The organism is Rhodoferax sp. (assembly GCF_023701345.1).
Classification (GTDB): Bacteria; Pseudomonadota; Gammaproteobacteria; order Burkholderiales; family Burkholderiaceae_C; genus Rhodoferax.
The window spans coordinates 1-45,355 of the sequence record NZ_JAMPXE010000007.1 but is presented as its reverse complement, the minus strand read 5'-3'; the positions used below and the strand labels follow the sequence as shown (position 1 = coordinate 45,355).

Annotated in this window: 40 protein-coding genes and 1 pseudogene; 21 read left to right on the top strand and 20 right to left on the bottom strand. The window is 60.9% G+C overall.

All coding sequences use genetic code 11. The features are described 5' to 3' along the window. From NDI87_RS02125 to NDI87_RS02095, 7 genes are all read left to right on the top strand, one after another. On the top strand, positions 1-586 hold a 586-nt coding region (locus NDI87_RS02125), incomplete at its 5' end, for a methyltransferase domain-containing protein (RefSeq protein ID WP_296273148.1). 40 nt (positions 587-626) lie between these two features. Continuing rightward, the gene (rnhA, locus tag NDI87_RS02120) at positions 627-1,076 is read left to right on the top strand and encodes a ribonuclease HI (protein WP_296273147.1); all 450 of its coding nucleotides are present in this window, start codon (positions 627-629) and stop codon (positions 1,074-1,076) included. A gap of 124 nt (positions 1,077-1,200) precedes the next feature. Beyond that, positions 1,201-2,451, top strand: a complete 1,251-nt coding sequence (locus tag NDI87_RS02115; protein ID WP_296273146.1) for an efflux RND transporter periplasmic adaptor subunit — start codon at positions 1,201-1,203, stop codon at positions 2,449-2,451. A gap of 14 nt (positions 2,452-2,465) precedes the next feature. Further along, a complete protein-coding gene (locus NDI87_RS02110) occupies positions 2,466-5,540 on the top strand; it encodes an efflux RND transporter permease subunit (RefSeq protein ID WP_296273145.1) in 3,075 nt (1,024 codons plus the stop codon). A gap of 121 nt (positions 5,541-5,661) precedes the next feature. After that, on the top strand, positions 5,662-6,036 hold the full coding sequence (locus NDI87_RS02105) for a DUF4398 domain-containing protein (protein ID WP_296273144.1): 375 nt from the start codon (positions 5,662-5,664) through the stop codon (positions 6,034-6,036). A gap of 26 nt (positions 6,037-6,062) precedes the next feature. After that, complete coding sequence (locus NDI87_RS02100; RefSeq protein ID WP_296273143.1) at positions 6,063-6,995, top strand: OmpA family protein; 933 nt, start codon at positions 6,063-6,065, stop codon at positions 6,993-6,995. Between the two features lie 33 nt (positions 6,996-7,028). Then, positions 7,029-7,313, top strand: a complete 285-nt coding sequence (locus tag NDI87_RS02095; RefSeq protein ID WP_296273142.1) for a hypothetical protein — start codon at positions 7,029-7,031, stop codon at positions 7,311-7,313. Here NDI87_RS02095 and NDI87_RS02090 read toward each other — a convergent pair. Genes NDI87_RS02090 through NDI87_RS02075 form a run of 4 tightly spaced genes read right to left on the bottom strand, consistent with a single transcriptional unit; the run spans position 7,297 to position 9,769 of the window. Continuing rightward, complete coding sequence (locus tag NDI87_RS02090) at positions 7,297-8,169, bottom strand: YihY/virulence factor BrkB family protein (protein ID WP_296273141.1); 873 nt, start codon at positions 8,167-8,169, stop codon at positions 7,297-7,299. The two genes, NDI87_RS02095 and NDI87_RS02090, sit on opposite strands and share 17 nt — an antisense overlap. 18 nt (positions 8,170-8,187) lie before the next feature. Further along, positions 8,188-9,120 (bottom strand): hypothetical protein, encoded by a 933-nt coding sequence (locus NDI87_RS02085; protein ID WP_296273140.1) that lies wholly within the window; start codon positions 9,118-9,120, stop codon positions 8,188-8,190. Further along, a complete protein-coding gene (locus NDI87_RS02080; protein ID WP_296273139.1) occupies positions 9,117-9,500 on the bottom strand; it encodes a hypothetical protein in 384 nt (127 codons plus the stop codon). The genes NDI87_RS02085 and NDI87_RS02080 overlap by 4 nt, the downstream gene beginning before the upstream one ends. 59 nt (positions 9,501-9,559) lie before the next feature. Then, positions 9,560-9,769: a glycine zipper 2TM domain-containing protein gene (locus NDI87_RS02075; RefSeq protein ID WP_296273138.1), complete on the bottom strand. Its 210-nt coding sequence runs from the start codon at positions 9,767-9,769 to the stop codon at positions 9,560-9,562. A 149-nt stretch (positions 9,770-9,918) separates the two neighbouring features. On the opposite strand from NDI87_RS02075, the pseudogene NDI87_RS17470 reads away from it, so the two are divergent. From NDI87_RS17470 to NDI87_RS02050, 5 genes and pseudogenes are all read left to right on the top strand, one after another. Beyond that, positions 9,919-10,803, top strand: a pseudogene (locus NDI87_RS17470) (PAS domain-containing protein); the annotation flags it as partial. Next, complete coding sequence (locus NDI87_RS02065) at positions 10,801-12,843, top strand: PAS domain S-box protein (protein WP_296273151.1); 2,043 nt, start codon at positions 10,801-10,803, stop codon at positions 12,841-12,843. The pseudogene NDI87_RS17470 and the gene NDI87_RS02065, both read left to right, overlap by 3 nt. An 82-nt stretch (positions 12,844-12,925) precedes the next feature. Beyond that, on the top strand, positions 12,926-15,970 hold the full coding sequence (locus tag NDI87_RS02060; protein WP_296273137.1) for a chemotaxis protein CheB: 3,045 nt from the start codon (positions 12,926-12,928) through the stop codon (positions 15,968-15,970). Next, positions 15,967-17,637 carry a PAS domain-containing sensor histidine kinase gene (locus NDI87_RS02055; protein WP_296273136.1) on the top strand — a complete coding sequence of 557 codons (1,671 nt, stop codon included), beginning with the start codon at positions 15,967-15,969 and terminating at the stop codon, positions 17,635-17,637. Before NDI87_RS02060 ends, NDI87_RS02055 begins: the two co-directional genes overlap by 4 nt. Continuing rightward, positions 17,634-18,203, top strand: coding sequence for a chemotaxis protein CheB (locus NDI87_RS02050; RefSeq protein ID WP_296273135.1), 570 nt, complete (start codon positions 17,634-17,636; stop codon positions 18,201-18,203). Before NDI87_RS02055 ends, NDI87_RS02050 begins: the two co-directional genes overlap by 4 nt. Before the next feature lie 11 nt (positions 18,204-18,214). Here NDI87_RS02050 and NDI87_RS02045 read toward each other — a convergent pair whose 3' ends face one another. After that, positions 18,215-18,598: a DUF302 domain-containing protein gene (locus NDI87_RS02045; RefSeq protein WP_296273134.1), complete on the bottom strand. Its 384-nt coding sequence runs from the start codon at positions 18,596-18,598 to the stop codon at positions 18,215-18,217. A gap of 285 nt (positions 18,599-18,883) precedes the next feature. On the opposite strand from NDI87_RS02045, the gene NDI87_RS02040 reads away from it, so the two are divergent. The 3 genes from NDI87_RS02040 to NDI87_RS02030 are packed head-to-tail and all read left to right on the top strand — an operon-like array spanning position 18,884 to position 23,549. Further along, a complete protein-coding gene (locus NDI87_RS02040) occupies positions 18,884-19,945 on the top strand; it encodes an HD domain-containing phosphohydrolase (RefSeq protein WP_296273133.1) in 1,062 nt (353 codons plus the stop codon). A 45-nt stretch (positions 19,946-19,990) separates the two neighbouring features. Next, positions 19,991-23,143, top strand: coding sequence for a response regulator (locus NDI87_RS02035; RefSeq protein ID WP_296273132.1), 3,153 nt, complete (start codon positions 19,991-19,993; stop codon positions 23,141-23,143). Position 23,144: 1 nt separating this feature from the next. Further along, positions 23,145-23,549, top strand: a complete 405-nt coding sequence (locus NDI87_RS02030) for a response regulator (protein ID WP_296273131.1) — start codon at positions 23,145-23,147, stop codon at positions 23,547-23,549. Here NDI87_RS02030 and NDI87_RS02025 read toward each other — a convergent pair. From NDI87_RS02025 to NDI87_RS01975, 11 genes are all read right to left on the bottom strand, one after another. Beyond that, positions 23,534-25,144, bottom strand: a complete 1,611-nt coding sequence (locus NDI87_RS02025; protein ID WP_296273130.1) for an AarF/UbiB family protein — start codon at positions 25,142-25,144, stop codon at positions 23,534-23,536. The genes NDI87_RS02030 and NDI87_RS02025 overlap by 16 nt on opposite strands. A gap of 102 nt (positions 25,145-25,246) precedes the next feature. Beyond that, positions 25,247-25,762 carry a hypothetical protein gene (locus tag NDI87_RS02020; RefSeq protein WP_366028168.1) on the bottom strand — a complete coding sequence of 172 codons (516 nt, stop codon included), beginning with the start codon at positions 25,760-25,762 and terminating at the stop codon, positions 25,247-25,249. A 78-nt stretch (positions 25,763-25,840) separates the two neighbouring features. Then, positions 25,841-26,245, bottom strand: coding sequence for a hypothetical protein (locus NDI87_RS02015; RefSeq protein WP_296273129.1), 405 nt, complete (start codon positions 26,243-26,245; stop codon positions 25,841-25,843). A 74-nt stretch (positions 26,246-26,319) separates the two neighbouring features. Further along, positions 26,320-26,526, bottom strand: coding sequence for a hypothetical protein (locus tag NDI87_RS02010; RefSeq protein WP_296273128.1), 207 nt, complete (start codon positions 26,524-26,526; stop codon positions 26,320-26,322). A 224-nt stretch (positions 26,527-26,750) separates the two neighbouring features. Next, positions 26,751-27,158, bottom strand: coding sequence for a PRC-barrel domain-containing protein (locus NDI87_RS02005; protein WP_296273127.1), 408 nt, complete (start codon positions 27,156-27,158; stop codon positions 26,751-26,753). Between the two features lie 116 nt (positions 27,159-27,274). After that, the gene (locus NDI87_RS02000) at positions 27,275-27,619 is read right to left on the bottom strand and encodes a ferritin family protein (RefSeq protein ID WP_296273126.1); all 345 of its coding nucleotides are present in this window, start codon (positions 27,617-27,619) and stop codon (positions 27,275-27,277) included. Between the two features lie 125 nt (positions 27,620-27,744). Further along, positions 27,745-28,791, bottom strand: coding sequence for a PHB depolymerase family esterase (locus NDI87_RS01995; protein ID WP_296273125.1), 1,047 nt, complete (start codon positions 28,789-28,791; stop codon positions 27,745-27,747). Between the two features lie 5 nt (positions 28,792-28,796). After that, the gene (locus NDI87_RS01990; RefSeq protein WP_296273124.1) at positions 28,797-28,955 is read right to left on the bottom strand and encodes a DUF3309 family protein; all 159 of its coding nucleotides are present in this window, start codon (positions 28,953-28,955) and stop codon (positions 28,797-28,799) included. Positions 28,956-28,987: 32 nt separating this feature from the next. After that, positions 28,988-29,347: a collagen-like protein gene (locus NDI87_RS01985; protein ID WP_296273123.1), complete on the bottom strand. Its 360-nt coding sequence runs from the start codon at positions 29,345-29,347 to the stop codon at positions 28,988-28,990. Between the two features lie 182 nt (positions 29,348-29,529). Then, positions 29,530-30,897, bottom strand: coding sequence for a class II fumarate hydratase (locus NDI87_RS01980; protein WP_296273122.1), 1,368 nt, complete (start codon positions 30,895-30,897; stop codon positions 29,530-29,532). A 14-nt stretch (positions 30,898-30,911) separates the two neighbouring features. Continuing rightward, positions 30,912-31,733 carry an alpha/beta hydrolase gene (locus NDI87_RS01975; protein ID WP_296273121.1) on the bottom strand — a complete coding sequence of 274 codons (822 nt, stop codon included), beginning with the start codon at positions 31,731-31,733 and terminating at the stop codon, positions 30,912-30,914. A 573-nt stretch (positions 31,734-32,306) separates the two neighbouring features. Between NDI87_RS01975 and NDI87_RS01970 the strand changes: the two genes are divergently transcribed. Further along, the gene (locus NDI87_RS01970; RefSeq protein WP_296273120.1) at positions 32,307-33,404 is read left to right on the top strand and encodes an NAD(P)H-dependent oxidoreductase; all 1,098 of its coding nucleotides are present in this window, start codon (positions 32,307-32,309) and stop codon (positions 33,402-33,404) included. A 69-nt stretch (positions 33,405-33,473) separates the two neighbouring features. Here NDI87_RS01970 and NDI87_RS01965 read toward each other — a convergent pair whose 3' ends face one another. Next, positions 33,474-34,025 carry an NAD(P)H-dependent oxidoreductase gene (locus NDI87_RS01965; protein WP_296273119.1) on the bottom strand — a complete coding sequence of 184 codons (552 nt, stop codon included), beginning with the start codon at positions 34,023-34,025 and terminating at the stop codon, positions 33,474-33,476. Between the two features lie 369 nt (positions 34,026-34,394). On the opposite strand from NDI87_RS01965, the gene NDI87_RS01960 reads away from it, so the two are divergent. Next, the gene (locus NDI87_RS01960; protein ID WP_296273118.1) at positions 34,395-34,823 is read left to right on the top strand and encodes a hypothetical protein; all 429 of its coding nucleotides are present in this window, start codon (positions 34,395-34,397) and stop codon (positions 34,821-34,823) included. A gap of 194 nt (positions 34,824-35,017) precedes the next feature. Here the strand turns inward: NDI87_RS01960 and NDI87_RS01955 are convergent, their stop codons facing one another. Next, on the bottom strand, positions 35,018-37,972 hold the full coding sequence (locus NDI87_RS01955; RefSeq protein ID WP_296273117.1) for an aconitate hydratase: 2,955 nt from the start codon (positions 37,970-37,972) through the stop codon (positions 35,018-35,020). Positions 37,973-38,129: 157 nt separating this feature from the next. Between NDI87_RS01955 and NDI87_RS01950 the strand changes: the two genes are divergently transcribed. The 4 genes from NDI87_RS01950 (at position 38,130) to NDI87_RS01935 (ending at position 41,904) form a co-directional block, all read left to right on the top strand. Beyond that, positions 38,130-38,336, top strand: a complete 207-nt coding sequence (locus tag NDI87_RS01950) for a hypothetical protein (protein WP_296273116.1) — start codon at positions 38,130-38,132, stop codon at positions 38,334-38,336. 102 nt (positions 38,337-38,438) lie between these two features. Next, positions 38,439-39,206: an ATPase domain-containing protein gene (locus NDI87_RS01945; RefSeq protein WP_296273115.1), complete on the top strand. Its 768-nt coding sequence runs from the start codon at positions 38,439-38,441 to the stop codon at positions 39,204-39,206. Next, the gene (locus NDI87_RS01940) at positions 39,203-39,493 is read left to right on the top strand and encodes a circadian clock KaiB family protein (protein WP_296273114.1); all 291 of its coding nucleotides are present in this window, start codon (positions 39,203-39,205) and stop codon (positions 39,491-39,493) included. Before NDI87_RS01945 ends, NDI87_RS01940 begins: the two co-directional genes overlap by 4 nt. After that, positions 39,490-41,904: an EAL domain-containing protein gene (locus tag NDI87_RS01935; protein WP_296273113.1), complete on the top strand. Its 2,415-nt coding sequence runs from the start codon at positions 39,490-39,492 to the stop codon at positions 41,902-41,904. The genes NDI87_RS01940 and NDI87_RS01935 overlap by 4 nt, the downstream gene beginning before the upstream one ends. On the opposite strand, the gene NDI87_RS01930 is transcribed toward NDI87_RS01935, so the two are convergent. Together NDI87_RS01930 and NDI87_RS01925 are read right to left on the bottom strand one after the other, a co-directional pair. Next, complete coding sequence (locus tag NDI87_RS01930) at positions 41,901-44,522, bottom strand: PilT/PilU family type 4a pilus ATPase (protein WP_296273149.1); 2,622 nt, start codon at positions 44,520-44,522, stop codon at positions 41,901-41,903. The two genes, NDI87_RS01935 and NDI87_RS01930, sit on opposite strands and share 4 nt — an antisense overlap. 130 nt (positions 44,523-44,652) lie before the next feature. Beyond that, positions 44,653-45,355 (bottom strand): hypothetical protein (locus tag NDI87_RS01925; RefSeq protein WP_296273112.1); only part of this gene is annotated, 703 nt, incomplete at its 5' end.

Below are 45,355 nucleotides of genomic sequence, written 5' to 3'. Positions count from 1 at the left end.
CATGCCGCACCGCTGGCTGGCCACTGAAACACCCCATGAAAAAGCCGCTTTTGTCACCGACTTTGCCGCACTGCCTTTTCCCGCCAACAACCTCGATCTGGTGGTGCTGCCGCACGCCCTGGAGCTCACCGCAGACCCGCATACCGCCTTGAATGAAGTGGCCCGGGTGCTGGTGCCCGAGGGGCGGGTGGTGATTTGCGGTTTTAACCCCTTGAGCCTGTGGGGCTTTCGCCAGCAACGCGCGCATCTTTACCGGCGTCTGGGCGTGAATCGGCTGTTTTTACCCCAGGCGGGTGAATTCATTGCTTACCGGCGCTGCCGCGACTGGTTGCGCCTGCTGAGCTTTGAGATTGAGGCGGAGCATTTTGGCTGTTACCGGCCGGCTTTTTCCAGCGCGCCCTGGTTGCAGCGTGTTGCCTGGATGGACCCGGTCGGTGCGCGCTGGTGGCCATTTTTGGGCGCGGTGTATTGTTTGGTGGCGGTCAAGCGGGTGCGTGGCATGACATTGCTCAACCCGGTCTGGAAGCCGGCACGGATTTTGGCCAATGCACCGGTGTCGATCGCCAACAGTTCTGGCGCCAGCTAATCCGAATACTATTTAACCCATGAAGGATGAGGTCAAGCTTTTGAATCCGATTGACATATACACCGATGGTGCCTGCAAAGGCAATCCGGGGCCGGGTGGCTGGGGTGCGCTGCTGAAATCTGCCGATGCCAAAAAAGAACTGTTTGGTGGCGAAATGGGGACCACCAACAACCGCATGGAAATGATGGCGGTGATCGAGGCGCTGTCCGCCTTGAAGCGTCCCTGCCGGGTCACGCTGCACGTGGACAGCCAGTACGTGCTCAAGGGCATGACCGAATGGCTGCCAGGCTGGAAGGCGCGCGGCTGGAAAACGGCAGCCAAGGCGCCAGTCAAGAATGTGGATTTGTGGCAGCGCCTGGATGCGCTGGTCAACGACGGTACCCACCAGATCGCGTGGCGCTGGGTGCGTGGTCACAATGGCGACCCCGGTAACGAGCGCGCTGATGAATTGGCCAATCAGGGGGTGGAGATGGCGCTGCGCCAGCGTTGACCATGCGCCAACCCGCAGCAAGTGAAGTTTGGGTAAAAGGCTGCCCTTTATCCTGCAGGTTGCGCTGTCTGCCGCTACATTACGCCAGGTACATGTTTCAGTGGCTTTGACTTGAAAAATCTTTATGGCTTTTAAATTTTCTTTCGCCGCAGTGGCCGTGGTGGGTATCGCTTTGGCTGGTGCTGCGGCCTGGTGGTTGCAATCGCGCCCGCTGGCACCGATCGCCATCACGGGCGCCGGCAGCAGCGAGGTCAAGCCGTCTGGCACTGGTTCGGGCGCATCACGGGTTGTCGGGGTGGAGGTCGCCAAGGTGGCGGTGCAGGCGTTGCGAGACGATGCCCAGGCCGTGGGCAGCTTGCGTGCCCGGCACAGCGTGATGCTGCGCCCCGAATTGGTGGGGCGTATCACCGCGCTCAACTTCAATGATGGCGGCCCGGTGCGCAAGGGGCAAATCCTGGTGCAGTTTGACGACCAGTTGCAGCAAGCCGAACTGCTGCAAATGCAGGCCCAGTTGGCCATTGCCCAGGCCAGTTTCAAACGCACCCAGGAGCTGGTCGCCGCCAATTTCATGGCGCAGCAAACGCTCGACACCAGCGCCGCCAATGTGCAGGTGGCACAGGCCCAGCTGGCCCTGGCGCAGGCACGACTGAACCGTTTGTCGGTGCGCGCGCCGTTTGACGGCACGGCCGGCATCCGCCTGGTGAATGTGGGTGATTATGTGAAAGACGGTGCCGATCTGGTGGCACTGGAAGACACGCGCCAGATGTTGGTTGACTTTCGCTTGCCCGAGCGCGTGGGTAGCAAAGTCAGGCCGGGTCAGACGGTCGAAATGACGCTGGATGCCTTGCCCGGAAGCAACTTCACGGCGCAGGTGGAGGCCATTGACCCGCTGTTGGATGCCAACGGGCGCTCGGTGGGTGTGCGTGCGGTGTTGCTCAACAGCGGCAAGGCGGGTCAGCCGCAGGCTTTGCGCTCGGGCATGTTTGCCCGGGTCACCACCGTGTTTTCCGTCAATGCGTCGGCCTTGGTCGTGCCAGAAGAAGCCATCGTGCCCCAGGGGAACAAGCAGTTTGTCATCAGGCTGGTCGCGCCGCCGGAGGGTATCGCCATGCCACCTGACAGCAAGTTTGTCTCGCAACGGCAGGAGGTGACGCTGGGTGTGCGTCGCCAGGGCAAGGTGGAAATCGTGCAAGGTCTGGGCCTGGGCGACACCGTGGTGGTGGCAGGCCAGCAGCGGCTGCAAAAAGACGGCTCACCGGTGCGCGTGGTGGAATTAAATCCTGAAGGTAGAGGGGGCGTGGGCAAGGCCGATGCTGCCAAGTCTGCAGGGCCTGCAGCGGCAGCATCGGCCCCTGCGCTGACGGCCAGCCGCTAAGCCGGGAGCCTCTGATGCAACTGGCTGAAACCTCGATCCGCCGCCCGGTCTTTGCCACCGTGCTGTCACTGCTGATCGTGCTGATTGGCGCGGTCTCGTTCAATGCCCTGACGGTGCGCGAATACCCCAAGATTGACGAGCCGGTGGTGTCTGTCACCACCACCTTTGCCGGCGCCTCCAGCGAGGTGATGGAAACCCAGGTGACCAAAGTGCTGGAAGACTCGCTCTCCGGCATCGAGGGTGTGGACGTCATCACTTCCAACAGCCGCCAGGAACGCAGCCAGATCTCGGTGCGTTTTGCCTTGAGCCGCGATGCCGATGCGGCCGCCGCCGACGTGCGCGACAAGGTGACCCGGGTGCGGCAACGCCTGCCGCAAGGCATTGACGAGCCGGTCATTGCCAAGGTCGAGGCCGAGTCGTTTCCCGTGATCTTCCTGGCGCTCAGTTCCGACACCCACAATGCACTGCAGCTGTCAGAGATGGCCAACACGCTGGTCAAGCCGGTGCTGCAAACCGCCCCCGGCGCGGCTGAAGTGAACGTCTATGGCGAACGCAAATTCTCGATGCGCATCTGGGTCGATCCCGACAAGCTGGCGGCCTACAAGCTCACCGTGCAAGACCTCGAAGACGCCCTGCGCCGTGCCAATCTGGAAGTGCCTGCCGGGCGCATAGAAAGCCAGCAACGCGAGTTCAATGTGACCGCCGCCACCGACCTGCAGCGGCCACAGGAATTTGCCCAGGTGGTGATTCGCACGGTCAATGGCCAGCCGATTCGCATTGGCGACGTTGCCCGCGTGCAGGAGGCGCCGGTCGATGAGCGCTCCTTTGTGCGTCTGAACGGCCGCGATGCCGTGGGCGTGGGTGTGGTCAAGCAAAGCACCGCCAACCCGCTTGATTTGTCCAAAGGCGTGCAGGGATTGCTCGCCAAACTGCGCCGCGACTTGCCGCCCGGCGTGCAAATCGAGGTGGCCAACGACAACTCGGTGTTCATCGACCAGTCCATCAAGGCGGTGTTCACCACCATTGTCGAAGCCGCGGTGCTGGTGGCGCTGGTGATCTTTGTCTTTTTGCGCACGCTGCGCGCCTCATTGATCCCGCTCATCACCATTCCGGTGTCGCTGATTGGCACTTTTGCCATGATGGCACTGGCGGGCTTCAGCATCAACACGCTCACGCTGCTGGCGCTGGTGCTGGCCATTGGCCTGGTGGTGGACGATGCCATCGTGATGCTGGAGAACATTTATCGCCACATCGAAGAGGGCATGGCACCATTTCAGGCCGCCATCAAGGGCGCGCGCGAGGTCGGTTTTGCCATTGTGGCCATGACCATGACGCTGGTGGCGGTGTATGCGCCGCTGGCTTTTTCTCCGGGCCGCACCGGGCGCCTGTTCACCGAATTTGCGCTGGCACTCGCCGGTGCGGTGGTGATTTCGGGCATCGTCGCGCTCACCTTGTCGCCGATGTTGTCGTCGCTGCTGCTCAGGCACAACCCGCACCCGACCTGGTTTGACTCGCACATGGAAAACCTGCTGGTATGGGTTACCCGTAGCTACGCCAGGCTGCTGGGCTGGTCGCTGAAACGACGCTATCTGGTACTGGTCGTGATGGTGGCCAGTGGGGTTGTGACCTGGTGGACATTGGGTGACATCAAACGCGAGCTCGCACCACTGGAAGACCGGGGTGTGGTACTGGCGCGTGTCAACGCACCGGATGGCGCCACCCTGGCTTACACCGACCGCTACGTTCGCGGTGTGGAACGTATTGCCGAAGATTACCCGGAGTTTGACCGTATTTTTGCCACGGTGGGCAACCCGACCGTATCGCAAGCCAATGTTTTTTTCAGGGCCAAGCCATGGGATGAGCGCCAACGCACCACGCAGGAAATGGCGCGCGCCATGACGCCGCGCGTGTCCAGCCTGTCAGGCGTGACGGCCACACCGATCACGCCGCCATCGCTGGGGCAGGGCTTCAGCAGCCGACCGATCGAGTTTGTCATCATCACCTCCGAGAGCTACCAGAACCTGGCGCAAACCGTGCGTGCGTTTCAGGACGAATTGGCCAAAAATCCGGGTTTTGTCCAGGTCGACACCGACTTGCGCCTGAACAAGCCCGAAATCAAGCTGGAAGTGGACCGCGAGCGTGCCGCCGACATGGGTGTGGGGGTGGATCTGATTGCGCGCGCCATCGAGACGCTGCTGGGCGGACGCAAGGTCACACGTTACAAACGCGGCGGCGAGCAATACGACGTGATCGTGCAGACCACGCCGACGGGACGGGACACGCCCGACGACATTGAAAAAATATTTGTCCGCGGCAAAGGCGCCGAGCTGGTGCCGTTGTCCGCGCTGGTGACCATCCGCGAGGTGGTGGTGCCGCGCGAGCTGATCCACTTCGGCCAGCGCCGCTCGGCCACCATCACGTCCAATTTGTTGGCCACCTATTCGGTGGGCGAGGCCTTGCAGTTCATGGATGCCACCGCGCAAAAGGTGCTCCAGCCCGGTTATGCCACCGACCTGAACGGCATCAGCCGGGAGTTCAAAAAATCGTCGGAATCGCTGACGCTGGTGTTTGCGCTGGCGCTGTTGTTCATCTTTCTGGTGCTGGCGGCACAGTTCGAGAGTTTTGTCGATCCGTTTGTGATTCTGTTCAGCGTGCCGCTGTCGATGGCCGGGGCCTTGCTGGCGCTCAAATGGTCGGGCGGCACGCTCAATGTGTTCAGCCAGATCGGCCTGATCACGCTGGTGGGACTGATCACCAAGCACGGCATTTTGATCGTTGAATTTGCCAATAAATTGCGTGAGCAGGGCTTGGACACGCTGGCCGCCATCCAGCAATCGGCGACGCAGCGCCTGCGCCCGATCATGATGACCACCGGCGCCATGGTGCTGGGTGCGGTGCCGCTGGCCATTGCCACCGGCGCCGGTGCCGAGAGCCGGCACCAGATTGGCTGGGTGATTGTGGGCGGCATGAGTCTGGGCACCTTGCTCACGGTGTTTGTGGTGCCCACCATGTACACCCTGCTGGCGCGCAAAAAAGTGCCTGGCCCCAAAAAAGAGCTGGCGCTGAAGCCAGCCGCAACGCACGGTTAGAACGCCTCACGTCCTTGCTGCGTTGTGTATGGCAGCGAACAGACATGGCTGCACGGGCCGCCTATAACGTTATTTGGTCAAAGCGATCCCGCTTTGGTTAAATCGTTACAGGAGATCCATGATGAAGAAAATCACCAGAGCCGGGCTCGCCGTGTTGTCTGTCGCAGCCCTCGTGCTCACGGTGGGCTGCAGCAGTTTAAAGACCCCCGCGACAGCCGATGTGGCAGTTTCCAAGGCCGCCGTTGCCAACGCTGCGGGTGCCGGTGGCGCCCAGTATGCACCGCTTGAAATGACGACAGCCCGAGAAAAACTGACACTGGCGAACCAGGCCATGGTCGCCAAAGATTACAAACTGGCCATCGAACTCGCCAACCAGGCGCAAGCCGATGCCAAGCTGGCGCAGAACAAAGCCAGCTCGGTCAAGGCGCAGGCTGCCGCCGATGTCCTGCAAGACGACATTCGCGTGCTGCGCGAAGAGCTCGACCGCCCCCGCTAATCCATCACCAACCAACAGGACTCATCATGAACAAAGCCCATTTGGCCCCGATATTTCTGGCAGTTGCCGCTCTTGTAGCCGGCTGCAGCTCGACGCCTAAAACCACCTCGCTGCTGGAGCAGGCACGATCCGACTATGCGGTCGCGCAAGGCAACCCCAGCATTGCCACCCATGCGCCGCTTGAAATGAAAGAGGCCAGCTCGGCCATGGCACAGGCCAATGTGGCGGCCAATGAGCGCGACGGCGACGACAAGATCAACAACCTGGCGTACCTGGCGAAGCAAAAAATTGCGCTCACGCAGGAAGTGAGCAAACGCAAGGTGGCCGAGGCCGAGATCGCCAATGCCGGCAAAGAGCGCGACCAGATACGCCTTGATTCGCGCACCAAAGAAGCCGATGCCGCCAAACTCAGCGCCCAACAAGCCACGCTGGCAGCCCAACTGGCACAAAGCAGCGCTGCCCAGTCTCAACGTGAAGCCCAGCTGGCTCAGGCCGATGCCGCCAATGCCCAGCGCCAGACGCAGGAGGCACAGGCCCGCGCGGCACAGCTCGAAGCCCAGTTGGCCGACCTGGCCGCCAAAAAAACAGCGCGCGGCATGGTCATTACCCTGGGCGACGTGTTGTTTGGCACCGACCTGTCACGCCTGACAGCCGACGGCATGCGCAGCGCCCAGAAGCTGGCCGATGTGTTGCAGCAAAACCCGCAGCGCAGGGTGATGGTTGAGGGTTTTGCCGACAGTACCGGTGCCGCTGACTACAACCAGGGACTCTCCGAGCGTCGCGCCACGGCGGTACGCAGCGCTTTGCTGGACATGGGGGTCGCCCGTGATCGTATTGAGGTGCGTGGTTATGGCGAGTCATTTCCCGTGGCCGCCAATGACAGCGCCGGCAATCGCCAGCTGAACCGCCGTGTCGAGATCGTTCTGTCAGACGACAGCGGCAAAGTCATTGCGCGTTAACCCCCCCCATTTTTCAACTCAAGGAGTCATGACATGACCACCAAAAACGTTTACATCGAAGCCATGAAGGCGCAACTTGATGAACTCAATGTCAACATGAACAAGCTTGACGCCAGGGCAACAGAAGCCAAGGCCGATGCGCGCGATGCTTATCTGGAAGAAATGCGCAAACTGCGCCACCAGTCCAAGCTGGCGGGCGCCAAGCTCGACGAGCTCAAAGCGGCCACTGAAGACACCTGGGACAACATGGTGAAAGAGGCGGACAAAGTGCGCGCAGCCTTTGTGCATTCTTTCAGTTACTTCAAATCCCAGGTTTAAGCGTCTTTCGTGAGCCAAACAGGTTGGCATAGACCCAGGTAAATTCGGCCCCGATCAGAAAAATCTGGGCCGAGTAATACACCCATAGCAACACCACCACCAACGAGCCGGCGGCACCAAAGCCCGACACGATGCCGCTGCGGCCAATGTAGAAGCCGATCAGGGCCTTGCCCAGGCTGAACAGCAGGGCGGTAAAGAGCGCCCCGGTCCAGACATCGCGCCATAACACCTGGGCGCGTGGCATCACTTTGTAAATCAGCGCAAACATGGCTGTGACCAGCACAAATCCGGCGGCCGCGTTACTGGCGCTGGCAATGCTGATCCAACCACCAAAAAGCGGACTCCACAAACGTTCCATGGTGGCCAGCGCCGCACTCAAAACCAGCGATACCATCAATAAAAAGCCGATCACCAGGATCATGCCAAAAGACAGCAGTCGGGCGCGAATCAAATGGAGCCAGCCACGCACCGGCGCTGCGGCGGGCACGCGCCAGATGCGATCGAGTGCGCTTTGCAGTTCACCAAACACTGTGGTGGCACCGATCAGCAACAGCAACACGCCCAGCAGCGTGGCCAGGCTGCTCTCCGACGGTTCGCCGACACTGGCCAGCAAGGCTTGCACCGCGCTGGCACCGGGCTCACCCATCAGGGTGCGCAGCTGCGACTCAATTTCTCCGCGCGCGGCGTCTTCGCCAAACACCAGGCCTGCCACGCTGATCACAATGAGCAGCAGCGGGGCCAGCGAAAAGAGCGTGTAGTAGGCCAGTGCCGCGCCCATGCTCGGCACGTCGTCATCAAGCCACGAATTGAATACTTTTTTGAGCAGGGCCCAGTACAGTGGCAGGTCAAGTGGCATGGTCAACGCACTCGGCGTTCAGTACACTGTTTGCTGGCGCAGCACTTCAGCGCGCTTCATCGCCAGATAGTCTGAGCGATCAATTTCATGCAACTGGCGCGGGTAACGCTCTACCGCGCTGAACCAGGCTTGCAGCCGTTGTTCAAACTGTGCTGCGGGTGGCTCGCGTTGCGAAGCCAAAAAACTGTCGATCGCCAGGTAATAACGCATGGTATTGCGTTCGACCACGCCGCGCACGCCCGCCACATAGCCGGTTTGACCGTCTGCGCTTTGGCCAGCCCTGGTAAAGCCCACCTTGCCCGCGCCCAGGGTGGCAAGATAAGTCTGCATGGCCAGGCGGCCCGCGAAGCCCACACCATAGGCATAAGTCAGATGCAAAAACGTCCTGTTGCCCGGCAGTTCAACCGCCTCCAGAAGAATGCGGTAGTTGCTGGTGCCCAGCGGCCCGTCTTTGGCGGTGAGCTTGATCGCAAAATAAGTCGGGCTAGATGCGGTTTCGCGGTAACGAAAATCAACTCTTGTGGTGTCTGCAATCGCCTGGGGTGTTTTTTTACCAATGTTCACGCGCAAGGTGGTGCTTTGCGGGCCAGCCACGGCATGGCAGTATTTGGTGTTGACGTGCAAAATCATGACTTCGCACCAGTGCTCCGGTGACCGCATGCCCGTGCTGACAGTCGCAAACGGGTAAGGCACCACGGCGTAGATGTCACCCGTCAAGCCCTTGGCGGTCTCTGATGACTGAAGAACCAGGGGTTGTCCAAACGGGTTGTTTTGGAGTTGCTGTTCCAGGCGCGTGGCGTCCCCACGCAGTGCAGTGGCAAGCTCGGCATCTGTGGCGGCCCAGGCGTTGCAGCCGCCCCAGGCAAACACAATCGCTGCCAGCCATTGCAAACTGACAGACCAACAGCGCCGATGGTGATCGGGGTTGTCATTCAAAAAGCCTTGATTCATGGCTTGCGTATGAGCATACCGTCGATGACCTGTACAGTGTCAGCCATCTTGAAACCAGGGTCAGTGGCATAGGTGACTGTTTGCAACGTACCACTTTGCATGCGCACCACCACTTCAAAGTGTTTGCTGGGGTGAGATTTTCCTTCCAGCGCCCGGCCTGCGTAAGCGTCAGCCAGGATGCCTGGGTGGCCATCTGCTCCTTTGGCCTCAACCAGATGCACCGATGCGACTACACCGCAATCGGTGCATACCTGGCTTTCAGCTTGCCTGGCTGGCGCAGCTAGCTGAATTTGGGCCACTGTTCGAACGGGCACCAGGATGAGGGGCAGCAACACCGATGCGGTCAAGGCCAGTGCAAGAAGTTTTTGATGAAGCTTCATGCTGGACGTCAAGAGGGCGTGTCGTGTGGGATCAATACGCTGGTTGCCAAGCCGGGTTTTTATTTGGTCACTTCGTGGCCAATGACACCACCCACGGCGGCACCGGCAGCGGTGCCCAGCAGGCCACCACCGACGACGTTGCCAGCCACGCCGCCAATCACCGCACCAGTGGCAGTGCCTTTTTCCTGACGCGTCATACCGGCGCAGCCAGCCAGGCCCAAGGCGGTCAATAACAGGACGGCAGCAGAAATACGTTGAGTAAAGTTCATGAGGGTTCTCCTAGTCAGTTAACGATCAAATCGTGCAACGCAGAGCATGCTGGCACGGACATGAATGCATTGTTGACTGCCCATGAGGGCAGGTCTGTGCGTTTGCGTACACAAACCGGAGAGCGTTTCTGTGCTCGAATCAAGGGCCTATGTGTGCCATCACACAGACGCTGCACAGGCCGGTCAATAGGCTCGCAGCATACCAATTAATTGCTATGGCAGGCGAAGATGGCGATTTGGACGACAGATGCGTGTATAACGGACAACTGGTGCGCATGGCACCGCGTGCTGCACGCGCCATCCACCCATTTCGCGCCTTGTCAGGCCTGCATTACGAGTACCGATCCTTGAAAATCATCCCCAAGACATTGACCAGGCTAGCTGGCCCATTGCTGCTGCTAGCCGTTGGCATTGCGTTCATGATCTGGTCGTATCTGTCCACCGAGGCCGGTATGGATTCCGGCGTGAACCGTTTTCCGCTCATCTTTTCTGTCTTGGTCGTGTTGGTTGCGCTGCTGGCCGTGGTATTTGCTTATTTGGCCTATCAAAAATCGCAGCAACATGTCAAAGACCAGCGTCATCTGAATATGCTGCATTTGCTGGAGGCTCAGGAAACCAGCAACAGGCTGCTGGCGCAGGCCAACCAGCGCTTGCAAGAGGGCGAGCAAAAACTTTCGGTCATGCTCAACTCGATTGGCGATGCCGTGATTGCCACTGACGCTGCTGCGTGCGTGACCTTGCTTAACCCGATCGCTGAAGCGCTGACCGGCTGGACTCAGGCGCAGGCGCTTGGACAACCGATCGAAGAGGTATTTCACATTGTCAACAAAGAAACCCGTGCGCTGGCCAAAATCCCGGTGGCAGACGTTTTGGCAAATGGCACCAAGCAGGGCCTGGCCAATCACACGGTGCTGATTGCCCGCGATGCGCGCGAATTTGACATCGCTGACAGTTGCGCCCCGATTCGGGCCGCTGATGGCCAGGTGGTGGGTGCGGTGCTGGTGTTTCGCAATGTTTCCGATGAATACGCTGTGCAACAGGACTTGCGCGACAGTGCGGCACTGGTGCAGACCATTCTCAACACGGTGGTGGATGGCCTGGTGACCATTCACGCGCAAGGCGGGATCATCGAGACCGTGAATCCGGCCATTGAACTCATGTTTGGTTACAGCGCTGCCGATCTCGGTGGCAAACCCCTGAGCTTGCTGATTCCTGAGCTGGATAAGGATCAGCACAATGGGTCGCTGGCGTACTACGGCGTCAGCGACGAGGCACGTGCCATTGGTATGGGGCGTGAAGTGATTGGCCGGCGCAAAAACGGCAGCGCTTTTCCGCTGGAAATTGCCGTGAGCGAAATGACGCTGCGTGGCCAGCGTTACTTCACCGGCATTTTGCGCGACATCAGCACGCGCAAGGCGGCCGAAGAAGCACTGCTCAAGGCCGGTGCCCTGCAAAGAGCGATTTTTGACAGCGCCAACTTTTCCAGCATCGCCACCGACGCCAAGGGTGTGATCCAGATTTTCAATGTCGGTGCCGAGCGCATGCTGGGCTACGCCGCCGCCGAGGTGATGAACAAGATCACACCGGCCGACATTTCCGACCCGCAGGAGGTTATTGCGCGGGCCAAATCCTTGAGCGTCGAGCTGGAGACCAGCATCAGCCCCGGTTTTGAGGCGCTGGTGTTCAAGGCCTCGCGCGGCATCGAAGACATTTACGAACTCACCTACATCCGCAAAGACGGCAGCCGCTTCCCCGCTGTGGTGTCCGTCACCGCATTGCGCGACGACCAGGACAGCATCATTGGCTACCTGCTGATCGGCACCGACAACACGGCGCGCAAGCAGGTCGAGGCCGAGCGGGCCCGGCTCGACCTGGTGCTGCAAAACAAGAATGTCGAACTGGAGCGCGCCCGCCGGGTGGCCGACCATGCCAACCAGGCCAAGTCGGACTTTCTCTCCAGCATGAGCCACGAACTGCGCTCCCCGCTCAACGCCATCCTGGGCTTTGCCCAGTTGCTGGAGTCAGGCTCGCCCCCACCGTCGCCAACACAGGCCGGCAGCATTGGGCAGATTTTGACGGCCGGGTGGTACCTGCTGAAGCTGATCAACGAAATCCTGGATCTGGCCCTGATTGAATCCGGCCGTTTGTCACTGTCGCTGGAGCCCACCTCGCTGCATGATGTGTTGCAGGATTGCCAGGCCATGATTGCGCTGAAAGCCCAGCAAAAGGGTATTCGCATCAAGTTCCCAACGGGTGACGATGACTGTTTTGTCATCGCCGACCGTACCCGGCTCAAGCAGGTGTTGGTGAATTTGCTCTCGAACGCCATCAAATACAACCGCCCTGACGGCACCGCCGAAGTGAGCTACAGGCTGCATTCTGCCGGGCGCCTGCGGATCAGTGTGCGCGACAGCGGCGAAGGGCTTTCGCCCCTGAAAATTGCGCAATTGTTCCAGCCCTTCAACCGTCTCGGGCAGGAGGCAGGCGCCGAGGAGGGCACCGGCATTGGTCTGGTGGTGAGCCGCCAGCTGGTGGAACTGATGGGCGGCGAAATTGGCGTGACCAGCACCGTGGGGGTCGGTAGTGTGTTCTGGTTTGAACTCAACGCAACCTTGGCTCCCCAACTGGTACTGGATGAACTGCCACTCGAAGTCACACCCGTCAGCGTGGCGTCGCCCGGAGCGCCCTTGCGCACGCTGCTCTATGTGGAAGACAACCAGGCCAACATGGCGCTGGTAGAGCAGCTCATTGCGCGCCGTCCGGATATGCGCTTGCTTGGGGCGCAAGATGCCATGCGCGGCATTGCCATGGCGCGCGCACACCAGCCTGACCTGATTTTGATGGACATCAACCTGCCCGGCATCAGTGGCATGCAGGCGCTCGCCATTTTGCAGGAAGACGCCGCCACCCAGCACATTCCGGTGCTGGCGCTGAGCGCCAACGCCATGTCGCGTGACATTGAAAAAGGCCTGGCGGCGGGTTTTTTTCGTTACCTCACCAAACCTATTCTGGTGCAGGAGTTCATGGCTGCGCTCGATGAAGGGCTGGCCTTGGCCGACGCTCATGTGCCATAGCCTCGCTTGCCACGCAGAAAACCGGCACTACACTGCCAGCTATTGATCTACCAGGCCGTCGGGTCTGACACTGGAGAATCTTATGGCCACGCGCCCAAAAATCAAAGCCAAAGAGGCTGTCACTCGCGACAGCGTGGCGCAGCCTGGTCCCCAGCTATTTCCCATCATCGGCATCGGAGCTTCGGCGGGTGGCCTGGCGGCCATTGAGGCGTTTTTCTCGGGCATGCCCAGTGATGTCGATCCCGGCATGGCCTTTGTGCTGGTGCAGCACCTTGACCCCGACCACAAAAGCCTGCTCACTGAATTGATCCAGCGGCGCACCCGAATGCAGGTATTTGAAGTGGTCGATGGCGTGGCGGTGCAGGCTAACTGCGTGTACATCATTCCACCCAATCGGGACATGGCTTTTCTCAATGGAACGCTGCAGTTGCTGGAGCCCGTCGCGCCGCGCGGGCACCGCTTGCCGATCGACTTTTTGTTCGCGTCCCTGGCTTCTGACCAGCAGGAGCGCGCCATTGGTGTCGTGCTCTCGGGCACCGGCAGCGACGGCACCCAGGGGGTGCGCGAGATCAAGGGTGAAGGCGGCATGGTGATGGTGCAAAGCCCGGCCTCCGCTGAATTTGACGGTATGCCGCAAAGCGCGCTGGCCACCGGCCTGGTGGACTTTGAGCTGCCACCGGCCGAAATGGCGGCGCAACTCATGGCTTACGTCGCGCATGCCTTTGGCCGACCGCCGCACCCCGCCAGCGCACCGTTACCAATGAGTGGCAATGTCCTGAAAAAAATATTTGTCTTGCTGCGCGCCCAGACCGGGCACGACTTTTCGCAATACAAGCCCAGCACCATTCATCGTCGCATTGAGCGCCGCATGGCAGTGCACCAGATTGAGTCAATGGTCAGCTATGCCAAGTACCTGCAGCAAACCCCGCTGGAAGTTCAAGCCTTGTTCAATGATCTGCTGATTGGTGTCACCAATTTTTTCCGCGACCCCGAGGCCTTTGCTGCGCTGGAGGAAAAGGTCATTCCCAAGCTGTTTGAGGGCAAAGCGGTGAGCAGCGCGGTGCGTGTCTGGTGCACCGGTTGTTCCACCGGCGAAGAAGCTTATTCGATTGCCATCCTGCTGCAGGAACGGCTTGAATGGCTCAAGACCAGCTACAAGGTACAGGTGTTTGCGACCGACATCGACAGTCGCGCCATAGCCGTGGCCCGCGCGGGCGTATACCCGGCCAGCATTGCCGATCATGTGACGCCTGAACGCCTGGCAAGATTTTTTACGCTGGTGCCTGACGGCAGCGCCTACCGGGTACACAAAGGCATTCGCGATCTGCTGGTGTTCTCGGAGCAAGACGTGATCAAGGACCCGCCATTTTCAAAGCTCGACCTGATCAGTTGCCGCAACCTCCTGATTTACCTGAGCGCAGAGTTGCAAAAAAAGTTGATCTCGCTGTTCCACTATGCCCTGCAGCCTGGCGGCAGGCTGTTTTTAGGCTCCTCGGAGTCCGCCGGAGAGCAGGGTGATCTGTTTGCCGTATTGGAGCGCAAGGCCAAGATTTACCAGCGCAAGGAAGATTTTCAGGGTGCCCAGCGCGCTGCCCTGGGCCGGTTTTTGCCGCCGTTGATGGACAAAAACATGACGCAGTTGCCAAGCACCGACAAAACGTCAAACCTTGCCAAGCTCTCCCTGCGTGAGCTCACCGAACAAACCCTGTTGCAGCAACTGACGCTGGTCGCTGCGCTGGTCAACAGCCAGGGCGACATTCTTTACCTGCATGGACGCGCCGGCATGTACCTGGAACCTACACCGGGTGAGGCCAGTATCAATAACATGCTGAAAATGGCGCGTGAAGGATTGCGGCGCGACCTCACGGTGAGCTTGCACAAAGCCGCCGCCAGCCGCGATACCGTGCGCGCCGCGGGGGTGCGCGTCAAGACCAACGGTCACTTCACGCTGGTGAATTTGAGCGTTTGCCCGGTGCTGGGAGGACCGGCGGCGGCGCTGGAGTCGCCCTTGTTCCTGGTGCTGCTGGAGCAGGCGCCGGAGAATCTGGCCACCATCGCGGCGCCGCCGTCGGTCCTGCCTGCCAGCAGCACAGCCAGTGGCAGCGACAAGCTGCGACTGGATGCCAGCGCCCAGATTGCGGAACTCCATGACGAGCTGCTAGCCAAGGAAGAGTACCTGCGCGCCATCAACGAAGAGCTGGAAACGACCAATGAGGAGCTTAAATCAAGCAACGAAGAAATGCAGTCGGTCAATGAAGAGCTGCAAAGCACCAACGAGGAACTGGAAACGTCCAAAGAAGAAATGCAGTCGATCAACGAGGAGTTGAGCACCGTCAACACCGAACTGCAAACCAAGGTGGGTGATTTGTCACGCGTCAACAACGACATGAACAACCTGCTGGCAGGCACCGGTATTGCGACGGTTTTTGTTGACCACAGCCTGCGCATCCTGCGCTTTACCCCGGCGGCCAGCCAGATCATCAACCTGATTCTGAGCGACGTGGGCCGCCCGGTGGCGCATATTGTGAGCAACCTGGTGGGCTACACCAGCCTGGTGGCGGACGTGCAGGCGGTGCTCAAAACCCTGATTCCGAAAGAGGCCGAGGTGCAAACGGCTGACGGCAAGAGCTACACCCTGCGCATCCTGCCCTATCGCACGCTGGACAACGTGATCGAGGGTGCGGTGGTGACCTTTGTCGATGTGACCGAGGTCCGGCGGACGCGTGAGGCGCTGCAAAAAGTCAATGCGCTGTTGCGTCTGGCCGTGGTGGTGCATGATGCGCACGACGCCATTACCGTGCAGGCGCTGGACGGCCGCATCATTGCCTGGAATCCGGGCGCCGAACAGTTGTATGGCTGGTCCGAAACCGAGGCCTTGCGGCTCCATGTGAGCGACCGTATCCCCAAAGCGCTGCAAGCCATCGCCCTGAACCAGGTGCGCCAACTCAGCCAGGGGCAGACGCTGGCCCCGGTTCAGACCCAGCGTCTGACCAAGGATGGCCGCAGTCTCAAGGTGTCACTGACCGCCACCGCCTTGCTTGATGGCGCCGGCAAGGTGGACGCCATCGCCACGACCGAACGGGCCAGCGATGTCGAGACGGTGGCTGACGGAGCGCCACAGCCATGAGCCACGACGCGCTCACGACCGAGCAGTTGATGCACGACCTGCAGGTGCACCAGATTGAGCTGCAATTGCAAAATGAGGAATTGCGACGGGCGCAATTGGCGCTCGAGTTGTCGCATGCGCGCTATTTCGACCTGTATGACCTGGCCCCGGTGGGTTACCTCACGGTGGCGGCGGATGGCCTGATTGTGCAAGCCAATCTGAGTGCTGCCACGCTGCTGGGTATCGCCCGCAGTACGCTGGTCAAGCGGCCCTTGAGCCGTTTCATTGTCAAGGCGCATCAAGACAGCTACTACCAATGCCGTCGGCAATTGCTGGAAACCGGGCAAGCCCAAAGCTGCGAACTGCAGGTGTTGCAAAACGATGGCGTCATGCTGTGGGTCAGGTTCATTGTGAGTGCGGTGCAGGACGGTTCTGATGCGCCCGCCTTGCGTGTGATCATGACCGACATCTCTGAACGCAAGCGTCTAGACGAGGCTTTGCGCGAGACCAATACAAACCTGGAGCTGGCCAAGCAGCAGGCCGACCGGGCCAACCTGGCCAAATCGGAATTTTTGTCGAGCATGAGCCACGAACTGCGCTCGCCCTTGAATGCCATTCTGGGCTTTGCCCAGCTCATGGAATCGGGCACGCCGCCGCCGACACCGAACCAGCAGGCCAGCCTGGACCAGATTCTCAAAGGCGGCTGGTATTTGCTGGCGCTGATCAACGACATTCTGGACCTGGCTTCGATCGAGTCGGGCCATGCGGCGCTGTCCATGGAAGCCGTGGCTTTGGGCGCCGTGCTGCAGGATTGCCAGACCCTGATCGAGCCCTTGACGACAGACCGCGCTGTCCGCATCAGTTTCCCGAAATTACCCGTCACTTGCAGCGTCCAGGCCGACCCGACGCGGCTCAAGCAGGTGATCATCAATCTGCTGTCCAATGCCATCAAGTACAACCAGAACGGTGGTTCGGTCGCGGTGACTTGTGACAGCCCCGCAGCCGGACGCCTGCGCATCAATGTGCGCGATTCGGGGCCGGGCTTGTCGAAGCAAAAGCTCGCCCAGTTGTTCCAGCCCTTCAACCGGCTGGGGCAGGAAGCTGGCAGCACCAAAGGCACCGGTATCGGCCTGGTGGTGAGTCAGCGGCTGATCCAGTCCATGGGCGGCGAGATGGGGGTGCAGAGCAGGGAAGGTGAGGGCAGCGTGTTCTGGTTTGAGTTGCAGCTTGCCGAAGCTGAACCGGTCAGTACAGCGCGAGCGACGCTGTCCACGCCAGCGCCAACACCGCAGCACAGTCCAATACAGCGCACGGTGCTTTACGTAGAAGACAACCCGGACAACATCGCCTTGATGGCCCAACTGCTGGCGGCGCGCCCGGATCTGCGCCTGCTTGGCGCGCCAGATGCCATGCGCGGCATGACCATGGCGCGCAGCCTGGCACCTGACGTGGTGGTCATGGACATCAACCTGCCAGACATCAGCGGCCTTGAAGTCCTCCAGTTGCTGCAGGCTGACCCGGCCACCCGGCACATTCCGGTGCTGGCGCTGAGCGCCAATGCCATGCCGCGTGACGTTGAAAGGGGTTTGTCCGCCGGCTTTTACCGCTATATCACCAAGCCGATCAAGGTCAACGAATTTCTGTCGGCGCTCGATGAGGGGCTTGCCATGGGGGTGCAAGCGCCATGAAAAACTTTCCCATTGTTTGTGTCGGCGGCTCCGCCGGCGGGCTGGATGCCTACACCCGGCTGTTGAAAAACATGCCCGCTGACATGGGTGTGGCGATTGTGATCGTCAACCACATCACCCTGTTTCCGACCTATTTGCACGAGGTGTTGCCTCGCTTTACGCACATGCCGGTGGAACTGATCACCGAGAACCTGATCATCGAGCCCAACCATGTGTTCATCATCCCGGCCAATCGTGATTTGCATGTGGACGGCGAAGCTTTTCAACTGAGGCCGATCTCCAAGCCGCGCGGCTGGCCTGACGTGATCACCGTTTTTCTGAAATCCCTCACGGCCTGCTGGGACGGCCAACTGATTGCTGTGATTGTCTCTGGTTATGACGGCGACGGCGCTGCCGCGCTGTGCGGCATCAAGGAAATTGGCGGTGTCACCATCGCGCAAAAACCCGACACGGCGGGTCAGCCCGCCATGCCCGAGAGCGCCATCGACACCGGCTGCATTGATTTTGTGCTGTCACCTGAAGACATTGCCAGGCAGATTGTGCGCATTGCACGCAGTGTGCGCTAAGGTTTCGAATATTATTTCGCCTCGTCAACCATCTGCAGCATTTTTCCCTCAACCTCTGCGGCAACCTGCAGCAGCGTGGCATCCTGTGACAAGGCCATCAGCATGGGGACAGGCCGGATCAGGCCGATCCTGGTGTGACCTTCTTCCGTAAACACCGAGATGCGACACGGCAAGGCCATGTTCAGTCGCATATCGACGGATAGAACTTTGGCCGCCTGCGCTGGATTGCAGACCTCGAACACCTTGCATTCCTCTTCAAATGCAATGCCTTTGCTGCGCAGCGTGGCGCCCAGGTCATGAATATGCAGCACGCCGAAACCGTGGCGCAACACGGCGGCCTCAAGGTCGGTGCTGGCCTGGATAAAGGTCTTGTTGCTTGGAGCGATGTAATACATGAAAGTACCTCTTTCTGGTGTGAATGGCCGGTCTTTGTGACAGACTGACAGCCTGACTTGACTGATGGGTCATTTTGAGCTTTCCAGTAACGATGGTCTGTGCGATTCATGACACATAGAGTCAAAATGTGAAGGGTCCCCAGGGCTTATCCGGACCGCCCCGCCACGCTGCCGGTTATGCTGCAAAATAGGCCCACACAGCAAGTGGGTTTATGGCATAAACATTGATTTATATCAAGTTTGCCAAAATAAAATAAAAAAAAAGAAAACGAAGGGTCGACCACCATGCCGGAAATAAAAACCGCCAACATCCTTGTCGTGGATGACGAGGCGCGCAACGTCAAATTACTCGAGTCCTTGCTGCATGCCGAGGGGTATGCCACCGTCGCGGCCCGCAATGGCCAAGATGCGCTGGCCCTCGCCGTAGCGCAGCCGCCCGACCTGATCCTGCTCGACCTGCTGATGCCGGAGATGGATGGTTACGAGGCCACCAAGCGGCTCAAGGCCGATGCCCGCACCCGGCAAATACCCATCATTGTGGTGACCTCACTGGACGACCGGGCGACCAGGCAGCTCGCCCTGGAAGCGGGTGCTGAAGAGTTTCTGTCCAAACCGTTTGACCGCGCCGAACTCAACGTGCGGGTGCGCAACTTGCTTCGGCTCAAGGAGTATGGCGACTTTCTGGTCAACCACAACCGCCTGCTCGAAGAGCAGGTGCAGCAGCGCACCGCCGAGCTTTATGCTGCCAGTCGCGACACCATCTTCACCTTGGTGCGCGCGGCTGAACACAAGGACGAGGAAACCGGCCACCATGTGCGCCGCATCAGCCATTACTGCCGGGCACTGGCCCGGGCGCTGCACATGCCGACCGACTATCAGGAGACCATTTTCCTGGCCAGCCCGATGCACGATGTGGGCAAGATCGGCATTCCGGACCATATCCTGTTCAAGCCCGGCCCGCTGAGCGCGTCCGAGTGGGACATCATGCGCAGCCACAGCGCGCTGGGCGCCGCCATTCTGGCCGGCACCAGCTCGCCCTACACCCGCATGGGCCATGACATCGCCCTCAACCACCATGAACACTGGGACGGCAGCGGCTATCCGAACGGCCTCAAGGGCGAAGCCATCCCGCTGGCCGCGCGCCTGATGCAAATCTGTGACGTGTACGACGCGCTGCGCAGTCGGCGGCCCTACAAGCCCCCGTTTGACCATGCGCGCGCCTGCCAGATCATCTCGCAGGGCGACGGCCGGGTCCAGCCCGGCCATTTCGATCCGCAAGTGCTGGCCTGTTTCGAGCGGGAGGCGGACCATTTCGCCGCCATTTATGACCAGCATGCCGATACCTGAGCGCACCCGCCCGGGTGCCAGCAGACAATGCCAAAGGAACTTGTGATGAAACAGTTTTCCCTGCAAGCCCGGTTGATTGGGGGGGTTTTGGGCAGCCTGCTGGTGTTGCTGCTGGTCGGTGCGTTGATGTACCGCACCGTTGATGACTACCGTAACAACCTGGACTGGGTCAATCACACCCATGAGGTGATTGAAACGCTCAACGGCGTGACCAACGGCCTGCAGACCATTGTGTCGGGCCAGCGCATCTACCTGCTTACCGGCAACGAGCTCTTCCTGGCAGATCGGGCCAATCTGGAGGCCGACGTGCAGCGGCGTCTGGGCCTCCTCAAGCAACTCACCGCCTACAACCCAAGCCAGGCGGCGACCCTGGAACGGCTTGGCCGCCTGGTCAAACGGACCCTGCTGCTGATCGATCAAAATCAGCGAATCTTTCGCACGCAAGGCCTGGAGGCTGTGCGTGCTTATGTGAGTTCCGGCGCCTCGGCGCAGGTGGTCGAAGAGAGCACGCAGTTGGTTGACGACATGATTGCCTCCGAGCGCAAGCTGCTGGCCGAGCGCTCCGACAAAGTCGAGCGCAGCGCGCAGCGCGCCCTGGGCATTGGCGCGTTGCTGGCGGCGCTGGCCGTGGCCATCATGCTGCTGCTGACCTGGCGCACCCGCCGCGAAATGCAGCGCCGGCTTGCCGAAGAGGCCAGCCGGCGTGCCAATGAACGGCAAACCAAGCAGATTCTGGAGCTGTTGCCGGTGGGGGTGCTGGTGGCCGATGCCAGTGGCCAGGTCAACCAGATCAACCCGGCCGCGCAACGCATCTGGAGCGGTGAGCACCACGTGGGCCTGCAGGACTATGGGGACTATGTGGGCTGGTGGCCCGACAGCGGCAAGCGCCTGGCAGCCCAGGACTGGGCGCTGGCGCGCACCCTGCGCAGCGGTGAAACCATTCGTGATGAGCTGGTGGACATTGGCTGTTTTGACGGCACGCGCAAAACCATCACCAACCACACCATGCCACTGCGCGACGAGACCGGGCGTCTCACCGGCGCCGTCTCCGTCAATGTGGATGTCACGGCCTTCAAGCAAACCGAGCGCCAGTTGCGCGCCGCCGCCCTGTATGACGACACCCAGGGCAAAGCGCTGGCACTGTTTTCAAGCAGCTTTGAGCGCGCCCGGGTGTTCGACGGGCTGCTGGCCCTGCTGGCCGCGCAGCATCCGTTTCCGGTCTCGGCCTTGTACGCTTTTGACGAATGGCGCGGCCGTTTTCAATGCGAAGCCGCACACGCGCTGGGTGCGGAGGTGCCACGTGCCTTCGCCTTGGGCGAGGGCCTGCTCGGGCAAGCTGCCCAAAGTGGCCAACTGACAGTGCTCGACAGCGCCCAACTGACGCTGCAAACCGGCGTGGCCGACTTTGTGCCGGCCCAGGTGCTGATGCTGCCGGTGCAACACCTGGGGCAATGCCTGGCCGTGCTGGTGCTGGCGGCCAGCCAGCCGCTGCAGGACGCCGACCGGGCCTTCCTGCAGCGGCTGGCCGCCCAGTTGGGGGTGGCACTGCACAACCTGCGCCAGTTTGACGACCTCAAGCTGATGGCCCAACAGTTGCGCGCCAGCAGCGAAGAAATCGAGATCAAAAATCAGCGCCTGCAGGAAAGCAGCCGCATGAAGTCCGAGTTTCTGGCCAACATGTCGCATGAGCTGCGCACCCCGCTCAACGCCATCATCGGTTTCTCTGAAGTGCTCAAGGATGGTTTGAGCGGTGAACTCAACGCCGATCAAAAGGAATTTGTCAAGGACATTTTCGACAGCGGCAACCACCTGCTGGCGCTCATCAACGACATCCTGGATTTGTCCAAAGTGGAGGCCGGCAAGATGACGCTGGAGCTCGAAGCGCTGGAAGTCGAGCCGCTGGTGCAGGCCAGCCTGCTGGTGGTCAAGGAAAAAGCCATGGCACACCGCCTGAAGCTGAGCGCCGAGGTGGCGCCCGGTCTGGGCGAGATATTGGCCGACGAGCGCAAGCTCAAGCAGATCATTTACAACCTGCTCTCCAACGCCGTCAAGTTCACCCCCAACGGTGGCAGCGTGCGCCTCACGGCACGCCGCGTCGCGCGCGCCGCCGTGTCGGGTGACGGCTTGGCGAGCGACCTGGAGCTGGCCGTCAGTGACACCGGCATTGGCATCAGCGCCGCCGACCAGAGCCGCCTGTTCCAGCCGTTCATGCAAATTGACAGCAGCCTGGCGCGCCGCCACGAAGGCACCGGGCTGGGGCTGGCCATGGTCAAGCGCCTGACCGAACTGCACGGCGGCACGGTAACCCTGCACAGCACCCCGGGCCAGGGGTGCACCTTCACCGTTCTGCTGCCCTGGCGCGAGCAAACAGACCAAGTCGCACCAGCCAGTACCAGCCCGGCGCCCGCCGGTGTAACGTTGAGGCCGGCCGCACCCGCCGGTGCTGCCATTGCGCCCCTGGTGCTGGTGATTGAGGACGACGACAAAGCCGCCGAACTGCTGCGCCTGCAGTTGGAGGGCGCGGGCTTTCGCATCGTGCGTGCCGTCAGCGCCGAGGCGGCGCTGGAACTGGCCAGGCAGGAACGCCCGGACCTCATCACCCTCGATATCTTGTTGCCGGGCATGGATGGCTGGGAGTTTCTGGAGCGTTTCAAGCAGCAGCCACTGTTCTCAAACGTGCCGGTGGTGATGGTCTCGATCGTGGCCGACAGCAACCGCGGCTTGTCGCTGGGCGCCTCCCAGGTGCTGCAAAAGCCGGTGCGCCGCGAAGACATGATGCACGCGCTCGACGCCATCGGCTTTGCCACCCCGGGCGCGGCGCAGCGCACCGTGCTGGTGGTGGACGACGACCCCAAAGCGGTTCAATTGCTGGGCACCCAGCTGGATGCCGCGGGCTACCGCGTGCTGTCGGCCTTTGGTGGCAAGGAAGGCATCGAGACGGCACGCAAACAGCTGCCGGATTTGATTGTGCTGGACTTGATGATGCCCGAGGTCAACGGCTTTGAAGTGGTGGAGGCCCTCAAGGACGAAGCGAGCACGGCCAGCATTCCGGTTGTCGTTGTCACGGCCAAGCAGATCACGCATGAAGATCGCGTGCGTCTCAACGGCAATGTGCTCAAGGTGCTGGAAAAATCCGAATTCAACCATGGCCGTTTTATCAGCGAAGTGCGCCGCGCCATGAGCAGCGGGAGGTCCTGACATGGCGCGCGTGCTGATCATCGAAGACAACCCGACCAACATGAAGCTGGCGGTTTTTCTGCTGCAAAAGGCGGCGCATGAGGTGTTGCAGGCGGTCGATGCCGAGACCGGTCTGGCGCTGGCGCGGCAACACCATCCCGAACTGATCTTGATGGACATCCAGCTGCCCGGCATGGATGGCCTGACCGCCACGCGCCTGCTCAAGGCCGATGCCGCCACCCGCGACATCAAGATCGTGGCCTTGACGGCATTGGCCATGAACGGCGACCGGGAAAACATGGAGGCCGCCGGCTGCGACGGCTACATCGCCAAACCCCTGCGCTATCAGGAACTGCTGGCCCTCACCGCCCGGCTGACAACAACTGCACAGGTGCCTTCCGAAAGTCAAACTCAGCGCTGCCCATAGTCGTGACGCAATGCCGCAATGGCGGTGAAGACCATGCCGAGAACACCACTGACAACCATGATCTCACCGAGAACATGGTGCCAGCCGTCCATCGGACTGAGCAGCAGCATGGAGCCGCCGATCACGAGGGCCGCAAATGCGATGGCACTCGTGAGTCGCTCGAGATTACGGCTAAAACGACCGCCCAAGGCTTCCAGCCCGGGGAGTCGACCGAGATCACCTTCGGCGATGCGGCGCAGGACGCGGCGCGTGTCGCCGGGGGCGTCCATGATGAAGCGCTCCATGTCGCGCGCCAGCTTGACGGTGTTGCCCTTCAATCGCTCCGGTGAGAAATGCTGCGCAGTCAGGCGCGAAATCTCTTCACGAAACGATCCCATGTAATTGTGTTCAGGCGCGAGTTTGGCAATCATCGACTCCAGGATGATGAAAGCCCGTGCCAGCAGGACAAACTCGGCAGGGTTGTGTACCCCGTTGCGGCTTCCGGCGCGCAGCAGCGATTCAAAGGCGTCCCCAACTGAAACATCGGCCAGATTGGTCCGGCGGATGGCGTAGAGCACGGCCTTGATGTCCGCCAGCAGTGCCGCCCGATTGACATTTTCACTTCCGGGCGCCATTTCAAGATAGGCTTCGGTGGCGGCCCGGGCATCGCCATGGACCACCGCACCGAGCAGCAGCGTCAGCGATTCGCGCATCGGCTCGTCAAGCTCACCCGTATTGCCGAAATCCAGCAGCGAGAGCCGCCCGTCGGGCAGGACGAAAACATTACCCGGATGCGGGTCGGCGTGAAACAGGCCTTCTTCGAAGATGGTTTGCAGCATCAGTGTGACCAGGGTGTTCATCGAGCGCGACATCGCCTCCGGATGCTGCTTGGCGTAATAATCAATGCGTTCACCAGGCGAAAACTCCAGGGTGAGCACGGCACCGTTCGAACACTCCATCACGACATCGGGTATCCACAGGTCCGGAAAATCTGCCATGGCGGTGCGATAGAGCACGACCGAATGCGCTTCACGATTGAAATCAGTTTCCCGGTTCAAACTGATCGCAAATTCACGCACCACAATGGGCAGAACCAGTGCGCGCAGACGCGGAAACAGCCTTTCTCCGAGCGCCACCAGGTAATTCAATGCCGCCATATCAGTGGCGATCTTCGCGATCAGGCCAGGCCGCTGCACTTTCACAGCCACATGTCGCCCGTCCAGCAGGGTCGCTTCGTGCACCTGGGCAATGGTGGCGGCGCCAATGGGCTCTTCAGCGAACGAGGAGAACAACGTCGTCAACGGAGCGCCAAGCTCGCTTTCGACCTTCGCGCGCACCGCGGCAAAGCGCATCGCCGGCAACTGATCGTGCAGTTGCTCCAACTCTCGGGTGTAGGCGGCTGGCAGCAGGTCACGCCGCATCGCAAGCACCTGTCCAAACTTGAGAAAGACGACGCCCAGTTCCTCCAGCGCTTCGCGTACCGCGGTCGGTGCCGGCCAATGTCCCCGGCCAAACAGGGCGCCCAGAAACTTGTGCTTGGCGAGCACACGCATGATTTGCATCAGTCGCGGCAATGCGCGCATTTTCGTCGTCTTGATGTCGATCAATACAGCCATGCAGTTCTCCTGGATCAGATGCTCAAGATCAATCTGAAATGACCGAACACAATTGATGGCTTCTGAAGCTCTGCATGGTCACGTCTGATGGTGTTGAAGTCTTTAGTTGGCAGCAGGCGCTGCCATCCGGTCCATCATCATCTGCATCATGGCTTCCATCATGGCCATGCGTTTTTCCATCATCTGGTGATGTTGGCCCATGTTGCCCGGCATGTCGGCCATGCCGGCTCCACCCATCATGCCCATCATCTTCATGCCCTCCTGCATGCTCTTCATGTGCTCGGCCATCAGTGCCTTTTTCTCTTTCGGTGTCTTGGCGGCCATCATTTTTTGGTGCATCTCGCCCATGGCTTTCATCTTTGCATCCATGGCGGTCATCATCTCGGCGCTGGCTGGGGTGGCCGCCGAAGCGCCTTGTGCGGCAGGGGTAGCCTGCTCGGTAGCTAATATGTTGGCTTGATGCTGTTTATGCTGCTGTTGCTGTGCATCGGTTTGCGCCGATGCGCCGATGGCAGCAGTAGTAAGTGCAATAGCAAGAACGGTTTGGCGAAGGTGTGACATGGTTAACTCCAATGAAGAAATAAGAAAATTAAGGAAACGAAAGAGTGGCTCCGACACAAAAACTTGTCCCGAAGCAGATGCAGACCCACTGCCAGGCGGTTCAACCCGCTCGGCAAAAGGCCTGATGAGGAAATGTCAAATAGTGAGCCGCAAATAGCGGATGGAGACGGGTGGCTCCGACCAAGCCGGGTTAGCGAACGCCTGCGGCGACGAGGTCTGATCTGTCGCCGGCACCAGCAATCCGGTCAAAAACAAGACGGGTACAAGATCCAGGTGAACGAGTCCGACCAAGTGGTCTGAGACCAGGGTGCTTTGCTCCGCCGCACAAAAGTGCAGGCATGTTACTTTTTCTGGTGAAGATGTGTTTTCTTCAGAAAGAACGGCTCTCGTGGCGAAGTGTTTCGGCTCCGCATGGCGCTCAGGAAGCGCTGTAAGGTCAATCCCCGAAGTGAAATAGTCGCGAGATCCTTGGTCTTGCTGGAGCAGACACGCGTTCGCTATGCCAACCCCCAATGACATCAGCCAGACGAACAGCATCACGGCAGCGGAGTACCGGGTTCGTCGAGCGTTAAAGAAGGGTTTCATGTCTGTTCGACAGCGCGACTTCAAACCAGTTACTTGTCTTTGCGCCGGACAATCAAGACCACAAGGGCAATGACGACAACAATAAGCAGGAGCGGCATCCAGGCACCGCCGCCGTAGCCACCCATCCAGCCGAAGCCAGAGTTGCCACCGCCCATCATGGTTCCGCTCTGCGCCAGCGCCACACCGCTGGTGAACACAGAGGCGGCACCGACCGTCATGGAAAGCAGGGTTTTCATAAATTTCTCCAATAAATCAGAATGTGACTTCTTTGCCTATGCCATGAATTTACGTCATGATCCTGCCAATGTCTGTGTGACAGCGCACCCTCAAAGAGCATAGAACCCGAAACAGGCCCTCGCACCCGGCTACCGATCGTTCTGGCTGGCGCGCACGTCAACGACGCACCGCTTTTCATGTTGGCCATGCGCTGTCAAATTCAGCGCATGGCCATGGCGTTCATTTAATAGGGGCTGGATGTGGTGCCGTAGTAAGTGTGAATGCCGCTCGCCCATTCCGGGTCTGCCATGTTGGGCCAGTTGTCACTGTCAAAGCCCGGTGCACTTTCAAGGCGTTCCTTGCTGACGTCCAGGATCATGCGTTTGTTCGCGGGGTCGAGCTTGAGTGCTGCCCATGGCACGGCAAAGAGCTTTTCGCCCATGCCGAGGAATCCGCCGAAAGACAACACGGCATAAGTGACCTTGCCCGTGCGCATGTCCAGCATGATTTCCTTGACGTCGCCCAGATCTTCGTCCTGCAGGTTGTAAACGTCATCGCCAATCAGCGAGGTGGCCGACATGAAGGCAGGGCCTGGTCCGTCAACGATGTCAGCCGTCTGCATGAGGGTGGTTTCAGTGGTTTCGTAGTTCATGGGAATTTTCCTTAAAGAGTTGTTGTGAATCAAAAGCAGCATCAATTGCTCGACCTGCCCTTTGAGAATAGGAACGAGACCGTATTCAATCTGTTCGTCAACGCACCCAGTCTGAATCATTTGGCCGGCTTTTGCGCAGGCGCTTCAGGCTTGGCCTTGCCATGCCATTTTTCGTTTTTTTCTTCAACCTCTTTGGCGCCTTTGGCGTAAAGTTTCGCCTCTTCTGGCGCCAGCTCATGCAGCAGCCTGAGGAACTCGCCGGCGTGGACGAGTTCCTCGTTGGCAATCTCCGTGAGCACCTGAATCGCCAGCGGATGGTCGGTGGACTCGGCCAGCTGCATGTACAGCTGGGTGGCCTCATATTCGGATGCCACCATGAAACGGATGGCTCTGACGAGCTCTTCCGGCTTGAGTTTTCTGTCGTTGGCGAGGCCTGAAAAGGGTGATCCGAAACTTGGCATGGGTGTTCTCCTGGTGTGTGGCGCAGACGCGAGTTGCGTTGCGGCTCAGTGGCCATCGTAGGAAATCCGGCGCGATGCTTCAGTGTGTCGGCACACAGACCCGTGGGCTAAGGACCCGTAAAGCCCTAAGCCGCCACCCTGGCAAATTGCTTGGCCGCGAAGGCCCAGATCATGCGGGACGCGTCCGGGCCCTTGGGGTCGCTGTAAGCCTGGCTGGCGGCGCCACCACTCCAAGCATGGCCCAGTCCCTGGATGGCACACAGGGTGGCCACCAGCCGGTCTTTTGTTTTGTAGTCGGTCAGGGTGGCCGGCTGGCGCGCGCCACGTTGCACGGTGCGCGGGCGAGCCGGTATGGCGCCTTCACGTACTGCCCAAAGTTGCGCTGCAGCCAAACCGTTGCCGGGTGCCACCAGGTGGTCGGCGCTGCCCTGTATGACCAGCAAGGCCGGCAGGTGCGTACCTGCAGTCAGGGCGGACAGTGGCGCGGCCACGCCGTGCCCGCGCATGGCTTTGAGCGCACCTGCCAGGGAATGGGCCACGCCGGGGGCGATGCCTGAATGCATTGCAACAGCACAAAACCGTTCCGGGTGGCGAACCGCCAGCAGGGCCGCCATGCTGGCCCCCGCCGACAAGCCGGCCAGCGCGATGCGCCCCGGATCAACGGGCTGGCGCTGGCACACCTGAAGGATGGTGGCAAGAATGGCATCGGCCTCAGTCTGGGCCTGGCCCGAGCGCGTCTGGTGCCAGTTCCAGCAGCCTTGCAGGTTGGCAAGGTGGTTTTGTTCGGGGTAAAGCACCGCAAAGCCTTCTTTTGCGGCGATCTGGTTCATGCGTGTGCTGGCGGCGAAGGCTTCAGTGGTTTGGCTGCAGCCATGCAGCATCACCAGCAAGGGCAGGCGTACGGTTTGCTGCACGCCAGGAGGCACAAAAAGCCGGTAGCGCTGCGCCCCGGCGATACCCACGGTGAAGCCGTTGTGCAGCTTGACGGCAGCGGCCACCTTGGGCCGGACCGCTGCGGTTTTGGCGGGTCGGCGTGCGCGGGTCACAGGTTTGCTGGGCTGCAAGGCCTGCTTCACCGCTTTGACGCCGGCGCGAACGGCGCTGCGCGTCAGCGCCTTGATCGTGCGCTGGATCGATCGACTGAAAATGGTACTTCGGGCTCGTCGGGCCATGGCCGTCAGATTCGGCCCATCAGCAACAAGATGACGATGATGATCACCACCAGACCCAAGCCGCCGGTTGGGCCGTAGCCCCAGCTTTTGCTGTGCGACCAGGTCGGCAGGGCACCGACCAGCATCAGGATCAGAACGATTAGCAGGATGGTGCCTAAGCTCATGATTTATTTCCTTGAAGTGGGGCTGGTTGGGCTTACTTGGCGGGTTCAGGTGGCACCACGATGACGGTGGTGCCATCACCCGTCTTGCCGGTTTTTCCGGTGGCTCCGGTATCGCCCGTGGCTCCTGTGTAGCCGGTGTTGCCTGTGTTGCCTGTGGCACCGGTGTCGCCAGTGGCGCCCGTGTAGCCAGTTGCACCGGTGGCACCTGTTCCGCCGGTGCTGCCGGTGTTGCCCGTGCTGCCGGTATCACCGGTGGCACCCGTGGCGCCAGCGGGGCCGGCAGGGCCTGGCACCACAATCGGTGCAACAGGAACGGCAATGACGGCCGGGCGCTCGCATGCGGCCAAACTCAGGGCGGCGACGACCGCGAACATGGGTAGGGTGTATTTCATTTGGAATCCTTGAAGAGTGAAAAAATGTGGCACAGCAAGAGCAATAAACTCCGACTGATCATTTGATGCCACCTGGACAATCAGAAATCGCCACACAGGCAGCTTAATAACGCCTGCAAAAGAGTTCTGTGCGATGGCACACAGTTCCAGCAAATTGCGCCAAACGCTTGAACCGGTTGCCGCTAGCCCGCCTGCGGACCCAGCATCTGGTTCGGGTCGACCCAGGCGTCGAACTGCTCGGCGCTGACTGATCCCACGGCCAGTGCCGCTGCACGCAGCGTGCTGCCATGGTCATGGGCGTACTTGGCAATGCGGGCGGCCCGGTCATAGCCGATATGCGGGGTCAGCGCCGTCACCAGCATCAATGAACGCTGCATCAGTTCGTCCATGCGCGCCGCGTTGGCAGTGATGCCCAGCAGGCAGTGCTGGGTGAAGCCGTGCATGGCATCGGCCAACAGACGCATGCTGTCGAGTGTGTTCAAAATGATCAGGGGTTTGTAGACGTTGAGCTCAAAGTGGCCCTGGCTCGCGGCAAAGCCGATGGCGGCGTCATGCCCCATGACCTGGGCACACACCATGGTCAGGGCCTCAATCTGGGTGGGGTTGACCTTGCCGGGCATGATCGAGCTGCCGGGCTCGTTTTGCGGCAACTGCAACTCGCCCAGGCCGGCACGCGGCCCGCTGGCCATCAGGCGGAGGTCGTTGGCCATTTTGGTCAGGGCAATGGCCAGCATTTTCAGGCTGGCATGGAAAGCCACCAGCGCTTCATGACCGGCCAGGGCGGCAAACAAATTGTCGGCCTGCAGCAGCGGCAGGTTGAGCTTGCCGGCGAGCAGGGCCACCACCCGAGCGCCGAACTGCGGGTGGGTGTTGATGCCGGTGCCCACGGCGGTGCCGCCCAAAGCCAGCCGGTGCACGCCCAGCAGGGCATGCGCAATGCTGTTGGCGCACTGCGCAAGTTGTGCCTCATAGCCACCCAACTCCTGGCCCAGCGTGATGGGGGTGGCGTCCTGCAAGTGGGTGCGGCCTATTTTGATGACGTCTTTGAAGGCGCTGGCCTTGGCGCTAAGCGCGCTGCGCAAGAGCGCCAGCGCGGGTAACAGGCTCGATTTGGCATGCATGGCCACGGCCATGTGCATGGCGCTGGGAAAGACATCGTTGGACGACTGGCCCAGGTTGACATCGTCATTGGGGTGAACAAGGGGCCCGGCCAGATGGGCCACCACTTCATTCACGTTCATGTTGCTTTGCGTGCCGGAGCCGGTTTGCCAGACCGACAGCGGGAATTCGGCATCAAATTCGCCGCTGGCCACGCGCTGCGCGGCATTGGCGATGGCCTGTGCCTTGTCACCGTCCAGCAAGTTCAGCTCGCCATTCACGATGGCTGCCGCCCACTTGACCCAGGCCAGGGCATGGATCAGCGGCAGGGGCATGCGCTGCTCGCCAATCGCAAAAAAGTGCAGGCTGCGCGCCGTCTGGGCGCCCCATAGCGCCTCCAGAGGCACTTCGATCGGGCCAAAGCTGTCGGATTCTGTGCGTGTGCGGGTCATGCCCGCAGACTACCTCATTGGCGCAAAAAATCAAGCAAGTCGGTGGTCAGACGCGCCTTGTGCGTGGCAAACAAGCCGTGCGGTGCGTCTTTATATTCCAGTAGCGTGGCATGTGCAATGCCTTTGGCCGTGAGCCGGCTTGAGGCGTCAATGGGCACAATCTGGTCGTTGGTGCCGTGGATGATCAGCGTGGGCACCTTGAAGGCCGCCAACTCCCCGCGAAAGTCTGTGGTGGTGAAAGATTTGGCGCAACCCAGGGTGGCCTTCAGGCTGGCTTGCATGGACACGCTGCGCGCCCACTCCAGCAGTTCCTGGCTTACCGGCTGTGCGTCAGTGGTGACACCAAAAAATTTCTCAAAAAAACCTGCCAGAAACTTGGGACGATCGTCGTTGATGGCCTGCGCCGTCTTGTCAAATGCCGCCTGTTCCGCGCCCAGCGGGTTGTCGCTGGTTTTCAGTCGGTAGGGCAGGCTGGCAGACACCAGTACCGCCTTGGCAACCGACTTGCCGTTGTGGCGCGACATGTAGCGCGCCACTTCGCCGCCGCCCATCGAGAAGCCCACAAGAACCGCGTCCTTGGCGCCGGAGTAGGCGATCACGGCCGCCAGGTCGTCCGCCAGGGTGTCGTAATCAAAACCGTTCCAGGTCTGAGTTGAGCGGCCAAAGCCGCGCCGGTCGTAGGCAATGGCCCGGTAGCCCGCCTGGGCCAACGCCAGCGCCTGATCATCCCAACTGTCAGAGGACAACGGCCAGCCGTGAATCAGGATCACGGGTTGCCCCGCCCCCCAATCCTTGACATAAAGCTCGGTGTGGTCGGCGGTGATGATTTTGGGCATGCTGGTGCTCCCTTGATGTGGCGTTGCGGGGTTTATTTCTTGCCGAACTGGGCTTTGGCGGCTGCCACGCAACTGGTCTTGGCGTCGCCAGCCAGGGAATCACACTTTTCAATAGCGACCTTTTCATTGGCATTGGCTTCTTGTATGCAGATGTCTTTGGCATTGCCCGAGAAAGAGGTGCAGGCTGCCTTGTCCGCCTTGTAATTTGCACTGATGCGGGTTTTTTCGCTCTTGTATTCGGTTTTGCTGAGAGTGGCTGCCTGGGCTACCGAGAATGACAGCAGGGCGGCACGATGAGGGAGGCCTTGAGATTGCGAGCGGTGTTCATGAATTTCCTTTTGTGCGTGTCAAGAACAATGAGGGAGAGGCAGCTGCCTCTCCCTCAAGCACGGGCCAAATGGCCGTGCGATGTGTGACAAGCCCTGATATTACGCAAGTGCAGTCCGCTGGTCTGTGCGCTGGCGAACCCCTGCTATGTGTCGTACCGAACAGACCACCAGTAACCGGATGCATAGGCTCGCAGGCAATTCTCTTCATGTGCCACCACTCTGAACCGTTAACAAAGGAGCCGCCATGCAAGCCACCCGGAAAACGCCAAAGGTGATCGAGATTCGCAAGGGCCAGGCACCCGCCCCGCTGGCCCGCGATGCATTTGGCGTGCGGTTTCGCGCCTCGTTTGTTGATCCGGCATTTCGTGCCGAAGACGCCGCCATTGCACGCCTGGAAGAAGTCGCCTGGGCCGCCTACATCGAGGGGCGCAAAGCCCCGTTCACCCAGGAAGCGGGCAAGGGCTATGCGGATCCGGCGTATCAGCTGTCCGTTGAGTGGACAGCCACCAGACAGCGCATCATCGATGCCCAACGGCGCTGGGCCAAGCCTGAGAGTCCGTCCCGGGTGTTGCTGATTTGCGGCTCGGCGCGCAACGACGGCACCTGCCCGGGCGAAATGTCCAAGACTTTCCGTCTGGTGCAAATTGCCCGCGAAACGCTCGAACACGCCAACATGGCGGTCGACGTGCTGGACTTGAGCCTGCTCACCTCCGACTATGGGCGCCACATTTATCCCTGCAAGGGCTGTGTGTCCACCGCGATGCCGCTGTGCCATTGGCCGTGCAGTTGCTACCCCAACCATGCGCTCAACCAGACCAACGACTGGATGGCCGAAATCTATGAGCGCTGGGCGGCAGCGCACGCGGTGCTCATCGTGACCCCGGTGTACTGGTATCAGAGCCCCAGCCCGTTGAAGCTGATGATTGACCGCCTGGTGTGCGCCGACGGTGGCAACCCCGACCCCACCGCCACCTCTGGCAAGAACGCGGGCAAAGCCAAAGCGCTTGAAATGGCGGGCTGGGACTACCCGCAGCACCTTGCCGGACGCGCCTATGGGCTGATCGTTCACGGCGATGTGGCAGGGGTTGACGGTTCGCGCCGGGCACTGTCGGACTGGCTCGACTGGATGGGCTTCATTGATGCCGGTGTGCAGGCGCGACTCGACCGTTTGATTGGCTATTACCAGCCTTATGCCACCAGCCACGACGCACTGGACCAGGACGAGGCCGTGCAGGAGGAGTCGCGCAATGTGGCACGTGCGGTGGCCCAGGCCGTGACCGACTTGCGCGCCGGCCGCTTGCAGGCGCTAACGCCGGGGTTGACGCGGCCGCGGCCAAAATAGGCCGTACACGGGCTCATGCAAGTTTTTTTGCCCGCCACGCATCTCACTAAGGAAATGCCCACGGAACGATCAGACCGCGTACTTCTTTACCCAGGCCACGTAGTGATCCATCCAGCCTTGAAGAAATTTTTTGCTACCCTCGCCAACCCCACCATCCTGTTCGAACAAATCATCCTTGGCCTGAATGAATGCCTCCGGCTGTCCGAGCGTTGGGACATCCAGATAGGCCAGAATATTGCGCAGGTGTTGTTGCGCCAACGCGGTGCCAATGGCACCCACTGAGACACCGAGCACACCCGCTGGTTTGCCCGCCCATGCACTTTGCCCGTAGGGACGCGACGCATGATCGATGGCATTCTTGAGCACGCCGGGAATGGATCGGTTGTATTCAGGCGTGACAAACAGCAATCCATGCGCCATCTTGATTTCGGATTTCAGGCGAATGACTGACGCGGCCTGCTGGGCATCGTCGTCTTGGTTGTAAAGCGGCAGGTCGTCGATTTGTGCCTGCTTGAACGAGAAGTCTGACGGCGCGAGTTTGGCCATGGCGCCCGCCAATCTTCGGTTGAAAGAATCGTGACGAAGGCTGCCGACAAGAACGGTGATTTGATACTGACCCATGACTTTCTCCAATAAATGAGGATGTGTTATTGCTCCGGACAATGGCGACTCCGCGACTGGTGGCAAAAAAGCAAGTCAATGCTTGTGTCGGTGATACCGATTGGTGACCTGGTTTTTTGGCAGACCCTTGCCTTGGTATGTCACGCAATGTACTGTGCGATAGGCTCGTCATTTTGGAGGAAGAGACGGCAGAACAATGTGCGCCAGCGCACTCAGGTCATCTGGCAGTTTGCGAGCCCGACGCTCGCCAACCACAGTATCCGTACGCTATCGTACCGACGGGCCCTCTATCGAGGGCATAACCTGACTCAACAGTTTTCGGAACGAGCCTCATGCGCGTTCCATCATCAACTGAACCAGGAGAAGCATATGAACCCATTGACCGCCCCGGCGTCCAAAACCGCACCTGTCGACGAAGACCTTGCCGAGCAGGCCAACCCCGGGCATGGCATTCCGTCGCAGGATCCGGATCCCGCTGCACAGACTCCGCTGGAACCCCAGGAGGCCGAGCGCGAAGCCAACTCAGTGTTGACGGGTGGTGGCGCGGTAGCCGGTGCGGCCACGGGCGCCGCCATCGGTGTTGTGGTGGCCGGCCCGGTGGGTGTGGTGGTTGGGGCCGCGGTGGGTGCCATTGCCGGCGCACTGGGTGGGGCTGCCGCTGGCACCACCGCGAACCCGGAGGACTCGGGCAGCGCCGATACAGCGCCCGCGGACATTACCCAAAATGAGAAGATCATGCGCAAGAACTTGATTGCTCACGCCACAACCTCAGAACCAAAATCGAAATTTACAGAATAGATGTGGCTTGGTTTTCAATTTCGCTTGCTGGCACGGCAACGAAACCGTGGTCTCACTTTCTCAAGACAACAACTTCGATGAGAAGTCCTGAAAAGAAGCGCAGAAGAATTGGGAAATCATGCTTGAGGAGCTAAAAAAATACGTCGAAGAGGCAGCCTGGCGTGGGGCGTGAATCACTCATGGAATGGGTGCCGTCAAAAGCCCTGTTGCAGGGACCGAGCCGGGTCATCCTGCAGCAACTGCCGCAGCACGAACGGCAGAATGCCGCCTGCCCGGTAGTAGTCGACCTCGATCGGGGTGTCGATGCGCAGCAGCACAGTGATCGTTGTGCGGCTGCCATCGGCGCGGGTGACCACCAGTTGCGCGTCGCTCTGCGGGCGCAGGACAGCATCGGGCAGGATGTCGATGTGCTCATTGCCGCTCAGCCCCAGGCTTTGCCAGCTGTCGCCGGCCTTGAACTGCAGCGGCAGCACGCCCATGCCCACCAGGTTGCTGCGGTGGATGCGCTCGAAACTCTGCGCCACCACTGCCTTGATGCCCAGCAGTTGCGTGCCTTTGGCGGCCCAGTCGCGACTCGACCCGGTGCCATATTCCTCACCCGCAAACACCACGGTGGGCGTGCCGGCGGCCAGGTAGCGGCTGGCGGCGTCAAAAATGGACAGCTTTTCACCGGTGGCCCCGTCGCCCTGCGTGCCGGCGGGTGGCTGGTACAGCGTCCATCCGCCTTCTTCGCGCGAGCCATCTGCCCGCGGCGCAAGCATCAGGTTCTTGATGCGCACATTGGCAAAGGTGCCGCGCACCATCACGTCATGGTTGCCGCGCCGCGCGCCGTAGGAGTTGAAGTCGGCTTTTTGCACGCCGTGTGCCAGCAGCCATTGGCCCGCCGGCGAACTCGCCGCGATGTTGCCCGCCGGTGAAATATGGTCGGTGGTGATGGAGTCGCCAAACAGTGCCATGATGCGGGCTCCCTTTACAGAGACAGAGAATGGTTGACCTCCAGCCTCCGGCATGCTTTCGTGAGAAGCTGGATTTTCCATCGTGAAGGTGGCAAAGAAAGGCGGCTCGGCAATGTAGGTGCTCTTGGGCCAGGTGTAGCTGGTGCCGGTCACGCCGGTGATGGCTTGCCACAGCGGGCCGGGCTCGGTGGCAATGCGGGCGTAGTTGTCGCGGTAAGCCCTGCCGTTCATGGCGTAGGCCATCAAGGCCTGAATCTCGTCGCCGGCGGGCCAGATGTCGGCCAGGTATACCTCCTTGCCCCCCGTGCCTTGCCCCAGGGGCTGGCTGCTCAGGTCGCGCAGCACCGTGCCGGCAATCGCATAGGCCACCACCAGCGGCGGGCTGGCCAGAAAATTGGCCTTCAGATTGGGGTGAATGCGCGCCTCGAAATTGCGGTTGCCTGACAGCACCGCGGCACACACCAGGTCATGCTCGGTGATGAGCGCATTGAGTTCGGGCGTCAGGTCGCCGGCATTGCCGATGCAGGTGGTGCAGCCATAACCCGCCAGCGCAAAGCCGAGTTGTTCCAGATAGGGCAGCAAACCGGTTTCCGTGAGGTATTCGGTGACGATGCGCGAGCCCGGCGCCAGCGAGGTCTTGATGTGCGGCTGCACGGTGAGGCCGGCTTCGACGGCCTTTTTGGCCAGCAAGCCGGCCGCCAATAACACGCTGGGGTTGGAGGTGTTGGTGCAACTGGTGATGGCGGCAATCAGCACATCGCCGTTGCCGACGGTGATGTGCCGGGCGGTATGCACGGGCACCTGGGTTTGGCCGGGGGCTTCAGAGGCTGCTTTGCTGGCCTCCAGTGTGGGCCGGTTCTGCACCATCTCGGCCACATCGCGGGCGGCACCCGGTGGCACCGGGGGTGCCAGCGGTGCCTCACTGACGGCCACGGCAGCGCCGACGGGCAAGCGCAGCAAGAGTCTGTCAGCCGGCTGGTTGAAGCCATTCTGCGCATTCGGTTTGCTGAACAACTCGGCAAACTGCGCCGCCACCCGGCCCAGTTCAATGCGGTCCTGCGGCCGCTTGGGGCCAGCCAGGCTGGGCGCCACGTCGGCCAGGTTCAGCTTGACCACTTGCGAGTAGTCAATGTCGCCGCTGAGCGGCACGCCAAACAGGCCCTGCGCCTTGAAGTAGGCCTCAAAGGTGTCGATCTCGTCCGGGCTGCGGCCGGTGCCCCTGAAGTAGTCAATTGTTTTCTCGTCCACCGGGAAGAAGCCCATGGTGGCGCCGTATTCAGGGGCCATGTTGCCAATGGTGGCGCGGTCAGGCAAGGCCAGGGTGCGCGTGCCTTCGCCAAAAAACTCGACAAACTTGCCCACTACCTTGTGCTGGCGCAGGGTCTCGGTCACGGTCAGCACCAGGTCGGTGGCGGTGACGCCCTCGCGCAGGCTGCCGGTGAGCTCCATGCCGACCACGTCAGGGGTCAGCAAATACACCGGCTGGCCCAGCATGGCGGCCTCGGCCTCGATGCCGCCCACGCCCCAGCCGACCACGCCAATGCCGTTGATCATGGTGGTGTGGCTGTCGGTGCCGACCAGCGTGTCGGGGTAATAAATGCCATCTTTGCCCTGGTGCACGCCGCGCGCAAGGTACTCCAGGTTCACCTGGTGCACGATGCCAAAACCGGGCGGCACCACGCCGAAGGTGCTGAAGGCCTGCATGCCCCATTTCATGAACTCGTAGCGCTCGCGGTTGCGCTGGAATTCCAGCTTCATGTTGAGATCGAGCGAGTCTTTTTTGCCATAGTGGTCGACCATGATGGAGTGGTCCACCACCAGGTCCACTGGCACCAGCGGCTCGATGCGCCGCGGCTCCAGCCCCAGGCGCTGCGCGGTGCTGCGCATGGCCGCCAGGTCAGCCAGCAGCGGCACACCGGTGAAGTCTTGCAGCACCACCCGCGAGACGACAAACGGAATCTCGTCGGTGCGTGGCGCGTTGGCTTGCCAATTGGCCACCTGGGCCACATGCTCTGCAGTCACCTTGCGGCCATCGCAGTGGCGCAGCACGGCTTCGAGCACGATGCGCAGCGACACCGGCAGGCGGCTCACGTTGGGGAATTGCATGCTGAGCGCCGGCAGCGAGTAACAGCGCCCGACCTTGCCGGAGGCAGTGGTGAAGGACTTGAGGTTCGATGCAAAAGCGTGGGTCATGGCGGTCTCCGCAAGGGTCAGGGATCAGGGCATTCTGGCAGTTGACCAATGGCCCTGATGAACACAGTGTTAGTCAGATGAGATTACCCAGTTTCGCGGTTGCTCTGTGGTGCGCCAACGCACAGACGGCAGCCTCGGCAGCTCAAAAAATGGGCGCATGCAACAAGCCAACATGAACCCTGACATGCCTTCGCCATCACCGGAGCGCTTGCCTCCCCTGCCGATGCCGCCATCGCCGGCGCCGCTGCCATCGCAAGTGCCGCGTCCAGAGCCACCGCCGGCACCATTGCCCACGCCGCTGCCGATGCACCTGCAGCTCAGCCGCGCCTTGCTGAGGGGAAGCGCTGCAATCGGCGTCACCTGATACCCCGGCGATTGAGGCCATCAATGCGCACGGCGTCATCGGTTTCTGTTGTGTGCGCCAGCGAACAGAGCGCCGCCGTCAGCATGACAACAATCTTGAAACATGAAACCTGTTCAAGCAGACCTCACCAATGCACTCACCCAAGCATCCGTCAAAGCAGCCACGGGCATCGCAGGTTTTGACGACATCACCGGCGGCGGTTTGCCGCGCGGGCGCACCACGCTGCTGGTGGGCGGTGCTGGTGCTGGCAAGACGGTGATGGCGCTGCAATTCCTGGTGCATGGCGCGCGCCAGTGCAAAGAGCCGGGCATTTTTGTCGCCTTCGAGGAGCATCCGGAGCGCATTTTGGCCAATGTCACCAGCTTCGGCTGGGAGATGGAGGCACTGATCCCCAAAAAGCTGTTCATCATGGATGCCCAGCCGCTGCCCGGTCTGGTCCAGTCGGGCGATTTTGATCTGGGCGGCATGCTGGCGGCATTGGCGGTGCAGACCAAGGCCATGCGGGCGCAGCGCATCGTGCTGGACGCCCTGGATGTGGCGCTGGCCTTGTTGCCGGACCTGGAGGCGAGAAGGCGGGAAATTTACCGGCTGCATGCGTGGCTGCTGGCGCATCAGTTGACTTCGCTCATCACCTTGAAGGCGGATGCACTACAGAGCCATGAAATCAACCCGCAGGCACTCGGCTTCATGCAGTTCATGGTCGATTGCAACGTGATCCTCAACCATGGGGTGGTCCATGGCATATCGCAACGGAGTCTGCGCGTGCAAAAGTACCGCGGCTCCAGCTTTGATGAGGACGAATCCCCGTTTGTGATCGGCAAACGCGGATTGGAGGTGCGCACCCGGCTGCGGGAATCGAGCCCGCCATGAGCCGGCAGGCGCAGTACAAATTCCGGCTTTATGTGGCTGGCGATGCGCTCAACTCGGCGCAGGCACGTGCCAATCTGGCTGCGCTGTGCCGGGCGCATCTGGCGGGGCGGTATCAGATCGACATTGTTGACGTGTTCAAGGAGCCCAAACGCGCGCTGGCAGACGCCATTTTCATGACCCCCACGCTGGTCAAGCTGGTGCCGCTGCCAGAGCGCATCATTGTCGGTACCTTGAGCGATGTGCAGACCGTGTTGCAGGCCCTGGGGCTCCTGGGGGTGTCTGAATGAACCTGCTCAATGCAGCCGCCACACCGGAGCGGCAGCAGGAAGTGTCCGCACTGATCGAGACCCTGCACGTCACCGGCCAACGCCTGGAGGACCTGACGTCGGGCCAGGTCGACACGGTGACCGACCGCCGGGGCCGCACCGTCATGCTGCGCCGCGCACAGGACTTCATGCGCCACAACGAGGCCGCCAAGCAGGAGGCGATCCTGAACGCACTGCCGGCCCATATCGCCTTGCTTGACGCCCAGGGGCGCATTGTCTCGGTCAACCAGGCGTGGTGCCAGTTTGCCGATGCGAACGGCTTGCGGGCGCCGGCTTGTGGCGTCGGTCTCAATTACCTCACGGTTTGCGACGCCGCAGAGGGCGGCGAGGCTGCCCAGGCGCAGCAGGTGGCGGCCGGCATTCGCGCGGTGCTGGCCGGTTCGGTCCCGAGCGTGTCGCTCGAATACCCCTGCCATGCGCCCACTGCGCAGCGGTGGTTCCTGATGGCGGTGACGCCACTGGCGGTGCAATCGCCGCACGGGGTTGTTGTCATGCACCTGGACATCACCGAACGCAAGCTGGCAGAACGCGCGGTCATTCGCCTGAACCGGGTTTATGCCGTGCTCAGTGGCATCAATGGCCTGATTGTTCGGGTCGATGACCGCGACGAATTGTTCCGGGAGGCCTGCCGCATCGCGGTCGATGCCGGTGGCTTTCGCATGGCCCTGATCGCCATTGTTGATCGGGGCACGCAGCTGTTGACGCCGATCGCCTCGGCGGGCAAGGACGAAAAGCTCATGAACGCCATCAGAGGCATCCTGGCGTCGGCGGTCGATGCCCCAAAGACCATGAGTGCGCGGGCCATCCGGGAGAAGAGGGCCGTTGTTGCCAACGATGCGCAACACGACCCGCAGGTGTTATTCAGCTCAAAATATGCTGAATCAGGCGTCTTCTCGATGGCTGTGTTGCCGCTCATGGTGGCCCATGAAGCCGTGGGTGTGCTCGCACTGTATGCCGGTGAAACCGGCTTTTTCCAGGACGAAGAGTTGAAGCTGCTGACCGAGCTGGCCGGTGACATCGGGTTTGCCATGGACCACCTCGACAAGCAGGAGCGGCTCAACTACCTTGCCTACTACGATGTGCTGACCGGCCTGGCCAACCGAACCCTGTTTCTGGAGCGGGTGTCGCAGTTCCTGCGCAGCGCGGTGATCGGCGGCCACCAGCTGGCCTTGTTGGTGATTGACCTGGAACGTTTCAGGAACATCAACGACAGCCTGGGCCGTTCGGTTGGCGACGAATTGTTGCGCCAGGTGGCGCAGTGGCTGACTCAACATGCGGTGGGCGACGTGAACCTGTTGGCACGCGTGGGGCCGGATCATTTTGCGGTCGTGATGCCGGTTGTCAGCGCGGACGGAAACCTGGCACGGCTCATCGAAAAACGGGTTGAACAATTTTTGAAGCATTCGTTCCGGCTCGATGGCGCCGCGTTCCGGATTGCCCTCAAGCTCGGTGTGGCGGTATTTCCGCAGGCTGGCGCCGACGCCGACACCCTGTTCAAACATGCCGAGGTGGCGCTGAAAAAAGCCAAGTCGAATGGTGACCGGTACCTGTTCTACACCCAGACCATGACCCATGCCGGGGCCGACAAGCTGATCCTCGAAAACCAGTTGCGCCAGGCCCTGGACAACGACGAATTCGAGCTGTATTACCAGCCCAAGGTGAACCTGGCAAGCGGCAAGATGACGAGTGCCGAAGCGCTGATTCGCTGGAACGATCCGCACAGCGGTCTGGTGCCACCCGGCCTGTTCATTCCGATCCTGGAAGAAACCGGCCTGATCCATGAGGTCGGGCGCTGGGCGCTGCGCCAGGCCGTCAGTGACTTTCTCAGTTGGCGTGCCGAGGGTTTGCCGGTGGTGCGCATTGCCGTCAATGTGTCGCCGCTGCAATTGCGTGACCGCGGCTTTATCGCCGAGGTCTGGGACGCCATCAGCAGGGACGCGGCGGCCGCTGCCGGACTCGAACTGGAGATCACCGAGAGCCTGATCATGGAGAATGTCGAGCACAGCATCGCCACCCTGCACGCGCTGCGGAACATGGGCCTCAGCATCGCCATCGACGACTTTGGCACCGGTTTTTCGTCACTCAGCTACCTGTCCCGGTTTCCGGTGGACAGTCTCAAGATCGACCGTTCGTTCGTGATCGAAATGACGGAGTCGACGCAGGGGCTGGCGCTGGTGTCCACCATCATCAACCTGGCCCATGCGCTCAAACTCAAGGTGGTGGCCGAAGGGGTCGAAACCGAAGCGCAGGCGCACCTGCTGCGCGGGCTTGACTGCGACGAAATGCAGGGCTATTTGTTCAGCAGGCCGGTGCCCGGCGAGCTGTTCAAGACTCGGTTTCTGCTGCCTTCACCGGATGCGCGGCAAAGCTAGCGTCCGTGCTGGCGACCGGGCCTGGGGTGTTTTGCCAGATGGCAGGCCCGGCGGTAGGCCTGCAGGGTGTTCTGGGCACGGCCCAGCACCGTGTCGCTCGCGTAGCCGCTGGCCGTGCCCGGCAGGCCGCTAACCGCACCGGTCAACAATTCAATGCCCTCGCGCACATGCTCGGCGGTGTACACATGAAACCGCCCCTGCGCCACGGCCTGCGCGACCTCGGTTGCCAGCATCAGGTGGCGCCGGTTGCGGTTTGGGATCAGCACCCCCTGCTCACCGGTGAGTCCAGCGGTGGCGCAGATCCGGAAAAAGCCCTCGATTTTTTCATTGATGCCGCCCACCGGCAGCACCTCGCCGTGCTGGTTGACGGCCCCGGTGACGGCGATGCCCTGCTTGAGCGGCAGTCCGGACAGGCACGACAGCAAGGCGTACAGCTCGGCGCACGAGGCCGAGTCGCCCTCGATGCCGTGGTACTCCTGCTCGAACACCAGGGTGGCGTCGAGCGCCAGCGGCGCCTGGGCGGCAAACAGGGTGGACAGGTAACTGTGCAGGATCAGCACACCCTTGTCGTGGATCGGGCCTGACAGCGCCACCTCGCGCTCAACGTTGACCAGGCCGTCCTCGCCGGCCGAGGTGCGCGCCGTGACCCGCACCGGAAAGCCGAAACGGTAGTCGCCCAGGTCAATCTGGGTCAGGCCGTTGATCTGGCCCGTTTTTTCTCCCTGCAGGCTGATCAGGCGGTCACCGTCGGTGATGGTCTCCTGGAGCCGCTGGTCCGGGTAGTCGTGGCGCAGGCGGCGCGCCTGCAGTGCGGCACTCACATCGTCGCCTTCCACCCGCGCGCCGGCGCGGGCATGGCAGACCGCCGCCGCTTCCATGATCAGCGCTTCCATGCGGGCAAAAGTGGCGCTCTGGCGGGTCTGGTCATCGACCTCGCGGTGCGCGTCCTGCAGCAACTGCGCGACGGCGGCGGCCGAAAAATGGGGCAGACCCAGGCGCTGGCAGGTGTGGCTCACAAACACGGCTGAGGCTGTGTAGGTTTGCGCGCTGGCGGCAAAACTTTCGGCAAAATCGACCTTGACGCGAAAGCGCCGGGCAAACTCGGGGTCGGCCTCCTGCAGCAGGTAGTACTCTTCGGTGGCACCAATCAGCACGATCTTGACGCTGATGTCGAGCGCCTCCGGCATCAGCGAGACGGTGGCCATGGGGGCAAACATCTGCATCGGTTCTTCAATTTGCAAGCGGCCGGTGCGCGAGAAACGGCGCAGCTTTTCCCACACCAGTTCGTCGGTCAACAGCTCGCGCACATGCAGCATCAGATAACCGCCATGCGCCTTGAGCAGGCTGCCGGCCCGGATGCGCGAAAAATCGGTGAGCAGCACGTCCTCCTCGGCCTGGTATTCGACGCTGCCAAACAGGCTGTGGTAGGAGGGGTTGTCCTCGATGATCACCGGCGCACCGGTCAACCTTTCGTTGTCCACCACCAGGTTGACGCGGTAACGCGCCAGCACCGTGGCCAGTTCTTCCTGGCGCAGTTCTTCATCAACGCCGGCCTCGACTTCCGCCGCCCGAAAGGCATCCAGGTTGTCCAGAACATCCTGCATCACGCGGTCCAGGTATCGGCCCAGCTTGACCGAGTCCTTGATCTGTTTCTTGAGCTCCAGCCGGATCTCCTGCAGTTCATGCTCCAGCAGCGGCTTGATGGTCTGGCGCCGCAGCGCTGCCAGGCCCTCGTTCTTGAGGCGTTCAATGGGCCGGATCTTGTCAAGGTAGCGGGCGATCTCGGCGCGCAGTTCCTGCTCGGCTTGTTCCATCTGGGCGCGTTGCTCCTTGGGCAGCAGCGATTGGCACAGGATCCCTTCGAGAACGAGGGACAGCTGCGTTCGCACCTGTGCTTGCTGTGCTGAAGGAAAAACGTCAATGATACGGTTGATCGTGGAATATGCCGAATTGGTGTGCAACGTCGCGAATGTAAGGTGGCCCGTTTCCGCGATCCGGAGAGCCATCTCGATCGTTTCAAGGTCACGCATTTCGCCGACCAGCACGATGTCAGGATCTTGTCGCAGTGCCGTGCGAAGTGCCGCCGCAAACGAATGAGTATCGGCGGCTACTTCACGCTGGTTTACTACGCAATTCTTGTGATTGTGAAGGAATTCGATCGGGTCCTCGATAGTCAGGATGTGGTCATGACGATCGATATTGATCTTATCGACCATCGACGCGAGCGTGGTCGATTTGCCCGAGCCGGTCGGGCCAGTAACGAGAACCAGGCCGCGCGGCTTCCTGCAAAGATCTGAGACCACCGACGGCAGCCCTAATGCCTCGAACGTTTTGATCTCGTACGGGATCGCACGGAACACGGCACCGACTGCTCCTTTCTGATTGAACAGATTCGCACGGAATCGAGACATTCCCTTTAATCCGAACGAAAAGTCGAGTTCGAGGTTCTCTTCAAATCGGTGCTTTTGAGCATCGGTCAGCACCGAATACGCAAGCCTTTTTGTGTCGGCAGGCGACAGATTCGGAAAGCCGTCGAGAGCGCTAAGGTGTCCGTGAACACGTACCTGCGGCGGCGAATTGGTAGTCAGGTGGAGGTCGGAACCGCCGGCGTCCGTCATTTTCTTTAGCAGCTCTGGCAGCGTTATCTGCGACGCCAGGCTTTCTTGCTGTTGTTCGAAGCTCATAATTCGATGGGGTGTCCGGACCTGCGGGCTTTCCTGCAGGTCCGAAGATCTAGAGAGGTGTGGATTATTCGCGAACCGCTGCCTGCTGCAAATTGCGCTGGCGGCTTTGCAGCGACTGGATCACCTTTTCAGATTCTTCCGCGAGGCGATCCGCTGCATCGGTGGAAGAATTCGCCGCGACACTATAAACGCGTCCGCCGGCTTCGGTGAAATAGAAGAGCCGTGACTGCACGCGGCCGGAAGGTTCCTGCGATTGAGCGACGACAACGTAAACCGTCTTGCCGCCAACCTCTTTCTGGTAATCGTTCACGACCCAGCCATTCTCACGGATCATTCGATTGATCACGTCACGCCGGAGCGAGGTGGTAGGAACGCCGCCGACCGATCGGTTTCGACCAGTAGCGACGGTATCGCCGGTAGCCGGACCCATTACGGAGATCGATGCGGAACCGACCTCTGCACCGCCGCTGCCGGCAACGCGGAATTTGACCTCGGTATTCGATGAATCACCCGGTTCCCAACCCTTCGGCGCAGCTTCGCCGCTCGGAAGCACTGCCGTTTTCTTAGCGGTCGATGCCGGTGCCGCGCTGCGTCCCGCTCGCGAATTCTGTTCGCGTGCCTGACGTGCACGCGCAAGCCTTAGCTGACGTAGCCGCAGCGCACGGCGGCGGCGTGCCATCGCTTTTTTGCGACGCTCTTGGGCCCGGTACAACTGCCACCAGCGTTTCGAGTATTTCTTTACGCCTTTCCAGTTGCGTTTCTTTTTG

Excerpts from the sequence above, each read along its gene's own strand:
- NDI87_RS02115 (WP_296273146.1), top strand. The coding sequence starts at position 1,201 with ATGGCTTTTAAATTTTCTTTCGCCGCAGTGGCCGTGGTGGGTATCGCT.
- NDI87_RS02110 (WP_296273145.1), top strand. The coding sequence starts at position 2,466 with ATGCAACTGGCTGAAACCTCGATCCGCCGCCCGGTCTTTGCCACCGTG.
- NDI87_RS02105 (WP_296273144.1), top strand. The coding sequence starts at position 5,662 with ATGAAGAAAATCACCAGAGCCGGGCTCGCCGTGTTGTCTGTCGCAGCC.
- NDI87_RS02100 (WP_296273143.1), top strand. The coding sequence starts at position 6,063 with ATGAACAAAGCCCATTTGGCCCCGATATTTCTGGCAGTTGCCGCTCTT.
- NDI87_RS02095 (WP_296273142.1), top strand. The coding sequence starts at position 7,029 with ATGACCACCAAAAACGTTTACATCGAAGCCATGAAGGCGCAACTTGAT.
- NDI87_RS02090 (WP_296273141.1), bottom strand. The coding sequence starts at position 8,169 with ATGCCACTTGACCTGCCACTGTACTGGGCCCTGCTCAAAAAAGTATTC.
- NDI87_RS02085 (WP_296273140.1), bottom strand. The coding sequence starts at position 9,120 with ATGAATCAAGGCTTTTTGAATGACAACCCCGATCACCATCGGCGCTGT.
- NDI87_RS02080 (WP_296273139.1), bottom strand. The coding sequence starts at position 9,500 with ATGAAGCTTCATCAAAAACTTCTTGCACTGGCCTTGACCGCATCGGTG.
- NDI87_RS02075 (WP_296273138.1), bottom strand. The coding sequence starts at position 9,769 with ATGAACTTTACTCAACGTATTTCTGCTGCCGTCCTGTTATTGACCGCC.
- NDI87_RS02060 (WP_296273137.1), top strand. The coding sequence starts at position 12,926 with ATGGCCACGCGCCCAAAAATCAAAGCCAAAGAGGCTGTCACTCGCGAC.
- NDI87_RS02055 (WP_296273136.1), top strand. The coding sequence starts at position 15,967 with ATGAGCCACGACGCGCTCACGACCGAGCAGTTGATGCACGACCTGCAG.
- NDI87_RS02050 (WP_296273135.1), top strand. The coding sequence starts at position 17,634 with ATGAAAAACTTTCCCATTGTTTGTGTCGGCGGCTCCGCCGGCGGGCTG.
- NDI87_RS02045 (WP_296273134.1), bottom strand. The coding sequence starts at position 18,598 with ATGTATTACATCGCTCCAAGCAACAAGACCTTTATCCAGGCCAGCACC.
- NDI87_RS02040 (WP_296273133.1), top strand. The coding sequence starts at position 18,884 with ATGCCGGAAATAAAAACCGCCAACATCCTTGTCGTGGATGACGAGGCG.
- NDI87_RS02035 (WP_296273132.1), top strand. The coding sequence starts at position 19,991 with ATGAAACAGTTTTCCCTGCAAGCCCGGTTGATTGGGGGGGTTTTGGGC.
- NDI87_RS02030 (WP_296273131.1), top strand. The coding sequence starts at position 23,145 with ATGGCGCGCGTGCTGATCATCGAAGACAACCCGACCAACATGAAGCTG.
- NDI87_RS02025 (WP_296273130.1), bottom strand. The coding sequence starts at position 25,144 with ATGGCTGTATTGATCGACATCAAGACGACGAAAATGCGCGCATTGCCG.
- NDI87_RS02010 (WP_296273128.1), bottom strand. The coding sequence starts at position 26,526 with ATGAAAACCCTGCTTTCCATGACGGTCGGTGCCGCCTCTGTGTTCACC.
- NDI87_RS02005 (WP_296273127.1), bottom strand. The coding sequence starts at position 27,158 with ATGAACTACGAAACCACTGAAACCACCCTCATGCAGACGGCTGACATC.
- NDI87_RS02000 (WP_296273126.1), bottom strand. The coding sequence starts at position 27,619 with ATGCCAAGTTTCGGATCACCCTTTTCAGGCCTCGCCAACGACAGAAAA.
- NDI87_RS01995 (WP_296273125.1), bottom strand. The coding sequence starts at position 28,791 with ATGGCCCGACGAGCCCGAAGTACCATTTTCAGTCGATCGATCCAGCGC.
- NDI87_RS01990 (WP_296273124.1), bottom strand. The coding sequence starts at position 28,955 with ATGAGCTTAGGCACCATCCTGCTAATCGTTCTGATCCTGATGCTGGTC.
- NDI87_RS01985 (WP_296273123.1), bottom strand. The coding sequence starts at position 29,347 with ATGAAATACACCCTACCCATGTTCGCGGTCGTCGCCGCCCTGAGTTTG.
- NDI87_RS01980 (WP_296273122.1), bottom strand. The coding sequence starts at position 30,897 with ATGACCCGCACACGCACAGAATCCGACAGCTTTGGCCCGATCGAAGTG.
- NDI87_RS01975 (WP_296273121.1), bottom strand. The coding sequence starts at position 31,733 with ATGCCCAAAATCATCACCGCCGACCACACCGAGCTTTATGTCAAGGAT.
- NDI87_RS01970 (WP_296273120.1), top strand. The coding sequence starts at position 32,307 with ATGCAAGCCACCCGGAAAACGCCAAAGGTGATCGAGATTCGCAAGGGC.
- NDI87_RS01965 (WP_296273119.1), bottom strand. The coding sequence starts at position 34,025 with ATGGGTCAGTATCAAATCACCGTTCTTGTCGGCAGCCTTCGTCACGAT.
- NDI87_RS01960 (WP_296273118.1), top strand. The coding sequence starts at position 34,395 with ATGAACCCATTGACCGCCCCGGCGTCCAAAACCGCACCTGTCGACGAA.
- NDI87_RS01955 (WP_296273117.1), bottom strand. The coding sequence starts at position 37,972 with ATGACCCACGCTTTTGCATCGAACCTCAAGTCCTTCACCACTGCCTCC.
- NDI87_RS01950 (WP_296273116.1), top strand. The coding sequence starts at position 38,130 with ATGCAACAAGCCAACATGAACCCTGACATGCCTTCGCCATCACCGGAG.
- NDI87_RS01945 (WP_296273115.1), top strand. The coding sequence starts at position 38,439 with ATGAAACCTGTTCAAGCAGACCTCACCAATGCACTCACCCAAGCATCC.
- NDI87_RS01940 (WP_296273114.1), top strand. The coding sequence starts at position 39,203 with ATGAGCCGGCAGGCGCAGTACAAATTCCGGCTTTATGTGGCTGGCGAT.
- NDI87_RS01935 (WP_296273113.1), top strand. The coding sequence starts at position 39,490 with ATGAACCTGCTCAATGCAGCCGCCACACCGGAGCGGCAGCAGGAAGTG.
- NDI87_RS01930 (WP_296273149.1), bottom strand. The coding sequence starts at position 44,522 with ATGACGGACGCCGGCGGTTCCGACCTCCACCTGACTACCAATTCGCCG.